The organism is Lysobacter claricitrinus (assembly GCF_045866565.1).
Taxonomy (GTDB): domain Bacteria; phylum Pseudomonadota; class Gammaproteobacteria; order Xanthomonadales; family Xanthomonadaceae; genus Cognatilysobacter; species Cognatilysobacter claricitrinus.
Map to the genome: position 1 here is coordinate 1 of NZ_BAAFZV010000001.1, position 57,671 is coordinate 57,671.

Annotated in this window: 38 protein-coding genes (1 of these 38 running past the window's edge); 14 read left to right on the forward strand and 24 right to left on the reverse strand. The window is 68.3% G+C overall.

Features of this window, described 5'->3' with window-relative positions:
- Positions 1-229: 229 nt before the first annotated feature.
- From ACKTTN_RS00005 to ACKTTN_RS00020, 4 genes are read left to right on the forward strand one after another with little or no spacing between them, the layout of a single operon-like run.
- Entirely contained in the window at positions 230-529 is a 300-nt protein-coding gene (locus ACKTTN_RS00005; RefSeq protein WP_407907828.1) for an STAS domain-containing protein, read from the forward strand.
- On the forward strand, positions 526-891 hold the full coding sequence (locus tag ACKTTN_RS00010; protein ID WP_133501413.1) for a response regulator: 366 nt from the start codon (positions 526-528) through the stop codon (positions 889-891). Before ACKTTN_RS00005 ends, ACKTTN_RS00010 begins: the two co-directional genes overlap by 4 nt.
- Before the next feature lie 22 nt (positions 892-913).
- The gene (locus ACKTTN_RS00015; RefSeq protein ID WP_407907829.1) at positions 914-2,884 is read left to right on the forward strand and encodes a chemotaxis protein CheA; all 1,971 of its coding nucleotides are present in this window, start codon (positions 914-916) and stop codon (positions 2,882-2,884) included.
- Between the two features lie 23 nt (positions 2,885-2,907).
- On the forward strand, positions 2,908-3,399 hold the full coding sequence (locus ACKTTN_RS00020; protein ID WP_407907830.1) for a chemotaxis protein CheW: 492 nt from the start codon (positions 2,908-2,910) through the stop codon (positions 3,397-3,399).
- A 422-nt stretch (positions 3,400-3,821) separates the two neighbouring features.
- Here ACKTTN_RS00020 and ACKTTN_RS00025 read toward each other — a convergent pair whose 3' ends face one another.
- A complete protein-coding gene (locus tag ACKTTN_RS00025) occupies positions 3,822-4,127 on the reverse strand; it encodes an energy transducer TonB (RefSeq protein WP_407907831.1) in 306 nt (101 codons plus the stop codon).
- Between the two features lie 278 nt (positions 4,128-4,405).
- On the opposite strand from ACKTTN_RS00025, the gene ACKTTN_RS00030 reads away from it, so the two are divergent.
- The 7 genes from ACKTTN_RS00030 (at position 4,406) to ACKTTN_RS00060 (ending at position 14,773) form a co-directional block, all read left to right on the forward strand.
- On the forward strand, positions 4,406-7,063 hold the full coding sequence (locus ACKTTN_RS00030; protein ID WP_407907832.1) for a methyl-accepting chemotaxis protein: 2,658 nt from the start codon (positions 4,406-4,408) through the stop codon (positions 7,061-7,063).
- 220 nt (positions 7,064-7,283) lie between these two features.
- The gene (locus ACKTTN_RS00035) at positions 7,284-9,521 is read left to right on the forward strand and encodes a putative bifunctional diguanylate cyclase/phosphodiesterase (RefSeq protein WP_407907833.1); all 2,238 of its coding nucleotides are present in this window, start codon (positions 7,284-7,286) and stop codon (positions 9,519-9,521) included.
- A complete protein-coding gene (locus ACKTTN_RS00040; protein WP_407907834.1) occupies positions 9,514-10,398 on the forward strand; it encodes a CheR family methyltransferase in 885 nt (294 codons plus the stop codon). The genes ACKTTN_RS00035 and ACKTTN_RS00040 overlap by 8 nt, the downstream gene beginning before the upstream one ends.
- Position 10,399: 1 nt before the next feature.
- Positions 10,400-11,011 (forward strand): chemoreceptor glutamine deamidase CheD, encoded by a 612-nt coding sequence (cheD, locus tag ACKTTN_RS00045; RefSeq protein WP_407907835.1) that lies wholly within the window; start codon positions 10,400-10,402, stop codon positions 11,009-11,011.
- Positions 11,008-12,066, forward strand: coding sequence for a protein-glutamate methylesterase/protein-glutamine glutaminase (locus ACKTTN_RS00050; RefSeq protein WP_407907836.1), 1,059 nt, complete (start codon positions 11,008-11,010; stop codon positions 12,064-12,066). Before cheD ends, ACKTTN_RS00050 begins: the two co-directional genes overlap by 4 nt.
- A 157-nt stretch (positions 12,067-12,223) precedes the next feature.
- Positions 12,224-13,393: a methyl-accepting chemotaxis protein gene (locus tag ACKTTN_RS00055; protein WP_407907837.1), complete on the forward strand. Its 1,170-nt coding sequence runs from the start codon at positions 12,224-12,226 to the stop codon at positions 13,391-13,393.
- A 174-nt stretch (positions 13,394-13,567) separates the two neighbouring features.
- The gene (locus ACKTTN_RS00060) at positions 13,568-14,773 is read left to right on the forward strand and encodes a sensor histidine kinase (protein ID WP_407907838.1); all 1,206 of its coding nucleotides are present in this window, start codon (positions 13,568-13,570) and stop codon (positions 14,771-14,773) included.
- Here ACKTTN_RS00060 and ACKTTN_RS00065 read toward each other — a convergent pair.
- The 18 genes from ACKTTN_RS00065 to gap all read right to left on the reverse strand — a co-directional run bounded on the left by ACKTTN_RS00065 (position 14,762) and on the right by gap (position 46,295).
- Entirely contained in the window at positions 14,762-15,562 is an 801-nt protein-coding gene (locus ACKTTN_RS00065) for a TrmH family RNA methyltransferase (RefSeq protein ID WP_407907839.1), read from the reverse strand. The two genes, ACKTTN_RS00060 and ACKTTN_RS00065, sit on opposite strands and share 12 nt — an antisense overlap.
- Before the next feature lie 180 nt (positions 15,563-15,742).
- Complete coding sequence (locus ACKTTN_RS00070) at positions 15,743-17,386, reverse strand: M4 family metallopeptidase (RefSeq protein WP_407907840.1); 1,644 nt, start codon at positions 17,384-17,386, stop codon at positions 15,743-15,745.
- 100 nt (positions 17,387-17,486) lie between these two features.
- The gene (locus ACKTTN_RS00075) at positions 17,487-18,005 is read right to left on the reverse strand and encodes a hypothetical protein (RefSeq protein WP_407907841.1); all 519 of its coding nucleotides are present in this window, start codon (positions 18,003-18,005) and stop codon (positions 17,487-17,489) included.
- Positions 18,006-18,008: 3 nt separating this feature from the next.
- A complete protein-coding gene (locus tag ACKTTN_RS00080; RefSeq protein ID WP_407907842.1) occupies positions 18,009-18,461 on the reverse strand; it encodes an EF-hand domain-containing protein in 453 nt (150 codons plus the stop codon).
- Positions 18,458-19,654 carry a TIGR03032 family protein gene (locus ACKTTN_RS00085; RefSeq protein ID WP_407907843.1) on the reverse strand — a complete coding sequence of 399 codons (1,197 nt, stop codon included), beginning with the start codon at positions 19,652-19,654 and terminating at the stop codon, positions 18,458-18,460. The genes ACKTTN_RS00080 and ACKTTN_RS00085 overlap by 4 nt, the downstream gene beginning before the upstream one ends.
- A gap of 86 nt (positions 19,655-19,740) precedes the next feature.
- Entirely contained in the window at positions 19,741-26,772 is a 7,032-nt protein-coding gene (locus ACKTTN_RS00090) for a hypothetical protein (protein WP_407907844.1), read from the reverse strand.
- Between the two features lie 203 nt (positions 26,773-26,975).
- Positions 26,976-30,101 carry an efflux RND transporter permease subunit gene (locus tag ACKTTN_RS00095; RefSeq protein ID WP_407907845.1) on the reverse strand — a complete coding sequence of 1,042 codons (3,126 nt, stop codon included), beginning with the start codon at positions 30,099-30,101 and terminating at the stop codon, positions 26,976-26,978.
- A gap of 100 nt (positions 30,102-30,201) precedes the next feature.
- Complete coding sequence (locus ACKTTN_RS00100; protein WP_407908679.1) at positions 30,202-31,257, reverse strand: efflux RND transporter periplasmic adaptor subunit; 1,056 nt, start codon at positions 31,255-31,257, stop codon at positions 30,202-30,204.
- Positions 31,258-31,459: 202 nt separating this feature from the next.
- Positions 31,460-32,470 carry a class I fructose-bisphosphate aldolase gene (locus ACKTTN_RS00105; protein ID WP_407907846.1) on the reverse strand — a complete coding sequence of 337 codons (1,011 nt, stop codon included), beginning with the start codon at positions 32,468-32,470 and terminating at the stop codon, positions 31,460-31,462.
- Positions 32,471-32,549: 79 nt separating this feature from the next.
- Positions 32,550-34,016, reverse strand: a complete 1,467-nt coding sequence (gene pyk / locus ACKTTN_RS00110) for a pyruvate kinase (RefSeq protein WP_407907847.1) — start codon at positions 34,014-34,016, stop codon at positions 32,550-32,552.
- A gap of 70 nt (positions 34,017-34,086) precedes the next feature.
- Positions 34,087-36,288, reverse strand: coding sequence for a tetratricopeptide repeat protein (locus ACKTTN_RS00115; RefSeq protein ID WP_407907848.1), 2,202 nt, complete (start codon positions 36,286-36,288; stop codon positions 34,087-34,089).
- Positions 36,285-38,321, reverse strand: a complete 2,037-nt coding sequence (locus ACKTTN_RS00120; RefSeq protein WP_407907849.1) for a DUF3857 domain-containing protein — start codon at positions 38,319-38,321, stop codon at positions 36,285-36,287. Before ACKTTN_RS00120 ends, ACKTTN_RS00115 begins: the two co-directional genes overlap by 4 nt.
- 45 nt (positions 38,322-38,366) lie before the next feature.
- Entirely contained in the window at positions 38,367-39,002 is a 636-nt protein-coding gene (locus tag ACKTTN_RS00125) for an HAD hydrolase-like protein (protein ID WP_407907850.1), read from the reverse strand.
- Positions 39,002-40,174, reverse strand: a complete 1,173-nt coding sequence (locus ACKTTN_RS00130) for a phosphoglycerate kinase (RefSeq protein WP_407907851.1) — start codon at positions 40,172-40,174, stop codon at positions 39,002-39,004. Before ACKTTN_RS00130 ends, ACKTTN_RS00125 begins: the two co-directional genes overlap by 1 nt.
- Positions 40,175-40,264: 90 nt before the next feature.
- Positions 40,265-41,563 (reverse strand): DUF3999 family protein, encoded by a 1,299-nt coding sequence (locus tag ACKTTN_RS00135; protein ID WP_407907852.1) that lies wholly within the window; start codon positions 41,561-41,563, stop codon positions 40,265-40,267.
- A complete protein-coding gene (locus ACKTTN_RS00140; protein ID WP_407907853.1) occupies positions 41,560-44,271 on the reverse strand; it encodes a DUF2339 domain-containing protein in 2,712 nt (903 codons plus the stop codon). The genes ACKTTN_RS00135 and ACKTTN_RS00140 overlap by 4 nt, the downstream gene beginning before the upstream one ends.
- Before the next feature lie 422 nt (positions 44,272-44,693).
- Positions 44,694-45,122: a hypothetical protein gene (locus ACKTTN_RS00145; RefSeq protein WP_407907854.1), complete on the reverse strand. Its 429-nt coding sequence runs from the start codon at positions 45,120-45,122 to the stop codon at positions 44,694-44,696.
- A 168-nt stretch (positions 45,123-45,290) separates the two neighbouring features.
- The gene (gene gap, locus ACKTTN_RS00150; RefSeq protein ID WP_407907855.1) at positions 45,291-46,295 is read right to left on the reverse strand and encodes a type I glyceraldehyde-3-phosphate dehydrogenase; all 1,005 of its coding nucleotides are present in this window, start codon (positions 46,293-46,295) and stop codon (positions 45,291-45,293) included.
- A gap of 118 nt (positions 46,296-46,413) precedes the next feature.
- Here gap and ACKTTN_RS00155 point away from each other — a divergent pair, with 118 nt between their 5' ends.
- From ACKTTN_RS00155 to ACKTTN_RS00165, 3 genes are all read left to right on the forward strand, one after another.
- Positions 46,414-47,229 carry a S1/P1 nuclease gene (locus tag ACKTTN_RS00155; protein WP_407907856.1) on the forward strand — a complete coding sequence of 272 codons (816 nt, stop codon included), beginning with the start codon at positions 46,414-46,416 and terminating at the stop codon, positions 47,227-47,229.
- Between the two features lie 157 nt (positions 47,230-47,386).
- The gene (locus ACKTTN_RS00160; protein WP_407907857.1) at positions 47,387-48,667 is read left to right on the forward strand and encodes an HD-GYP domain-containing protein; all 1,281 of its coding nucleotides are present in this window, start codon (positions 47,387-47,389) and stop codon (positions 48,665-48,667) included.
- Entirely contained in the window at positions 48,664-49,890 is a 1,227-nt protein-coding gene (locus ACKTTN_RS00165; protein WP_407907858.1) for a putative bifunctional diguanylate cyclase/phosphodiesterase, read from the forward strand. Before ACKTTN_RS00160 ends, ACKTTN_RS00165 begins: the two co-directional genes overlap by 4 nt.
- A gap of 89 nt (positions 49,891-49,979) precedes the next feature.
- Here the strand turns inward: ACKTTN_RS00165 and tkt are convergent, their stop codons facing one another.
- From tkt to ACKTTN_RS00190, 5 genes are all read right to left on the reverse strand, one after another.
- Complete coding sequence (gene tkt / locus ACKTTN_RS00170; protein ID WP_407907859.1) at positions 49,980-51,971, reverse strand: transketolase; 1,992 nt, start codon at positions 51,969-51,971, stop codon at positions 49,980-49,982.
- Between the two features lie 70 nt (positions 51,972-52,041).
- Positions 52,042-53,370, reverse strand: a complete 1,329-nt coding sequence (locus ACKTTN_RS00175; RefSeq protein ID WP_407907860.1) for a dicarboxylate/amino acid:cation symporter — start codon at positions 53,368-53,370, stop codon at positions 52,042-52,044.
- Positions 53,371-53,435: 65 nt separating this feature from the next.
- Positions 53,436-55,163, reverse strand: coding sequence for a BatD family protein (locus ACKTTN_RS00180; RefSeq protein WP_407907861.1), 1,728 nt, complete (start codon positions 55,161-55,163; stop codon positions 53,436-53,438).
- Entirely contained in the window at positions 55,163-56,875 is a 1,713-nt protein-coding gene (locus ACKTTN_RS00185) for a VWA domain-containing protein (protein ID WP_407907862.1), read from the reverse strand. The genes ACKTTN_RS00180 and ACKTTN_RS00185 overlap by 1 nt, the downstream gene beginning before the upstream one ends.
- Positions 56,857-57,671, reverse strand: partial view of a vWA domain-containing protein gene (locus tag ACKTTN_RS00190; RefSeq protein WP_407907863.1) — the 3' portion only. The gene runs 187 nt beyond the window's last position; the window shows 815 of its 1,002 coding nt (coding positions 188-1,002); its start codon lies beyond the right edge, outside the window; it ends in the stop codon at positions 56,857-56,859. The genes ACKTTN_RS00185 and ACKTTN_RS00190 overlap by 19 nt, the downstream gene beginning before the upstream one ends.

Genomic DNA, 57,671 nt, shown 5'->3' on the forward strand with positions numbered 1-57,671 from the left:
CAGCGCACGAAACGCCCTTGTTCGTAGCACCGACGACAAAACGGACCGCGACCGCGGGCGGAAAGCCAGCCAGTCAGGCGAGATAACGCTGCGTGTGACGCGCGACGCCCCCGCGCACACCCCGAACTGCGACCNNCGCCCTCCCACAACACCCCCACCCCCCACACCTCAAGTCACCCGCGCCCGGGCCGTTAAATCGGTCGTAATCCTTTCCGCGGCGAGGTGCGCCATGACCGAACTGAGCCTCCAATCCGACCTCGGCATCGAGCACGTGGGTGCATTGCAGCAGGTGCTGCTGCCCCATCTCGAGGACGACGAGCCCGTCTCGATCGTTGCCGACCAGGTGCAGCGCGTGCATGCCGCCGGTTTGCAGCTGCTGCACGCGTTCGTGCGCGATCGCGCGGGCGCCGGGCGCCGCACTGTTTTCACCCTCGCATCCCCTGCCCTGGTCAATGCCGCGCGCCAGCTTGCGCTCGCGGTGAGCCTGGGCGTCGAACACACTCAAGCTGTAAACGGAGATATTGCGTGAGCGCGCAACTGCTGATCGTCGACGATTCCACTTCCATGCGGCAGATGGTCGCGTTCGCGCTGTCGTCCGGCGGCTTCAACGTAAGCGAAGCCGAAGACGGCCAGGCCGCACTCGACATCGCGAAGACGCGCCGCTTCGACGCGGTCGTCACCGACGTCAACATGCCGCGCATGGATGGCATCGAGCTGATCCGCAACCTGCGCCAGCTGCCCGACTACCGCTTCACCCCGCTGCTGATGCTCACCACCGAGTCCGGCCCGGAAAAGAAGCAGGAAGGCCGCGCCGCCGGTGCCACCGGTTGGCTGGTGAAGCCGTTCGATCCCGAGCAGCTGCTCGCGACGGTCCGTAAGGTCCTCGGCTAAGCCGGCAGGAGTTGTCGTCCCCATGGACATGAGCCGGTTCCACGCGGCCTTCTTCGAAGAGAGCCGCGAAGGCCTCGACACGATGGAGTCCGGCCTCCTCGGCATGGAGGCGGGGCGCTCCGACGCCGACACGATCAATGCGATCTTCCGCGCCGCCCACTCGATCAAGGGCGGTGCCGGCACGTTCGGCTTCAAGTACATCAGCGACTTCACGCATGTGATGGAAACGCTGCTGGACGAAGCGCGCGCCGGCAAGCGTCATCTCGATTCCGCCGCGGTCAGCGTGCTGCTGACGTCGGTCGACGTGTTGCGCGGCATGCTGCACTACGCCGAGAACGGCGGCGCGCTCGACCAGCCGTCGATCGACAGCAGCAAGCGCGAACTCGATACGCTGCTCACGGGCGTCGCCCCGGCTGCACCGGGCACCGCTGCCGCCAAGCCCAAGAGCGATGGCCCGGACTTCTGGCGCATCAGCTTCCGTCCGTATCCGTCGCTGTTCCTCAGCGGCAACGATCCGCTGCGCATGCTGCGTGAGCTCGCCGACCTCGGCGCGCGCGAGATCGCCTGCTTCGACGACACGCTGCCGAAGTTTGCGGACCTCGATCCCGTCAACGCCTACCTCGGCTGGTCGTTCGAGCTCCCGGGCACCGTCAAGCGCGCGGCGATCGACGACGTGTTCGCTTGGGTCGAGGACCAGTGCGATCTCGTCATCGAAGCGATCGAGCCGGAGCCCGTTGTCGAAGCGACGCCGCTCATCGCCGAAGCCGTCGCATCGAACGACGCGAACGCACCGGCAGCGGGTAGCGGTGGCGCCGAAAGCTCGATCCGCGTCGCCGTCACCAAGGTCGACGCGCTGATCAATCTCGTCGGCGAGATCGTCATCACCCAGGCCATGCTGCGCCAGCGCGCGGAAAGCCTCGATCCGGTGCAGTTCGAAGGCCTGCTGGCCGCGATCAACCACCTCGAACGCAACAGCCGCGACCTGCAGGAAGCGGTGATGAGCGTGCGCATGCTGCCCGTGGACTTCGCGTTCTCGCGCTTCCCGCGCATGGTGCGCGACCTCGCGACGCGGCTGGGCAAGAAGGTGCGCCTGAAGACGACGGGCGAGCAGACCGAACTCGACAAGGGCGTGATCGAGAAGATCGTCGATCCGCTCGTGCACCTGATCCGCAACTCGATCGACCACGGCCTGGAACTGCCCGAGGACCGTCGCGCCGCCGGCAAGGACGAGACCGGCACGATCGCGCTGAGCGCGATGCACCAGGGCGGCCACATCGTCATCGAGGTCACCGACGACGGTCGCGGCCTCAATCGAGAAAAGATCCTGCAGAAGGCCGCCGAACGCGAGCTTCCGATCGGCGACAACCCGACGGATGCGCAGGTGTGGGAACTCATCTTCCACCCCGGCTTCTCCACCGCCGACAAGCTCACCGACGTGTCGGGCCGCGGCGTCGGCATGGACGTGGTGCGCAAGAACATCCAGGCGCTCGGCGGCAGCGTCGACATCCGCAGCGAAACGGGCAAGGGGTCGACGATGACCATCCGCCTGCCGCTCACGCTCGCCATCCTCGACGGCATGACCGTCGCGGTGGGCAGCGAAGTGTTCGTCGTGCCGCTCAACGTGGTCGTCGAATCGCTGCAGCCCGGGGCAGGAGAGATCCGCACCATCGGCGGCGGTGATCGCCTGCTGCGCCTGCGCAACGACTACATCCCGCTGGTCAACCTGTCGGCGCAGTACGGGCTGGGCATGGACACCTGCAGCATGCTCGATACGCCGTCGATCGCCGTCGTCGTCGAAAGCGAAGGCAAGCGCATCGCGCTGGAAGTCGACGAACTCATCGGCCAGCAGCAGGTCGTGATCAAGAACCTCGAGTCGAACTACCGCAAGGTGGCCGGCGTGTCGGGCGCAACGATCCTCGGCGACGGCCGCGTCGCGCTGATCGTCGACGCCGACGGCCTCGCGCAGCACATCCGCATGAAGGACGCGGCGTAATCGCGCCGCCACAGGAACGCACCATGAGCACCGAAGCCATCCACGACGTCGCCGGCATTACCGACCACGAGTACCTGACCTTCACCCTCGGCAGCGAGGAGTACGGCGTCGATATCCTGAAAGTGCAGGAGATCCGCGGCTACGACCAGGTCACGCGCCTGCCGGGCGCGCCGGACTTCGTGAAGGGCGCGATCAACCTGCGCGGCCTGATCGTGCCGGTGGTCGACATGCGCCTGAAGTTCGAACTGTCGCAGGCCACGTACGACGACACCACGGTGATGATCGTGCTGAGCGTCGCCGGCCGCACCATCGGCATCGTCGTCGACGGCGTGTCGGATGTGCTGCGCCTGGACGCGTCGCAGGTGCGCACGGTTCCCGACCTCGGCTCCGCGATCGACCGCCAGTTCCTGACCGGGCTTGGCGTGGTCGACGAACGCATGCTGATCCTGCTCGACATCGAGCGGTTGATGACCAGTGAAGAGATGGGACTCGTCGAGCAGGCGATCGCTGCCTGATCGATCGAACATCGCGATGGAGCAACGGCCGCCCTGGCAACACGGCGGCCGTTTTCGTTGCCGGTTTTGCACCGACCTGGAACACGCGGTTGCGCTTCGCACTGACGGGGTATGAGGCCGTGTCGTCCGACCGATTGAACGCCCCGCCGGAGGGACAACGTTGCGCGATTCGATCTTTGAAGCAACGGCACAGGCGTTTCGCGCGCTGGCGCGTCAGCGCATGAAACGCCCCTGCCCTACCTGACCTTCGACGCGCGCAACGTCGAACATCGACGTCACCAACACAGGCGCGTCGACCAAATTGCGCCCACAAAAAAACCGGCCGCTTTCGCGACCGGCCCAAGTCTTTTCCGGGCCACCGGCGAAAACCGGCCCCGGGGACGCCGGCCGAAGCGCGGCGCCCCATGACGTCCAGCGACGTCTTACAGCGAGAAGTTCAGGCGAACCTTGCCCTTGCCACCGCCCGGCTCGAACTGCCACTGCTTGACCGCCTTCACGGCAGCCTGCTCGAACGTGCGGGTCGGCTTGGCGCTGACCACCGACACGGCGGCAACCTTGCCGGTGCCATCGACTTCGAACTCGACGTCGACGTAGCCGGTCGTGCCGGCGCGCGCGGCCTCCGGCGGGTACGCCGGCTCGACACGCTTGATGGGCTTGAGGTCGGCGGCCTGGGCCGGCAGCGCTGCGCCCAGCACCAGCGCGATCGCGAACACGAAATTACGGCTCATTGTTTTTCTCCATGACAACGGGTGACGCGGCGCGCACGGCGGCGCCGTGACCCCGACAACGGCCCTGCCACCGCGTTCTTGAGCGCGCCGGTCGTATTCCAGCGGCTGGATGCACAGGTTCTTGATGCACATCGCATTCCGCCGCCTGGCCGCCGCGGCGGCGGACGGGCGCAATCCGCGCCGCTCGCCGGAAGTCGGACGCGGGTCACTAAAGTTCACCGCGGTTGCGCCGATGACGCTCACAGCCGACCCATGAAGGGTCTACCGCCGAGGCTGTCATGCGTTTCAACAACTCGTCCATCGCCGACAAGGCCCTCGCGCCATCCACGCGATTGATGTCGAAGCTCCGCTTCACCCAGAAGGCCGTCGTCATCGGCGCCTCGTTCGTCCTGACCTGCGCCGTGCTGACCGGCTTCATCGCGAAGTCGGCCTACCACGACATGTCGGCGGCGAAGCTGGCAGCGAGTGCATCGGCGCCGATCCGCGCGCTCGACACCGCCATGACGTCGATGCAGATGCATCGCGCCCTGGCGATGCGGCAGCTCTACAAGCAGCCGGTGTCGCCCGCGCTGGTGGCGCAGTCCCAGGCCGATGTCGACAAGGCGCTCGCCGTCGTTGACAGCTGGCAGGACGATCGCCTCAGCGGCACGCCGCTCAACACGCAGATCAACGTGTTCAAGGCCGCGTGGGCCAAGGCGCTGACGCCGGAAACCGACGCCGCCAAGATGACCGAGGCGCACACCGAAGCGCTGCGCCAGGCGCGCCTGCTGGTCAAGCAGATCGACGTCGCGAGCGGCCTGAGCCTGTCGACCGACCCGGCCAGCTACTACTCCAGCCGCGCCGCCGTCGAATGGCTGCCGCTGCTTGGCGAAGCCAGCTCGCAGTACGGCCTGACCGCCGTGCACGTGCTCGGCGAGCAGTCGATCTGGGCGGACGACCGCGCCAGCTTCGCCGCCGCCGGCAACATGGAGCAGTTCCTGCTCGATCGCATCGACCTGGATCACAAGGAACTGGCCAAGTTCGACCCCGAGAACGCCAAGAAGGCCGCGGTCCCGCTGAAGGCCGCGATCGCCGCGATCAACGGCAACAAGGCGTTCGTGCAGGCCAAGGTCATCGACGCCGAGACGCAGGACATGCCGATCGCGGCGATGGCCGCCAACAACGACGCGATGCGCGCCGCCGTGCAGAAGGCGACCGACGCGATGTTCGTGTCGCTCGACGACACCACCGGCGACCAGATCGCCGCGCTGCGCAACAAGACGCTGTCGGTCATCCTGATCGTCATCCTGTCGCTCGGCCTCTCCGCCTACCTGTTCCTCGGCTTCAGCCGCAGCACGCGTGATTCGCTGGCCAAGATCAAGAACGCCGCCGAGCTGCTCGCCGTCGGCCAGTTCCCCGACAAGGTCGGCGTGGACAGCCAGGACGAACTTCGCGTGATCGGCGACGGCATCGAGAACGCGGTCGGCGCGCTCCGCGGCTTCGCCAAGGCGCAGCAGGACATGTTCAACGAGCACGAGGCCGGCAACATCGATCACCGCATCGACGCCGATTCGTTCGCGGGTTCGTACGGCGTGATGGCCGACGACCTCAACACACTGGTGGCCTCGCACATCGAAGTGCAGAAGAAGGTCATGGAACTCGTCGGCCAGTACGCGCAGGGCGACCTGTCGCGCGACATCGACCGGTATCCGGGCCAGAAGGCGCGCATCACCGAGTCGATGGACGCGGTCAAGGCCGGCATGCTCAAGGTCACCGGCGAGATCAAGACGCTGGTCGACGCGGCCGTCGCCGGCGACTTCAGCCCGCGCGGCAATGCCGAGGCCTACGAGTTCATCTACCGCGAGATGGTCGCCAACCTCAACACGCTGATGCAGAGCGCCGACCACGGCCTGAGCGAAGTCGGCTCGCTGCTCGCAGCGGTGTCCGACGGCGACCTCACGCAGCGTGCGGACGAGAACCTGCCGGGCCAGTTCGGCGAGCTCGCGCACAACGCGAACCGCACCGTGCACCAGCTGGCGGGCATCGTCGGCCAGATCCGCATGGGCAGCCAGCTCATCAACACCGCCGCCGGCGAGATCGCCGCGGGCAACAGCGACCTGTCGGCGCGTACCGAACAGCAGGCCGCGTCGCTCGAGGAAACCGCCTCGTCGATGGAAGAGCTGACCAGCACGGTCCGCCAGAACGCCGACAACGCGCGCCAGGCCAACCAGCTCGCAGTCGGCGCCGCCGACGTCGCGCAGCAGGGCGGCACCGTGGTGAGCAAGGTGGTGGGCACGATGGGCGCGATCAACGCGGCCTCGCGCAAGATCGTCGACATCATCAGCGTCATCGACGGCATCGCGTTCCAGACCAACATCCTCGCGCTCAACGCGGCGGTGGAGGCGGCGCGCGCCGGTGAGCAGGGCCGCGGCTTCGCGGTCGTCGCCTCCGAGGTGCGCTCGCTCGCGCAGCGGTCGGCGCAGGCGGCGAAGGAGATCAAGGGCCTGATCAACGACTCGGTCGAGAAGGTCGGCGAAGGCACGCAACTGGTCGACCAGGCCGGCCAGACCATGCAGGAGATCGTGACGAGCGTGAAGCGCGTCAGCGACATCATCGCGGACATCTCGGCGGCGTCGCAGGAGCAGACGAGCGGCATCGAGCAGGTCAACCAGGCGATCCTGCACATGGACGAATCGACCCAGCAGAACGCGACGCTGGTCGAGGAAGCTTCGGCCGCGGCGCGCTCGCTCGAGCAGCAGGCCGTGCAGCTGGTCGAAACCGTAGCGGCGTTCCGCCTCGACTCGGCGCAGGCCGAAGTCAGTGCGGCGCTCGCCCGCGCGGTCGAGCCGGTGAAGGCGCATGCGTCGGCACCGAAGGCGCCGACCGTCGCGATCGCAGCGCCGAAGACGCGCCGCGCCGCGAAGGCCAACGGCGAGCAGCACTGGCAGGAGTTCTGACGGCCCTGCCCCGTCGACCACGAACGCCGGCCATGTGCCGGCGTTCGTGTTTTCCGGGGTCGCGACACACGGTGCCGACGCACGTGACCGCTTCAGCTGCGATGTGTGACCGCGGGCGCGCCGCGCGTTCAAGTCGCCGCGCGGATCGCCGTTAACCCAATAGCGCAGCCCCCGTCCGCCTTCGGATGCCTGCGCGGGACGCCCCACTGAAGGACCACCCATGCCGTTTACTTCCCACCCTGCGAACGACTCCCACGACGTGTCGTCGCCGCTCATGTCGGACACGTTGCCCGACGCGAACGCATGGGGCGAGGAATTCGACGACCTCGTCGCGCTCGCCGCGCGCGTCGCCGACGCGCCATTCGCGTGGGTCGCACTGTCGGACGGCGCATCGCGCACGCGCGTGATCGCGCGCTTCGGCCTCGATGCGAGCCTCGACACCGCGCTGCTCACGCTCTGCGCACCGGTGAATTCGGAAGTACCGCGCCTCACCGTACCGGACGCCGCGGACGACGCGTGCTTCGTGTCGGAGCCGCTGGTTGCCGGCTATCCGGGCATCCGCTTCATCCACGCGCAGGCGTTGCTCGGAGAGAACGGCCGCTACATCGGCACGCTCGCCGTGGCCGACCGCGTCGCGCGCCACGCCGCCGGTCGCGACACCGTGCAGGCGCTCACGCGCGTTGCGGCGCTTGGCGAACGCCTGATCGAACGCCAGCGCCTACAGCGTCGCAACCGCATCGCCACGCAGATCATGCAGGCGGGCTTCAGCGCGATGATCGTCACCGACGAACACGGCCAGGTGACGCTCGCCAATCGCGCGGCCGAATTGCTGTTCGGCATCCGCGGCCGTCGCATGCGCGGCATGCCGGTGGAGCTGCTTTTCCCGTCGCAGCTGCAGACCGACGCGCTTGCCGCCAGCACGTGGCTGCACGCGGAAGACACCGACGCGATGCTCGGCCGCGCGCCGCAGCATCGCCTGCACGCATTCGGCCCGAATGGTGACGTGCGCTCGCTCGAAGCGACACGGTGCACGTGGCAGCTCGGCCAGGGCCACGGCAAGGCCATCATCCTGCGCGACATCACCGACGACCTCGCGCAGCAGGCCACGCTGCGCCAGCTCGCGCTGTACGACGCATTGACCGGCCTGCCCAACCGCACCGCGCTGGTCGAGGCACTGACCGCGCAACTGGAAGCCACCGACACGCCGGTCGCGCTCGCGCTGCTCGGCCTCGACAACTTCAAGACGATCAACGATACGCTCGGCCACGCCGCCGGCGACATGGTGCTGCAGAGCACCGCGGCGCGGTTGCGCATGGCGCTGCCGACGAACGCGCAGGTCGGCCGCTTCGGCGGCGACGAATTCGGCGTGCTGTTCACCGGCGTCGAAACCGTGGACCTGCCCGTGCACCTCGAGCGCATGCTGGTCGCCGTCAACGAGCCGATGGACGTCAGCGGTACGCCGATGCACCTGGAAGCGAGCGTCGGCTTGGGCGTTCGCGAAGACCTGCAGAACGACGACGACAGCCTGCCGAGCGCAAGCGAACTCATCGCGCGCGCCGACCTCGCGCTGTACAAGGCGAAGGCGCGCGGAGGCCGCCAGTGGTGCCGCTACGACCTCGGCATGCGCCGCGAAGTCATCGACCGCCGCATGCTCGAAGTCGAACTGCGTCGCGCGTTCGCGCGTGGCGAGTTCGAGCTGCACTACCAGCCGCAGATCGACCTCACCAACGGCCTCACCTTCGGTGCCGAGGCGCTGCTGCGCTGGCGCCATCCGGAACGTGGCCTGCTCTCGCCTGCCGCGTTCCTCGACGTGCTGGCCGGCAGCGCGATGGCCAACGACGTCGGCCGCTGGATCATCCGCCAGGCCTGCCGCGACGCCGCGTCGTGGCCGGAGGTCGGTGGTCGCCGCATCGCGATCAGCATCAACCTGTTCCCCGGCCAGGTGCACGAGACCGACCTGCGTTTCGACGTCGACGAGGCGCTGCGCGAAAGCGGCCTGCCCGCCGAACAGCTCGAGCTCGAGATCACCGAAACCATCGCGCTCAAGCCGGACGACAGCGCCTCGCGCGCGCTCGCCGCGCTGCGCGACCGCGGCGTCAAGCTGTCGTTCGACGACTTCGGTACCGGCTTCGCGTCGCTGTCGATGCTGCAGCGATTCCCGATCGACCGCGTCAAGATCGATCGCTCGTTCGTACGCGACATGCTCGACAACCGCGGTGACGCGGCGATCGTTCGATCCATCGTGCTGATCTCGCGCAACATGGAACTGCACGTCACCGCCGAAGGCGTCGAGAACCACGCGCAGGCCGAACTTCTTCGCGGCATCGGCTGCAACGCCGCGCAGGGCTTCCTGTATTCGCCGGCGCTCGCGCCGCGGGCGTTCGAGAACTGGCTGGCCGCGCAGACCTCCGACCCGAAGCGCGCGCCTTGGCTGGCGACGGAGCAGCACGATGGCTGATGCATCGGCGCGTCGACGCAGCGACGAGCTGCCGGTCGGCGCCAGTCTGGAGCGGGTGTTCGCGTTCGAGGATCGCGACTTCAACCGCATCTGCAAGATGATCCACCAGCGCGCCGGCATCGCGCTCGGCCCGCACAAGCGCGACATGGTCTACAGCCGCCTGGTGCGCCGCCTGCGCAGCCATGGCATGAGCCGCTTCGGTGACTACCTCGACATGCTCGAGTTCCGCGGCGACGCGGACGAGTGGCAGGCGTTCGTCAACTGCCTGACCACCAACCTTACCTCGTTCTTCCGCGAGGCCTATCACTTCGACGCGCTGATCCTGCAGCTGCGCGAGGCGCATGCGCGCGGGCGCCGCGACGAACCGCTGCGGATCTGGTGCGCCGCGGCGTCGACCGGTGAGGAGCCGTGGTCGCTGGCGATCACCGCCTGCGAAGCGTTCGGCACGATGGCGCCGCCGGTGCGCATCCTCGCCACCGACATCGACACGCAGGTGCTGGAAACCGCCGAGCGCGGCGTGTACGCGATCGACCGCATCGCCAACCTTTCGGACGAGCGCAAGCAGGCGTTCTTCCAGCAGGGCAGCGGCCCGCATGCCGGCCAGTGCCGCGTGAAGCCCGCGTTGCGCGAGCTCGTGCAGTTCCAGCCGCTGAACCTGCTCGACCCCACGTACCGGGTGGTGCCGGGACTGACCGCGATCTTCTGTCGCAACGTGATGATCTACTTCGACAAGCCCACGCAGTACCAGGTACTGCAACGCATGCGCCCGCTGCTCGGCAGCGAAGGCCGCTTGTACGCCGGGCACTCGGAGAGTTTCAACCACGCGGCCGACCTGTTCACCGGCTGCGGCCGCACGATCTACATGCCGCGTCGCTGACATGGCCGCCGCACTCGCCCTCGCCGATCCCGGCACCTACTACGACGAAGCGCTGCAGACGCACGCGTTCCGCCTGTTGCCGGCCGAATACCGCGTAACCGACCAGCCGATGGCGCTGGTGACGTTGCTCGGCTCCTGCGTGGCGGCGTGTCTCTACGACCCCACCATCGGCGTCGGCGGCATGAACCACTTCATGTTGCCGGATGCGGAACCCGCCTCGATGGCGGCCAAGTCCGACGGCAGTGCGCGTTACGGCGCACACGCGATGGAACTGCTGATCAACGACCTGCTCAAGCGCGGCGCGCGTCGTTCGCGCCTGCAGGCGAAGGTATTCGGCGGCGGCAACGTGCTGCGCGGCTTCACCAGCGACCCTATCGGCACGCGCAATGCGCGCTTCGTCGTCGACTATCTCGGCGCCGAGAACATTCCGATCATCGCCCGCGACCTCGGCGACATCCATCCGCGCAAGGTCTGCTTCTTCGTGCAGACCGGCCGGGCGCTCGTGCGCCATCTGCCGGTCACGCGCGACGAGGAGATCGTCAAGGCCGAGCGCGCCCTTTTTGGCCGGCTTTCGCATACGCCCGTTGCCGGCAGTGTGGAACTGTTTTCATGAGCGCAGTGAAGGCCGCGGCGGCCGCTGGCCGACCGGTCCGTGTGTTGATCGTCGACGACTCGGCGCTGATCCGCCAGCTCATGAGCGAGCTGTTGTCGGCCGATCCCGGCATCGAGGTCGTCGGCGTCGCGGCCGATCCCTTCATCGCGCGCGACAAGATCAAGCAGCTCAATCCCGACGTGCTGACGCTCGACGTCGAGATGCCGCGCATGGACGGGCTGACGTTCCTGCAGAACCTCATGCGCCTGCGTCCGATGCCGGTGGTGATGGTCTCGTCGCTGACGCAGGCCGGTGCGACCGTGACGCTCGATGCACTCGCGCTCGGCGCCGTGGATTTCGTCGCCAAGCCGAGCATCGACGTCGCGCGCGGCATCGCCGAATACGCCGACGTGCTGCGCGAAAAGGTGCGCACCGCCGCGAAGGCGCGCGTCGCACGCATCGAACCGCGCGCGGCCACCACCGCGATCGGCACGTATCGCACGACCGACCGCCTGCTCGCGATCGGTGCGTCCACCGGCGGCACCGAAGCGATCCGCGAAGTGCTCTCGGGCATGCCGGCGGATGCGCCGGCGGTGGTGATCGCGCAGCACATCCCCGCGCAGTTCAGCGGATCGTTCGCCGAACGCCTGGATCGCCACAGCAAGATGACCGTGATGCAGGCCGAGGACGGCCAGCAGATCATGCCGGGCCACGCCTACCTCGCACCGGGCGGCCTGCACCTTCGCGTGCAGCGCAGCGGCGCACGCTGGCTGTGCCGCGTCACGGACGATGCCCCGGTGAACAACCATCGCCCGAGCGTGGACGTGCTGTTCGATTCCGTTGCGGCGCACGCCGGTCGCAACGCCGCCGCCGCGCTGCTCACCGGCATGGGTGAGGACGGCGCGCGTGGCCTGCTCAAGCTGCGCGAGTCGGGCGCAACGACCATCGCGCAGGACCAGGCGACCAGCGTGGTGTGGGGCATGCCGGGCGCGGCGGTCGCACGCGGCGCTGCGGACGAGGTCGTGCCGCTGGGCGACGTCGCGCAGCGGCTGCTTGCGGCGACGAACCGCGACTGAGCGCACATCGCATCACGCAGAGCCCCGCCGTCGGGCCACGTATGGCGGCGAAACACGCATCGCCAACCGCGGCCCACGTCCAAATTAGCGACGCGCACCACTAAAGCCCCTTCCCGCAGTGCCGTTATCACCTTTGACCCTCTTCCAGAGAGCCGCGATGGACTCCCGCGTACTAATCCGAATCGCAGCGCCAGTAGCGCTCACTTTCCTCGTCATGCTCGCTGTCGGGCTTGGTTGGCCGACCGCCGTGAAATGGGGCGCACTCGTCTCGATGTTCGGCGCCTGGCTGGCGTTCGCCTGGTCGGTGAGCCACAGCGGCGGCAAGCAGGTCTCGATGGTGCGCGAGCAAACCCGCGTACTCGACGAACTGCGTACGTTCGTCTCGGCCGAGATCAACGGCAGCAAGCACGAACTCGATCGCACCCGCGACCTCATCCGCGAATCCGTCGCCAAGCTGGGCACGAGCTTCGAGGCGGTGAACCGCAAGTCGCGCGAGCAGAGCCAGATCGTGGCGCGCATCGTCGACCGCACCGGCGACAACGGCGGTGGCGTCGACGTGCAGCGCTTCGCGGTGCAGGCGAGCCACCAGATGGAACAGCTCGTGGAAGCGCTCGAGGCCGTGTCCGGCCAGAGCAACCACACGGTGACGCACATCGACGCCATGGCCGAACATCTGGACGGCATCTTCGCGCTGCTCGAGGACGTCAAGTCGATCGCCGACCAGACCAACCTGCTCGCGCTCAACGCGGCCATCGAAGCGGCACGCGCCGGTGAAGCGGGCCGTGGCTTCGCGGTCGTGGCCGACGAGGTGCGCAACCTGTCCGAGCGCAGCACCGCGTTCAACGAACAGATCCGCAAGCTCGCCTATTCGTCGAAGGACGCGATCGCCAAGGTGCGCGACACCGTTACGACGATGGCATCGCGCGACATGGACCGTGCACGCAGCGCCCGCGGCGAAGCGGCGTCGATGCTGGAGCGTGTCGAAGGCATCAACCGCTCGCTCAGCAACGGCATGCGCGATATCTCGGAGTGCGGCCGTTCCATCGACGGCTCGGTCGGCGAAGCGGTCCGCTCGCTACAGTTCGAGGACATCGCGACGCAGGCCCTCGGGGCGGCGAACGTGCACCTCGAGCGCCTGGCCTCGATCAACCGCGAGGCGGTCGCGTTGCAGGAACTCCTGCACCGTCCGCACCACGACGTCGAAGTGCAGCGCGCGCTCGGCCAGATCGCCCAGCGCATCACCTCGATGCGTGGCGAGTGGGAACGCCCGCCGCACAAGCCGGTGATGCAGCAGTCGATGGATGCAGGCGGGATCGAGCTGTTCTGATCCACCCTGTCATCGCGACTTCGAGGCCGCCACCGGACACCGGTGCGCGGCCTCGATCGTTTCCGGGATTCGATCCACCAACCAATAGACATCGGGCACGCGCGACGCAGCGCCGTCGCATGGCACACTCCGGCCATGCCCGTGGACGCGCCCGTGCCCCCGCACCGCTCTCCTGTGCAGGCCGCGCTCCTCCTGGTGCCGGTGCTGCTCATCGCCTTCGGCGTTCCCTTCGCACTCCATCTGGACGCCCGTGCCGCCGCCGCGGTGACGCTGGCCGTGCTCGCCGGGTCCGCGTTCGCCGCTTCGGCCATCCGTCGCGCGCTGGACAACGCGGCCGATCCCGCCGCCGATTGCGAGCGCTCCCTGCTCGACCTGACCTCGACGTTGCCGCAAGGCGTGCTGCTCATCGTCGACGGCAGGCTCGACGCCGCGAATCCTGCGGCACGCCATATGCTGGGACTGGGTGACGTCGACGTCTCGGCCGTCGATCCGCGCACGCTGTTCGTCGATGCCGGCGTCGCCCTGGAGGCGATCGGCGATGCACAGATGGACAGCGACGTGCTGCTGCGCCGACGCGGCGCCGGGCCGTTCGAGGCCCACGTTTCGGCGCGCAACGCCCGCATGGCCGGCGTGTCGATGCGATTGGTGCAGCTCACCGATCGCGGCGCCGATCGCGCACTCGCCGCGCGGCTCGACGCGCAGCGCGCCGAACTCGAAACACTCACGCGTCGACTGATGAGCGTGCAGGAGGATGAGCGCGCCTCGCTGTCGCGCGAGCTGCACGACGACATCGGCCAGGCGATCACCGCGATCAAGTTGTGCGCGAGCTCGCTGGCGCACGAGCCGGATCCGCCGCGCACCGCAGTCGTCGCCGAAACTGCACACGAGATCGGCCAGATCGCCGATCAGACCGTCGCCAAGCTCCGCGATCTCTCCCTGCTGCTGCGGCCGCCGCAGCTGGATGCGCTCGGCCTGGAAGCCGCACTGCGCTGGCAGGCGGGCGCGCTGTTCCGTGGCGACCTGCCGCGGCTGGAACTCGACATCCCGCCGCTCGACTGCCGTCCGCCGCGCGAACTCGAGCTGGCGTGCTTCCGCATCGCGCAGGAAGCGCTCACCAACGTGCTGCGACACGCCAGCGCGGGACGCGTCTTGCTGCAATTGCATTGCGACGACGTTGAATTGCGCTTGCGCGTGGAGGACGACGGCCGTGGTATTCCGGCCGACCATCACGCCGGTCTGGGCCTGATCACTATGCGCGAGCGAGCAAGGTTAGTCGGCGGTGCGTTGACGCTGGACAGTCGCGCCGGAAAAACCATCGTCGAAGCGGTGCTGCCGCTGCCAGCGGAGCCCGACCTGCGCGCAGGCGTTCTACAGGGCTGAGCGGAACCGGCGTCGCCATTCGCCCAGCAACACGGCGGTGGCGCTTGCCACGTTCAGGCTTTCCACCGCACCGCTGCCGGGAATCGACACGCGAAGGTCGCACGTCGATGCGAACGCGCGATCCATGCCCTCGCCTTCCGCGCCCATGACGTAGACGAGCCGCTCGGGCAAAGCCGCGTCGAACACGTCGTCGCCGCCGTCGACCAGTGTTGCCGCCAGGCGGAAACCCGCGCCGTGCAGTTGCGCGAGCGAGTTGTCGGCGCGGCCGAGGCGCACGAACGGCACCGCTTCCGCGCCGCCTTCCGCCACGCGCGCGGCGGCGCCCGACAGTGCGAGCGTCGATTCCTTCGGGATGAGGACAGCGCAAATTCCGAAATGCGCGGCAGACCGCAGGATTGCGCCCAGGTTGTGCGGATTGCCCACGCCGTCCAGCCATAGCGCGCATTGCGGGCCCGCCGGCAGATCGCGCAGCCATGTCGACAGCGGCATCGGCGCTGCGCGCAGCACATCGGCGACCACGCCTTCGTGGTGCGAACTCGACGCCAGCTTCTGCAGGTCCACCTCGTCGACCACGCGATAGCCGACACGATTCGCCACGCACCACTTCAACAGCGGCTGCAGCGCCGGGATGCGCGCTTCGGCCAGGTAAAGCTTGCGGATCGCCTCGGGTCGCCGCGCGAACACGGCGCGCACCGCGTTGAGCCCATACAGACGCAACTCGTCGCGCGGGCCGCGCTCGGACGCATCCGCCTGCGGCGGACGCCCACGCGGGGGAAAAGGTCGGTTCATGGCAGCGGCTCCGCGATCACGGCGGCCATTGTCGTCGATGCCGCGGTAGCTCGCCCACATCGCGCGCGTTGGCGAGCGCTCCGTCGGTCAGCCGAGCGCCTGTTGACGCCAAGCGTCCACGCTAAAACGAACGTGCCCGCCATGAAGGCGGGCACGTTACGAGCAGCTTTGAAGCAGCTATCAGTTCACGCTGACCGCACTCCACGCGGCGGCGACCGCGTTGTACTGCGGCGAACCGGCGCCGTACAGATCGGTGGCCGCGCTCAGGGTCGCTGCGCGTGCGCCGGCGTAGTTGGTGGTGGACGTCATGTACGTCGTCAGCGCGGTGTACCAGATCTTCTGCGCGGCATCGCGTCCGACGCCGACCAGCCCGGTGTTGCCGTTGCACACCAGCGACGCCGGCGTCAGGTTGTACGTCGTACCCGCACCGAAACCGGCTGGCACCACCGCGCCTTCGGCGAGCAGGTAGAAGAAGTGGTTGGCGACACCGGAGCTGTAGTGCACGTCGATGCTGCCGATGTTCGACGCGTAGCAGTCACGCGAACCGCCATCCAGGCTGGGCTTGAACATGTAGCGCAGTGCCTTGAGGCCGGTCGGATTGATCGCGTACGTCTTCTCGCCGATCAGGTAGTCCGGGCGATCGGTCGGATTGTTGGCGTAGAACTCGACCATCGTGCCGAAGATGTCCGACGTCGCCTCGTTCAGGCCGCCCGATTCGCCCGAATAGACGAGGTCGGCCGTGTGGCTCGTCACGCCGTGGCTCATCTCGTGGCCCGACACGTCGAGCACGGTCAGCGGGTTCGTCGAGATCCCGTCGCCATCGCCATACGTCATGCAGAAGCAGTTGTCCGACCAGAACGCGTTGTTGTAGTTGCGGCCGTAGTGCACGCGACTCATCGCGCCGACGCCGTCGTTGGCGATGCCGTTGCGGCCGTGCACGTTCTGGTAGTAGTCCCACGTCATCGCAACGCCGTACGCGACGTCGGCCGCCGCGGTCTGCGCGTTCGACTTCAGGCCGTTGCCCCAGATGTTGTCGGCGTCGACGACGAGCGTGCCGTTGCCGAACGTCTGCGTGCCCATGTTGGTAACGAACGCATCGCCGCGCGTCGTGTCACGCAGCTGGAAGTTGCCGTTGCCGCACTGGATCGTGGCGAGCGGGACGCTGCCCGAGGTGAACGTCACGCCGGTGCCGGTCTTCGCGGTCGCGCCCGCGCACAACGCCGGCGGGCCGTCCGGACCCTGGATCGCGGTCTCGATCGTGTCCCACTGGTCGAGCACGGCCGCGGTGCGCGCGTCGACGAAGTAATGCATGTCGGTCGGCGTCTGGTCCGCCTTCTTGCCCGAGAACGTCACCTCATACGCGAGCACCGGCGTGCCGCGGCGCGCGTAGATGACAAGGCGCGCGGCCGGCATGCCCACGAAGCCGGTACCGAAATGCGCACCCGCCTCGACGACGGCGCGATCGCGCGTCAGCAGCGGCAGGATGCCGGGACGCGCGGTCGTCGCGAGCGTCTGGCTCACGCCGATCGCCTGTCCGTTGCGCGAATGCACGACGAAGTCACCGCCGATCACCGGCAGGCCGCGATAGGTGCGCGCGAAGCGCACGTGCTCGGTGCCGCGACGGTCGACGGTCGCGTCCGCCGCGGTGAATGCGTCGGCGTCGGCGCGACGCAGTGTCGACGCCATCGGACCCTGCGCGAGGCCCAGTGCGCGCTGCGCGACGGCCGCGCGGGTGCCGGCGCCGAGCGTGCCCGCGCTGGCCGGGGCGGAAATTGCGAGCGCCGCGACGATCGCGGCAGTCAACGAACGGAGCGGATGCTGCATGGTCATTTCCCCTGGAACGATGGTGCCGGCCGAGTCGACTGCGGCGCGACGGATGAGCCGCGATGCGGCCCGGACGACAGCGAAATCAAGTTGCCGATCTTCATGCGCGACGCTGGACCGGCGTTACAACGCTCGCCACCGGCATGAGCCGGGCGTCGTCGAAATAGGAGATGCGCAACGCGAAGCCGCGCGGCGAATGGCCGATGAAGACGAAACCGTCTTCGATCGCCCGCGTGTAGCGCGACGCGAGTTCGCGGTTTTCGAACTCCAGCACGACGCCCACGGACTCCGGCTGCTCCAGCGATGCGTTGTACGCGGCGAGCACCTGTCGCGACGCCAGCGCGAATCCGCGCGTGGCCCGCTGCCCGCGGTGGCTCTCGGCGAAGAACTGGCGGTAGTAGTAGACGTGCTGGCGCAACCGCGGCAGGACACGCAGCGTCGCCGTGGAGACGCCCCATAACGCGCCGTGGGCGTCACGCGCGATCGCGACCGCCTGCAGCGCGCGCTGCTCCGCCGCCTCACGCGTGGGCAACGCGCCGTGGCGCAGCCAGAAGTCGGCGAGCTCCGCCTGCAACTCGGGCGTTACCTGCTTCCAGACGGCGGTCGTGTCGACGGACATCGATCAATGCCCCTTCGGCGCCGCCGCTGGCGCAGGCGTCGCCGGCGTGCGCGGCGCGAGCGCCTGCACCAGGCCGATGTACTCCACGAAGCTCAGGCGCTTGTCGTAGTTCATGTCGAAGCGTGACAGCGGCGCCGCGGCGCCCTGCTGCTTGGCGAGCGCCACGCCGGCGTATTCCTTTGCATCGATGTTGCCGTCATGGTCCGCATCGAGATGCTGGAACTGCGCGCGCAGGCGCTGCTCGGTTTCCATGCGCGCCTGCAGCCGCGCCCAGCCCTGCCGGAATTCGTCGCGGGTGAGCGAGCCGTTGTGGTCGGCATCCCATGCAGCGAACACCGCGTCGACCTGCGTCGTCGGCGCCTTCGCCGCGGGCGCGGGCGCGGGGGCGGACGTGGCGGCGACGGCGAGCGCCGGAGAAACCAGTGCAACTGCTAGGACGATGCTGAAACGCGTCATGGTGCGAGCTCCGCGCCGGGAATGGCGGATTCGAAAGTGATGAGGTCGCGGATCTCGGCGGTGCGCAGCCCGATCATCATCGGATTGCGGACACCCGGCAGGAAGCTGATGTCGAACAGCTCGGTGACATCGCCTTCGAAGCGGATCCAGTTCAGGACGTCGCCATTGGTGAGCGACACGATCTGCACGCCGCACCAAGGATCCGCGTCGCGCTTGCGCAGTTCGTCATCGAGAGCGAGCCCCTCGAAGCGCTGGTTGCGTGGCTTCGACAGGCCGACCGCGGCGACATTGCCGGCGATCGACAGTCCGCGCGCGAAGCCCGGCACGAACGCTAGCGGCACGAACGCCTTCTTCTCGAAGTCGACCCAACCGAGGTGGCCGGTGCCGGCGTTCAATACCCACAATTTGCCGTTCGCCCAGCGCGGCGAATGCGGCATCGACAGGCCTTCGCAAACGATCTCGTCGGTTTCGATATCGATCACCACGCCACCATCGCGGCGGCGATCACGCCAACCGTCGACGCTGTCGCTGCGGCATACGGCGGTCACGTACTTCGGCCGGCCGTCGACCATCGCCAATCCATTCAGATGGCAACGATCTTCCGGCGCGAGGCGGCTGATGAACGCCGGTTTCCAGATCGCCTTGAAGCTGTGCGTCGGGCTCAGCTCGGCAAGGCAGGAATATTTGGTATTGACGAACACGACGCGGCCGTCGCTTCGGATGCCGAGCTCGTGGATGTCGAGATCGCCGATGGTCTGCGCGTTGCGCGGCACGTAGCACTTGTCGTACTGGCCGTGGATGACCTCGTTCGACCGCAGCACGTTCTCGAAGCGCCACAACTGGTACAGGCCACCCAGGTAGATGCGCTGCGCGTTGCCGACGACGCCCATCGCACGTTCGAAAATGCGTTCGAAGAACGAAACCCGGCCCTGCGCATCGCTGCCCACCAGGTACAAGCGACCGCTCTGGTACGACGAGATCGCCAGCGACATGCGGTTCTGCGCGAGCCAACCTGCAAGGCCGCGCGAGCAGCTCTTGTCGACCTTGAGCTGGGTCAGATCAACCGGCGGCTTGACGGCCGCTGCGCCCACCGCCGGGGCTTCCGCACCGACGGTGTCGAGCCGCGCCTGCGAGTCCGCGGGCTCGCTGTTTTCGTTGATCGGCGTTGCGTCCGCGCCTTTCTCGGTCGCCACGTGAAACTCCAGAAGTCGAACATCGATCGAGTATGCCAGCGCCTCGAAAGGCTCGGCCGGCGGACGAATCCGCCGGCCGCGAAGCATCACCAGGTGTAGCGCATGATCAGCTGGCCGCCGAGGAAGTCCCGCAGCGCGCCGCCGTCGGTCCAGTCGACGCCACCCGTCAGGCTGATGCCGTGGATCTGCATACCGACGCCGAGGTTGATCATGGCGCTGGTGCCTTCGGTGCTCGTGGTGCCACGGAAGACGCCGTCGATGTCGTACGACGTTTCGCCGTCGAACTCACGAACCGCGCTTACCGCGCCGTACGGCGTCCACGTCACCGCACCGCTGTGAAGCACGGTGTTGAACTCGACGCCGAGACGCGCGCGGCTCGAATCGCCACCGTCGGCGGAAAACACCGCCGTCGCGCCGTCGATCGCGTCGATGTTGTCGACTGTGCTGCGCGTGTACTGCGCCTGCGGCACGACGTTGACACCCGCGAACGACAGTCCGCCGAACCCGGCCTCGACATTCCATGCCGTGCCGTCGCCACGCGTGGTCTGACGACCAGCCGACGAATCCATCTTGGCCGTGAAGCTGTTCCAGCGGTACGACACATCGACATAGGTGCCGTTCGAGCCGAACCAGCTGCCGTAGAGGCCGGACGTTTCACCGCGCAGGTGGTCCGTACCCGTGCGCGCCACCTGGTTCTGGCTGGAATCGGCCTCGCCGACGAGCACGCCGACATGCACGCCGCCGCCGACATGCGCGTCGAAGCCGACTTCGGTGCCATGCGTGGACTGGTCGAAGCGAAGGTCGCCCTGCGAGCCCATGGTCGCGCCGACGTTTTCCGGTGCGATGCGACCGTGTTCGCCGAACGCGCGTACCCAGGGCCCAAGACCGACGCGACCCTCGTCGCGCGACGGGTCGAAGCCCATGCGCTGGCGCCATGTGCCGACCTGCGAGGTCATGAGGCTGTGCGCAGCGGGCGCGACGGTGGCGGCAAGCGCGCCCGACGTATTCAGGCCGGCGACGTCGAGACCGACGTAGAACACATCGGCAGCGGCGTTGCTGGTCGACAACGAACTGGTCACGCCGACCTGCAGGTCGAGGAAGTCGGCCGGCGAATAGCCGATCACGCGCCCGCCGACGAACGAACCCGCGGTGGAATCTCCCGTCACCCGAGCGAACTCGGTCGGCGTGAGGCTGCCGTCCGGAAGACCCGTGAACGATACGTCGACCGTCTGCACCGTGTTCGGCGCGACGTTGCCATTCACGACGAGGTGGTCGGCCGTGCCGCCTTGCGGATCGAGATCCACCGCGATGCGACCCGAGCCCGCGAGGTTGCCCTTCAGCGTCAAGGTGTCGGTCGCGCTGCCGTTGGCCATGTCGATCAGGCCGCTGTTGGTGAACGACTTGGCGTTCGCCGTGCCCATGTCGATCAGCCCGGTGTCGAGTACCTGCAACGTGCCGGCGTTCGCGAACACGTTACCCGCCGTGCTCGTGCCGAAATCGATCGATCCGCCGCTGAGCAGCAATGTGCCGCCTGCCGCGTTGGTCAGTGTGTCGTCGCCCGCACCGAAAGCGATCGCGCCGCCGTCGAGCGTCAGGTTGCCGTTCGCGGCGTTCACCAGGCTGTCGTTGCCGTCGCCGAAGTCGGTCGAGGCGTTCGACACCGTCCACGTGCCGCCCGCGTTGTTGACGAACCGGTCATCGCCGGCACCGGTGATTACCGCGCCGGTGATGTCGCCGCTGTTGCGGATGTCCTGCACGCCGGCATCGCCACGCACCGCGATGGCCGCATCACCATCCGCCACCGGCGACAGCGTGCCCGAGTTGAGCAGCGTGCCGGCCGTGTCAAAACTGATCGCGACGGCGGCGGTGTCGTTGGTCGCGGTGATCAGGCCACGGTTGTCGATGACGACGCTGCCGGATCCGCCTGCTTCGACGCCGATCGCTTCGTTATAGAGCGATGTCGAGGAGATCGTGCCGGTGTTGAGCAGCGACACCGCGCCCGGACCGTTCGCGATCGACACACCGATCGCCGACGCGTAACCCTCTGCATCGATCGTCGAGCGGTTCTCGATGGCCAACGTGCCGTAGCCGATCGCATTGATGCCCGTTGCCGCGCCGTAGTTCGACGTCGCCGTGGTCGCACCACGGTTGAGCACGCTCGCGTTCGCATAGGTTTGAACGAGGATGCCGTTGGCGATGTTGTACGCCGTGGCATCGATCGGCGCTGCGTTGTCGATCGTGAGCAGGCCGTTGCTGCCCGCCATGATGCCGTACGCATTGCCGGCGACCGACGTGGCGGTGATGCTGCCGCCAGCAGTCGCCACCGTGGCGCTGCCGTTGCCGAACGCATTGACGCCAAAGGCGACGACATCGCCATTGACGGTGAGCGCACCGCTGTTGCGAACGGTCGCGTCGCCGCCGTTGTTGGCGACAAGGCCGAGCGCCATGCCCTGCGAATCGACCTGCACGCTGCCGGCATTGATCGCCAGACCGTTGCCGTTGCCATTCACGCCGAGACCGGCCGCGCGGGTGGCGCCCGACACGATGAGCGTTCCGGTGTTGCGTGCGCTCGCACTCGTGTCGCTCAGCGCGATCGCGCCGGCGGCGGAATCGCCGCTGACGTTGGCGGCGCCCGAATTCACGAACGAGGCCATCGTCGTCGCGTTTAGGTAGGCGCCGTATGCGTCCGCGCCAGTGACGTTGATATCACCACTGCTGCTGACGGTAACGCTGTCGCCCGTCGCGGCGATGCCGTACGCGCCGGTGGAACCGGTAACGGTGATCGAGCCGCTGTTGGTGGCCGACACGTTGGCGGCTGCGAGATCAAGACCAATGGCGCCGCTGTAGTCGGACTGCGCGCCGATCGTGCCGCCGTTTGTGAGCGCGATTGCATCGGTGGCGCGAGCCACGACTGCCGTGGCGACGCCGTAGGTGGACGTCGCCTGCACCAGACCCGTGCTGCTGGCGTCGACCGCACCACCACCCTGTGCGAGCACACCGATCGCGTCGCCGTACTTGCCCAGTGCGTAGACGTCGCCGGCATTCGAAATGCCAACGTCGCCGGCCGTCGCACGGGTACGCACGCCGTATGCGCCGTAAATGCCGACCCCGGCGATGGACCCGGTGTTGTCCACCCGGACGTCGCCGTTCGTTGCAGTGAGGAAGACCGCTTCCGAGCTGAAGCCCGACGCGCTGCCAACACCCAGCGACGTGATGTCGCCGCTGTTGGTCAGGCGCACGTCCCCGTAGGTCGAGGTGCCACGCACGCCGACCGAGGGGAAGTAGTACGCCGCCGTCGAGATGCCACCGGCATTGTCGATTGCGACATCGCCCTGCACGGCGCGACCGAACACGCCCAGCGCGATCGCGCCGTAAGCGTCGACGAGGCCGTTCGCCATGTTCGAGATAACGACGTCACCGGCGCCCGACTGTGCGCTCACCGCGTAGGCGAACGCCGCCTGCGCACCGACGTAGCCATTGTTCGACACGCTCGCGCCGTACTGACCGCGCGCGTCGATGGCGTTTGCCCCGTAGCCGCTACTGGCAATCACGGTGCCGGTGTTGTCGACATGTGCAGTGCCACCCGACGACGACGCCACGAGTCCGGACGCGTAGTAGCCATTACCGTACGAGGTGGCACGCACGTCGCCGCCGTTGACCACCGCCGCAAGACCGGCAGCCGACGTCGCGACCACGCCATCGACCGTGCCGTAGCCGTAGACGCCAACGGCGGCGGTGTTGCCGACGCTCGTTGCCGCGTCGCCTGCACCCAGGATGCCGGTGGTCGCGAAGTACGGCGACATCGAGTTGACCGTGACCGCGCCGCTATTGGTCAGGTCGACCGTGCTGCCCGCGCCGGTGGCGATCGCCTCGATACCGGTGGCGATGTAGTACGCGTTGGTCGTGACGTCGCCGGCGTTGACGAGGTCGATATTCCCCGCGTCGTAGTTGGTCGACACATGGATGCCGGTCGCGACCGCGGACGTCGCGATGTCGCCGATGGTCAGCGCGCCGTCGTTGGTCAGCCCAGCCGTGCCGTCCGAGCGCACGTCGATGCCGTTGGCGTAGTAGCCGTTGGCGGTGATCGCACCGTGGTTGGTGATCAACGCACCGCCGGTACCGGCGTGCACGCTGATGCCTGTGGCCGACGAGCCGTAGCCGCCACCGACGCTGACGTCGAGCGCACCGCTGTTGGTCACCGTCGCGAGCCCAGTACCGCTGCTCGCGTAGATGCCGAAAGCGCCGCCATGCGTGGCCTGCGAATTCACGTCGCCGCCGTTGTCGACGGTCACGCCGTTGAGTGCCTGTGCCTCGATGCCCGCCGACCACGAGTAGCCCGACACGCGCATCGCGCCGGTGTTCACGACGTTCAGATCGTTTGCATACGCGAAGATGCCATCGGCGGTGGCGTAGGCCGAACTCACGTCGATGCCACCACCACTGACCACGCTGACGACGTCGCCAACCGCGGCGATGCCGGTCGCGTCGGCGTAGCCCGTCGCGTTGATGGGGCCGCTGTTGGTGACTGCGATCGTCGTCGCGGCGAGGTCGAGCCCAACCGCCGCGCCGTAGTAGGACTGCGCGCCAATGGAGCCGCTGTTGTTGACGGTGACCGCGCCATTCGAACGCGCAAAGACCGCGGAGGCGACGCCGTCGGCGGACTTCGCCTGTATGTCGCCGCTGCTCGTGATGTCGACCGGCCCGTTCGCCTGGGCGCTTACGCCGAGCGCGTCGCCATGGTTGGCCACGGCTTCGATGTTCAGCGTGTTGTCGATGCCGATGCTGCCGGCCGTGGCGCGCGTACGCACGCCGTACGCACCGTACTCGCCGTACGCGTAGACCGATCCGCTGTTGTCGACGTGGATATCGCCGTGGGTGGCGGTCAGCAGGACCGCTTCCGCACTCAAGCCCGATGCGCTGCCATAACCAATGGACGTGATGTCGAGGCTGTTGTCCAGGCTGACGTCGCCGTACGTGGAGGTGCCGAGCACACCCACCGACGGAAGCAGGCCGGCAACGGTCAGGATCTGCCCGGCGTTGTCGATCGCGACATCGCCCTGCACTGCCTGACCGAAGACGCCGATTGCGAGCCCGCCGTACGCAGCGATGCCTCCGTTCGCGGTGTTGGTGATGGCGACATCACCGGCGCCGGAGCGGGCGCCCACGCTGTAGGCCAGAAACGCGTTCGCCTGCACGACGCCGTCGTTCGAAACGCTCGCGCCGTACTGACCGTTGACGTCGATGCCGTTGGCCGAATAGCCGCCGAGCGCGACGACATTGCCGACGTTGTCGACATGCGCCGTACCGCCGGACGACGAAGCGACCAGGCCCGACGTGACGTAATAGCCGCTGCTGGACAACGCCTCCGTGTGGACGTCGCCCGCGTTCACGACCGTTGCCGCGCCCGTGGCGGAGGTCGCGACGATGCCGTCGATCGTGCCGTAGCCATACACGCTCACACGTGCGCCGTTGTCGACGCGCGTCGCCGCGTCGCCGGAAGCGGTGATGCCGGTGGCCGTGGTGTACGGCGAACGCGTATTGACCGTGATCGCACCTGCGTTGCTGACGCCCACCGTGCTGCCCGCGCCCGTCGCGATCGCCTCGATGCCGGTGGCGATGTACACCGCACCGACGGTGATATCGCCGGCGTTGAAGACATCGATGTTGCCGGCGTCGTACGCGGTCGATGCGTGGATGCCGGTCGCGACGATCGAGCTGTAGACCCCGCCGATCGTCAGCGCGCCGTAGTTGGTCAGACTTGCGGTGCCGTCCGAGCGGACGTCGATGCCGTTGGCGTAATAACCCGTCGCGGTGATGTCGCCGCGGTTGTCGACGCGCGCGCCGCCCGTGCCGGCTTGCACGCCGATACCGGTCGCGACGGAGCCATAGCCGCCGCCCGTCATCACATAGAGCGCGCCGGTATTCGTGACCGTGGCAAGGCCGGTGCCGCTGCTCGCATACACACCGAACGCGAGGCCCGTGGCGGCCTGCGAGTACACGTTGCCGCTATTGTCGACGCTGACGCCGTTGATGGCTTGGGCTTCGATGCCGGCCGCCCACGAATCGGCGCGCGCGAGAATGGTCCCGGAATTCACTACGCCGACGTCGTCGCCGGAGGCAAAGATGCCATCGGCCGTTCCGTTGAACGCTTCGACGTCCAGCAGGCCGCTGTTGTTGACCGTGATCGCGCCGCCGGTCGACGTGTAGATGCCGGTCGCATTGCCGAGCGTGGAAATGACGCCGACGTCGCGCGAGTTGACCACGTCGATGCCGCCGGCGACCGAGTTCGCCGCGATGCCCGATGCGGCGTACTTGCCGTCCGTGCTGATCGCCGCGCCGTTGTCGATGTGGATGTCGCCGGCGCCGGAATACACCGCGATGCCGTGCGCGAACGTGGTGCCGGACGCGGCCAGCGCACCGGTGTTGGTGATGTCGATCGGCCCGTTGCCGCCGCTCACGTTGATCGCGCTGGCCGGCCCGTACGCGGCCATCGCGGCGCTGCTGGATACGTCGATCGCACCGCTGTTGGTCACGATGACCGCGCCCGCCGCCGTGGCGTCGATGCCACTCGCGGAGCTCGTCGAACGCCCGGTGATGGCGCCGGTGTTGTAGACGCCGACGGCGTCGCCGAGAGCGTAGATCCCGATCGCGCCGTCACCCTCCTGGGCCGTGCCAAGCGCAATGGCTGCATCGTTGGTGATCGCGACGCCGCCACCGACGGCGCGGCCGCCGATGCCGACCATCGACGCACTGCCGGGCGTTGCGGAGTCGATCGTGATGTCGCCGGTGTTGCTGACGTGCAGGTTGACGCCCGACGCGTAACCGCTCACGCCAACGGTGTACCCCGTGGCAGCGGCGTAGGTGACCGGCGTGCTGTTGTCGACAATCACGTCGCCCGGCTGCGGCGGAGGCACCGCGCCACTGGTGGCGAGCGAGTGCGCTGGCGCGACGAGCGTGAGGTCATGCACCGGATAGTGCTGGCCGGCGGCCATGGGGACGCGATGGACCGCCGACGGGGCGACCGGAGCGGCGGCGAACGCCATGCCGGGGCCCGCGAGGGCGACGGCGGCGACCGAGGCGGCGAGCGCATGTCGGATCGCCGATGCGACCGGTGCCATGCGGATGACGCGCGACTTCCCAGCTCCGGCCCGGGCGGCCAGCTTCCTACCTTGCATCGAATTTCCCCCTGACGAACGACCGGCCGCGTCCACGTCGGGACAGCGGCTACGCTTTTGTGACACCGATCATAAGCGGGCGAAAACGGGAAAAGAAAGTGCTACCGGCCAGCGATGGTCACTTTGGGCGCATGGTCCTGTCTCAGTCAGTGGTGATCCGCCGCCTGCGGCGTACTCGCCTCCAGAGCTGCCAGCTCTTGCGTCACCGCTTCAGGCGAGCGCGTGTACTTGGCGAGCAGAACGTAGAACGCGGGAACCACGAACAGCGAGAGCAGCGTGGAGAACGAGACGCCGAAGATCACCACGACACCGATCGCGGCGCGGCTTGCCGAACCCGGGCCGCCGGCGAGCACCAGCGGCACCGCGCCGACGACGGTCGCGATCGACGTCATCAGGATCGGTCGCAGGCGCACGCTCGCGCTTTCGACGATGGCCTGGTGGATCGTGCGGCCTTCGTCGCGCAACTGGTTGGCGAACTCGACGATCAGGATGCCGTTCTTCGCCGCCAGGCCGACCAGCATGACGATGCCGATCTGGCTGAACAGGTTGAGCGTGCCGTGCGTGATCCAGATGCCGAGCAGCGCGCCGAGCACGCCCAGCGGCACCGTCAGCATGATCACCAGCGGATGGATGAAGCTTTCGAACTGCGCGGCTAGCACGAGGAAGACGACGAGCAGCGCGAGCGCGAACGTCAGCACGACGGCGCCGCCGGCCTGCTGGTATTCACGCGACTCCCCCTTCCAATCGATCTGCGCCTCGGCCGGCAATTCCTCGCGAGTCGCCTGCTGCAGGAAAGTGATCGCGTCACCCATGCGATAGCCCGGCGCAAGACCGGCACTGAGCGTGATCGCGCGCAGGCGATTGAAGCGATTGAGGCTACCGGGCTCGGCGACTTCGCGCAGCGTGACGAGGTTGGACAGCGGCACCAGCGAGCCGTCGCGCGCACGCACCTGGATCTGTTCGAGATCGGCCGGCGACCCACGCGCGACCCGATCGGCCTGCACGATGACGTCGTATTCCTCGCCGTTCTGCACGAACGTGGTGACGCGACTGCTGCCCATCATCGTTTCCAGCGCGTGGCCGATGTCGGTGACGCTGATTCCGAGGTCCGCCGCGCGACCGCGATCGATCTCGACGTGCATCTGCGGACGCGTTTCCTTGTAATCCGAGTCGACGCCGGTGAAGCCGGGGTTCTGCTCCATGCGCGCCTGCAGCGCGTCACGCCACTTCACCAGCTGCGCGTAGTCGGGGCCGCCGAGCACGATGTTCACGGGCTGGCCGCGCGTACGCACCAGGCCGCCACTCACCTGCGTGGCGACCTTGACCCCCGGCAGCTTCGAGAAATCCTTCTTCAGGCCGTCGGCGATGTCCGCGGTGCTGGCCTTGCGCTTGTCCCAGTCCTGCAGGAACACGGCGATGCGGCCGGTATGCATTTCCTCGCTGCCGCCGAAACCGCCCGGCACGCGGGGGTTGTAGCGCGCGATGTCTTTTCCCGCGCCGGTGCGCGCGGCGATGATCTTCTCGACCTGCTGCACCTGCCCGACCGTGTAGTCGAAGCCCGCGCCTTCGGGGCCGGTGATCATCACCTGGAAGAACCCGCGATCTTCAGCGGGCGCCAGTTCCGACGGCACGACCTTGAACAGCACGAAGCTCGCGGCCATCGCGACCAGCATCAATGCACCGAACATCCACGGGCGATCGACGCTGCGGTCGAGGAAGCGCTGGTAACGCGCGCTCACCACTTCCAAGCGCGTGTTCACCCAGCGTGTCGCGGGATTCGCCTTCTCTTCGTTGTGCGGACGCACGAGCTTGGACGACATCATCGGCGTCAGCGTCAGCGCGACGAACGCCGACAGCGCCACGGCGCCGGCCAGCGCAACCGACAGTTCGCGGAACAGGCGGCCGGTGTTGCCCTGCATGAAGCCGATCGGCAGGAACACCGACACCAGCACCGCGGTCGTCGCGATCACCGCGAACGCCACCTGCTTGGTGCCGCGCGCTGCGGCGACGAGCCGCGGCTCGCCGAGATCGGAACGACGCTGGATGTTCTCCAGCACCACGATCGCGTCGTCGACCACCAGACCGATACACAACACCAGCGCGAGCAGCGTCAGCAGGTTGATCGAGTAGCCGAACGCATACAGCGGAATGAACGCCGCGATCAGGCACACCGGCACGGTCACCGCGGGGATCAGCGCGGCGCGGAAGCTGCCGAGGAACAGCCAGATCACCACGAGCACGAGGATGATCGCCTCGGCGAGCGTGTGATAGACGCGGTCGACCGCGGCGTCGATGAACGTGGTGGTATCGAACGCGACGAAGATGTCGGTGCCCGGCGGCAGCGACGGACGGATGTCGTCGGCCGCGGCGCGCGCGGCGCGCGCGACGTCGAGACTGTTCGCGGTCGACGTCTTGATGATGCCGAGGCCGATGTTGTTCTCGCCGTTGCTGCGGTAGTACGCGCGCCGCTCGGCGGATGTGAGTTCGACACGCGCGACGTCGCCGAGGCGGATCACGTAACCGTCGTCGCCCTTCTTCAGCGGGATCTGCGCGAAGTCGGTGGGCTTCTGGTAGTTGCGCGCCACGCGCAGGGTGAAGTCGCGCGTCTGCGATTCGATGCGGCCGGCCGGGAGCTCGACGTTCTCTGCGCGTAACGCGCTCTCGATGTCGTTCACCGTGATGCCGCGCGCGGCCATGCCGTCGCGATCGAGCCAGATGCGCATCGCATAACGCTGTTCGCCGCCGATGCGCACCTGCGCCACGCCTTCGAGCGCGGCGAGGCGATCGACGATGTAGCGGTCGGCGTAATCCGACAGCTGCAGCGTGTTCATCGACTTGCTGCTCATGTTGAGCCAGATGATCGGATCGGCGTCGCTTTCCACCTTCGCGATCTGCGGCGCGTCCGCTTCGTCGGGCAGCCGGTCGAGCACGCGGCTCACGGCGTCGCGCACGTCGTTGGCGGCCGCTTCCATGTCGCGCGACAGCTTGAATTCGATCGAGATCGACGAGCGCCCGTTGATGCTGCGCGAGTCGATCGACTCGACGCCCTCGATGCCCGACAGCGCGTCTTCCAGCACCTGCGTGATGCGCGTTTCGACGACGCTGGCCGATGCGCCTTCATAGCTGACGTCGACCGACACCACCGGCGGATCGATCGCCGGCAATTCGCGCAGCGTGAGGCGGCTGAACGCCATCACGCCCAGCGTGATGAGCAGCAGGCTCATCACGGTCGCGAAGACGGGACGGCGAATCGAGAGATCGGACAGGTTCATCGCGAGGGCTTCTGCACGTCGCGCCCGCATGCAGGCGGCGTCGGAGGGCGCCCGCTGCGCGGGCGGCGGGAAAGGCCGGGCACCCAGCGCCCGGCGCGGGTCACGCGGCCTTGCCGCGCGGCGCCTTGGCGACGTCGCTGATCTTCGCGCCGGGTTTCAGCTTGCCGGTGCCGTCGACCACGATGGTGTCGCCCGCGGCAACGCCCGACAGCACCTCGACGCGACCGTTGCTGCGCGTGCCGAGCTTGACGTCGGCGCGCTCGGCGACGTTGTTGCGCACGCGGAAGACATACGAATCGCTGCCGACCTGCACCACCGCGATCTCCGGGATCAGCAGCGCGGGGCGCTCGGCGCGGGCGACGTCGACCTGCAGCAGCATGCCCGGCTTGAGCGCGTGGTCGGTATTCGGGAACTGGCCGCGCACGGTGACGGCGCGTGTGGTCGGGTCGATGCGCGCGTCGATCGTCGCGACGGTGCCGTCGAACTGGCGACCGGTATACGCCGCGGCGCGGCCCGTCAGCGATTCACCGACCGAGACCTGCGACAGCTGCGTCTCCGGCACCGGGAAGTCGACGAAGACGGTGTCCAGATCGTCGAGCGTGGTGATCACCGTGCCCGGCGTCACCAGCGAACCGGGGCTCACCTGACGCAGGCCGAGCACGCCGGTGAACGGCGCACGGATCACGCGATCGGAGGCCTGCGCGCGCATCTGCGCGACGCGGGCGATGGCGGCGTCGCGCACGGCGCGTTGCGTGTCGAGCTGCGAGCGCGCGATGAGCTGCTGCGTGGCGAGCGATGCCTGCCGGTTGTAGAGGTCGCTCGCCTCCTTCGCAGCGGCCTCGGCCGAGCGCAGCTGCGCCTGCTCGGAATCGCCGACCAGCGTGATCAGTGGCGCGCCGGCGCGCACGACGTCACCGCTGTCGAAATGCACGGCCTGCACCTTCTGCGACACGCTGGCGGTGACGGTCACCGATTCGCGCGCACGCACGGTGCCGAGCGCCTGCAACGTGTCGACGAAGGGCTGGGACCGGACGAGCTCCGTGGTCACCGTGACCGGACGGTCACCGCCGCCCTTGCTGCCTTCCTTGGCGGCGTTGGCCCGGTCACCGCAGCCCGTCAGGACCAGGGCCGCCACGAGGGCCGGGAACACCAGAATCGATCGCATGCGGATCCGAACAACGAGGGGACCGGGAATTCTATCGGGCGACCGTGTTACGGCCCGTGTCATCGGTACTGGATGGCGTGACACGGTTGGAACGTCGGCGTTGCATGAGCCGCGTCAACGCGACGGCGGGCGGCGCCGCAAATGAAAACGCCGGCACGTGGCCGGCGTCTCCGAATCACGTTGGCGCGAGACGTCAGGCCGCGGCCTGCCACTGGCCGAGCGCAGCCAGCCCGTTGTCGCGGGCGCGGGCGAACACGGTTTCCTGCGCCTTGGCGTAGTTGCCCTGCATGTCCTGCGACCACAGCTTCAGCGCAGCCTGCTGCATGGCGCGACCGTACGAGAACGACAGCGGCCACGGATGCGGGCCGGCGGCGTTCATCGCGTTCAGGTGCGCCGTCGCGTCGGTGTCGGACTGGCCACCCGAGAGGAACACGATGCCCGGCAGCGTCGCCGGCACGGTCGACTTCAGGCAGCGCAGGGTGGACGCGGCGACTTCCTCGATCGACGCCTTCTCCGCCGACTGCGTGCCGTGGATCACCATGGACGCCTTCAGGATCGTGCCCTCGAGCATCACGTTCTGCTCGTACAGCGCGCCGAACAGCGAACGCAGCACGACTTCGGTGACCTCGTAGCAGGTGTCGATGTCGTGCTCGCCATCCATGATGACTTCCGGCTCGACCATCGGCACCAGGCCCTGCTCCTGGCAGAGCGCGGCGTAGCGCGCCAGCGCGTGGCTGTTGGCCTCGATGCAGGTGCCGGTCGGGATGTCGTCGCCGATGTTGATCACCGCGCGCCACTTGGCGAAGCGGGCGCCGAGCTTGTAGTACTCCTCGAGGCGACCGCGCAGGCCGTCGAGGCCTTCGGTCACCACCTCGCCGGGGAAGCCGGCCAGCGGCACCGGGCCCTTGTCGACCTTGATGCCCGGGATGATCCCGTTGGCCATCATGACCTGGGTGAACGGCCTGCCGTCCTTGGTCGACTGGCGGATCGTCTCGTCGAACAGGATCGCGCCCGACAGGTACTGGCCGATGTTCGGCGCCGTCAGCAGCAGCTCGCGGTACGCGCGACGGTTTTCCTCGGTGTTCTCGATGCCGACGCCCGCAAAGCGCTTGGCGCAGGTGGCGTTGGATTCGTCGATCGCGATGATGCCCTTGCCCGGGGCGACCATGGCCTGGGCGGTTTCGGCAAGCTGTTCGATGCTCATGGGGTCCGTGCGCGCTGGAAACAGGGGCCGGCATTATACCGGCCGCGCTGACTACGATTTCAGCGGCACCGGAAAGGGGTTACAGCTCCCCGAGCCCTTCCGCCCTGCCGTTCGCCCCCACCTGTAGCAGGCGCAGCGTATTGGTCGCGCCGTGCTGATGCATGATCTCGCCGCTGGTGAACACCAGCCGGTCGCCCTCGGCCAGCAGGCCGCGATCGAACAGCATCTTGGCGGCGGCGCGCGCGGCGATGCCGGCGGTCATGCCGGTACTGTCGAAACCTAGCGCCGTGACGTCGCGCATGAGGCACATCTTGCGACGCGCATCGTCCTGTGTGGACAGGGCGATGATCGGCGCGGGCGAGCGGAAGCGCGAGAGGAAGCGCGCGGTGCCACCCGACTCCGTCATCGCGACGATCGCACGCACGCCGATGTGTTCGGACAGGAACATCGCCGCCATCGCGATCGCCTGGTCGGAACGATCGAGCCCGCGCGGCGCCTTCTCGAAGTTGGTGTCGTGGTCGAACTGGCGCTCGGCGCCCATGCAGATCCGATCCATCGCCTGCACCGCTTTCAGCGGGTACTTACCGGCGGCGGATTCCTGCGACAGCATCACGGCATCGGTCCCGTCGATCACCGAGTTGGCGACATCGAGTACTTCCGCGCGCGTCGGGATCGGGCTGTCGACCATCGACTGCAGCATCTGCGTCGCGGTGATGACGACACGGTTGGATGCAAGCGCCTCGCGGATGATCTTCTTCTGCAGGCCGGGAAGCTCGGCGTCGCCGATTTCCACGCCGAGGTCGCCGCGCGCGACCATCACCACGTCGCTGGCTTCGACGATTTCACGCAGGTTCTCGATCGCTTCGGCGCGCTCGATCTTGGATACCAGCGCCGCATCGCTACCCGCTTCGCGCGCAATGCGCCGCGCGTCGTGCATGTCCTGCGCATTGCGACAGAACGACACGGCGATGAAGTCGACGCCGATGTCCGCCGCGATCTTGATGAGTTCCTCGTCCTTGGGCGTCAGCGCACCAAGCGACAGACCGCCGCCCTGCTTGTTGAGGCCCTTGCGATTGGATAGCGCACCATCGTTGAGCACCGTCGAAATGATGCGCTCGCCTTCGACGCGATCGACCTGCAGCTGCAGCATGCCGTCGTCGAGCAGCAGCACGTCGCCAGCCTCCACGTCACCCGGCAAACCGAGATAGCTGACGCCGACCTCGCGCGTAGTACCGAGCGGCGCGTCGTCGCGCGCAACCAAGTCGAAGCGATCGCCCGCTTTCAACTCGACCCGGTCGTTCTCGAACTTCTCGATGCGGATCTTGGGGCCGGGAAGATCGGCGAGGATGCCGATCTCGCGCCCGACGCGCGCCGCTGCTTCGCGCACTGCATGCGCCCGCGCGACCTGCGCGGACGGATCGCCGTGCGAGAAGTTGAGGCGAACACAGTCGACCCCCGCTTCGATCAGACGGTCGAGAACCCCCGGCGGATCGGTCGCCGGGCCGAGCGTGGCAAGGATCTTGGTGCGGCGCGTGGTGTGTGTCATGCGGCGGCAGGTTTCGGAACGATCACCGAAACCTAGCACGCCGTCATGGCCGCACGCGCGGCAATCGATTTCAGAGCTGCTTGGCGTCGGACTCGATGTAGGGCTTGCCGGCCTTGTAGAGGTCGAGCCGCGCCTGCATCCCCTTTCGCGTCGCGTCGAACGTCGTGCCAGCCGGGAGTGCATCGAGTGCGAGCGACTGCACGCGCGAGGCTTCCGCGTAGTTGCCGCCGGCGGCATGACAGGCGGCGACCGTATCCCGATGGCCCGGTTGCAGCAGGCGTACGTCGCCCAGCCGCTGCGCCACCGAGAGACCCGCCTTCGGATCACGGACAGCGGCGTCGGACGAAACGCACAGGCGCCACGCGAGATCGTTCGTCGCGAGTTCCGATCCGGCCGCATCCGCTTCGCGCAGCAACGAGAGGCCGCGGCTACGCTCGGCCGGCGATGATTGCGCGAGTAGCCAGATGCCGTATCGCGCCTTCGCATCCGCGCTGCCGGCGCTTGCCGCCTTCTGCAACCAGGCGACCGCGGTGCTCGCGTCCGCTTTGCCGAACGCGCCATTCATCAAGGCGCTTGCGAGCTGCAACTGCGACTTCGCGTCGCCTCGATTTGCGTCCTGCTCGAGAAGGCGACGCGCACGAACTGGATCCGGCTTCACGCCGCGTCCGTCGATGAGCATGGCCGACAACGCGCGGCGCGCCGCCGGCAACTCGGGTGCGAGCTGTTCGTACGTTTGGGCCGCTTCTTCGGCCGTCCCCGCGCCAGGAAGGTTCTGCTCCTTCATCCCGGCCAGCATCATCAAGGCGTCGACGTTGCCGCGGATGACGCTCGCGCTCAGCCAGTAGTGCGCGGCATCGTAGTCCCTCGCCAGCAGACTGCGATAAGCCAGCACCTGCGACGCGCCGTCGTCACCGCCGATCGCGGCGTCGCGCAGCATCGCGTTCGTCGCGTCGGTGATCGTGCCCGTGCGCATGCGTCGGGTCGCGACGACGCGCATCGACTCCGGATCGCCGGCCAGTGCGGCCCGCTCGCGCAGCGCATCCGCCTCGGGCGACTTGACGGCCTCGGCGAGCGACGCAAGCAGGTCCAAGCCGCGGCCGGTGCGATTGTTCTCCGCTGCTTCTAGGAACGCGCGATCGGCTCCCGTGGGCATCGCCTTGGCTGCGTCGGCGCGCCGGACGATTTCGATCGCGCGCGCCTGGGGATTGCCGGCTTTCTCGGCCATAGTGACGCGCTCTGCGAGCCACGCCGGCCACTTCTCACCGCGCAGGAGCATGACCGCGCCGACCAGCACGCTGCCGCCGTCCTTCGCCCACGTCCTGTCCGCCGATTCAAGAAGCGTGCGCGCGCTCGCCTCGTCGGCCTTGACGCCGATGCCGCGCAGGTACGCGAGCGCGAGGTCGGTGCGTGCCAGGGCGTGACCCTTTTCCGCGAGCGGCAGCAGTGCGTCGACGAGACCATCCGCGCACCCGTCGAATTGGTGCTCGCTGCACAGCTCCAGCCATGACTGGATCGAGAGCAACCCCCCGCGTGCTGCGCCGCCCTTCAGCTGATCGCGCTTGGCATGTACGTCGGTCTCGCCCCAGGCCGCGCGGGCGCTCAGCGCGTCTGCGGACGCCGTATCGTCACCACTCCACGAATCGAGGAACGCGTGCGCGATGGCGAATCGGTCGACCGGATAACCACGGAGCTTGCTGTCGCTGGTCAGCTGCGCCAGCGTGTCGACCCAGTCGAATTCCAACTGCTGCTCGAGGCCCGTTTCGCGATCGAACACGACGACGGTGCGCGGGTAGTAGCGATTGACGTGGATGCTCGCGTAGTACGCATAGCGTTCCTCGTAACCGGCCGCGCTCACGAACGCCATGACGTCCTCGGGTCGCACGACGCGCAGCGGGGGCGCTCCGACACCGTGTCCGCTCCGCTCCACGGCATATCGGGTCAAGGCACCCAGCGTGTTCAGTTCGCGGTCGGCGCGCACCGCATCCTTGCGTGTTTCGGCGCAAAGCAGCGCCGCGTGTCGAAGCGCGATGCCCACGGGCGCGGCGTCGATCGCCTTGTCCAGCGCCGCGCCCGCGTCGCGACAGCCATCCGCATCGACGCGTACGCCGTCGTAGCCGACGTCGCCGAGCACCTGGTACGCCTTGTTGACCTCGTCGTACGCGCCGCGCGAAAAGAAGTCGCTCCACGCCTTGGCGGCATCGAACGCGGGTGCAGCATTCGCGACCGACGTGACGGCCGACAGCAGGGCGATCGCGATGACATGTCGCTTCACTGATGGTTCTCCTTCAAGGCGTCGCGCAGGAGCGCTTTCAGGCGATCCTCGCGCTGGCTTGCGTCGATGGCTGCGGGTGTCTGGAAGCGCAAACGGATGGAAAGATCGTCCCGCAGCGCCTGGAGCATCTCGAGGTGCGGAGCGACATCGCTCGCGTCGAGGTCGGGGCGCTTGATGTCGAGGTCATAGGCGACGCTGACCGTCGCGCCGTCACGCACCACGCTCCGCGAGTACGCCATGGCCTGCGAGTCGCGCTTGAGGTTCTCGTCGGAAAACAGCGGGCTCCATTGCGTGGGAACCACGACGTCAACGCGATGCACGAAGCGACCCCGGTTGCCGACGTGCAGCGGTCCGCTGCGATCGAGGCGGGACGGCAGCGCCGCCGCGGAGTCGAGCACTTCGGCGTAAAGGTCGACTGCGCGCGTACTGCCGCTCGCGTCCGCGAATGGCGTCGGCAGGCGGTAGCTCTCGCGCACGACGAGCACGTTCGACCGCCGGTCGTCTCGGATCTGCGGCAAGCCCTGTGCATCCGCCTTGCGATAGTGCTTGCCGTAGTAGTCGGCATAGCGCCTGGCCGTTTCGTCGATGCCTTCGCCCGCCAGGCGGCGTCGCGCGTCGTCGGCGTCGCCACCGCGGTACGTGGTCTCGACGGTCAACAGTGCGGCGTCACCGCCCGTGGCGATCTCGAAACGTTCGTGCGATTCGATCGCGTCCTCGGGGTGCGCAGGCGGCGCGACGGCCTCCGTCGCCACGGTGCCGGCGTCGATCGGGAGCGCGACGCCGAGCATGCTCAGGTCGACATTGCGGGGGTCGCCGCCCTGCTGGTCGATGGTGGGATCGAGCCACACCGCCGCATCACCGATTCGCGCACGCACGATCACGTGATCGAACACGTCGCCGGACGGCACGTAGTCGCGGATCGCGGCGGCACTGCTGGTCGATACGAGCGCAGGCACCGCGGGAATGTCGAGGCGGCCCAGCAAGGTCGACAACAGGTAGGCCTTGTCCTTGCAGTCGCCGAGATGCCGCGTCCATGTGTCGGACGGTGCATGCGGGCGGTGCGAGGATTCGCCCATTTCAAGGCCGAAATACCGCACCTCGTCCTGCACCGCGCGAAGGGCGGCGGTCATGCGCGTAACGGGATCGCCGATCTTTTTCCACTCGACGATGCGGGCTTCCAGATCCGCGGGCAGCGGAGCAGTGACCGCCGGGTATAACGGCAATGCCCAGCGCACGACGTCTGCCCAGGTTTGCGCGCGGCCGATCTGGAATGCGGGATAAGGCTGCTTGCCCGGCGGCTCGTTACCCGGGTCCTGCATCGCCGCGACGCCATGCCGCTCGAACGACGCGACGACGCCTTCCGGCGTAGTGTCGATGCGTGGCGCCTCCACGCCGTTCTCGCGATGCACGGCGAGCTGCGTACCACGATCGAAGAGCATGCGCGTGCGGACGTCCAGTACCGGACTTTCGTAGCCGGCCAGCAGCCAGTCGGTGTCCTGCTCGCCGAGCACGGGGTTACGGCCGTCGACCGTGTACGCGATGCGCACCTGGTCTCCGACGCGTACATCGTCGAGCACGATCAGGGCGGTCACGCTGCCGTCGGCGAGGTCCTTCTCGAACTCGCCTTCGCGCCGCGCGAGCGAGATGCGCGCCGGCTCCAGTCGCGACGACCAGTGCCCCGCGCGGCGAAGTTCGACGCGATGGATGGTCAGCGTCTGGTACTCGGGATTGAAGTCGATCTGGAAGCGACCGGCATCGCCCAATAGCGATGGCGAGAGCGGCTCGTACACGGTGTCGCTGTAAACGCGTTCCGAGCCACCGCGATGATCGACCTGCCGGTCGTACATCCAGTAGCGCCAGCGCCCCTCGGCGGCGCCCGGCGTATTCGCCGGCCACGTCGCTGGCACGTCGGCGATCCGCACGAATGCGGGGGCCGGCCCCGTGGAGAAACGGTATTGCCCGTGAACGTGCTCGTCCGCGCGCGCGTGAAACACCAGCGACGCCATGAGCGCCGCGCACCACCACTTCCGCATGCCAGTCCCCTGCACGACGCTGACAGTGCGTCGTCCCCGGGGAAATTATGCGGCGATCGCGAGGAGTTTGTCCGGGCGGTCCACCAGCACCGACGCCCCCGCCGAACGCAGTTCCGCCTCGTCGCCGAAGCCCCACAGCACCCCCACGCCGCGCATGCCGTGATGCACGGCGCCCTCCATGTCCATGCGGCGGTCGCCGATCATGGTGCAGTCGCGCGGGTCGGCGCCGAGGCGTTGCAGTGCTTCGGCAATGAGCTCCGGTTTATGGCTGATGCGCCCGTCGAGAGTGGCGCCGACGATGTCGACGAAGCGATCAGCGAACGGAAGGCTGGCGATGATCTTGCGCGCGTGCGGCTCGTTCTTGGCGGTGACGACGGCGAGCCGGTGACCGCGGGCATGCAACGCGTCGATCGCGTCGGCAACGCCGTCGTACACGGTGTGCTCGGTCCAGCCTTGCGTTTCGAAACGCTCGAGGTAGTGCGTCACCGCCTGCTCGACGCGCGCTTCGTCCTTCAGCACCGGTGTGAAGCTCACCCGTAGCGACGGCCCGATCCAGCTGCGCAGCGTCGATTCGTTCGGCACGGGCTCGCCGACGCGTTCGAACGCGTGCGCCATGCAACGGGTGATGCCGACGGCCGAGTCGATCAGCGTGCCGTCGAGGTCGAACAGCAGCGTCGCCATCAGGCGCGCGCAGCGAGTGCGGCGACCGCCGGAAGCGTCTTGCCTTCGAGGAATTCGAGGAACGCGCCGCCGCCGGTCGAGATGTACGACACGTCGCCCGCAATGCCGTACTTGTCGACCGCCGCCAACGTGTCGCCGCCGCCCGCGATCGAGAACGCGTTGCTGTCGGCGATCGCGCGCGCCAGCGCTTCCGTGCCCTTGCCGAACGCGTCGAACTCGAACACGCCGACCGGCCCGTTCCACACCACCGTGCCGGCGCTGCGGATCAGGTCGGCATAGCGCGCGGCGGTCTGCGGGCCGATGTCGAGGATCATGTCGTCTTCGCCCACGGCGTCGACCGCCTTCACGGTCGCCGGCGCATCGGCCTTGAATTCGGGTGCGACGACGACGTCGACGGGCAGCGGGATTTCCGCGCCGCGCGCCTTTGCCTGTTCGATGATGGACGTCGCGGTGTCGACGAGGTCGCGCTCGACCAGCGACTTGCCGACGCCGTGTCCCATCGCCGCGATGAACGTATTGGCGATGCCGCCGCCGACGATCAGCTGGTCGACGCGCGGCACGAGGTTGCCGAGCAGTTCGAGCTTGGTCGACACCTTCGAGCCGGCGACGATCGCGAGCAACGGACGCGCCGGATGTTCGAGCGCCTTGGCCAGTGCATCGAGTTCCGCCATCAGCAGCGGGCCGCCACAGGCGACCTTCGCCTGGCGGATCACGCCGTGCGTCGAGGCCTGCGCGCGGTGCGCGGTGCCGAACGCGTCCATGACGAACACGTCGCAGAGGGCCGCATACGCGTTCGACAGGGTCTCGTCGTCCTTGCCCTCGCCGACATTCATGCGGCAGTTCTCGAGCATCACGATCTCACCGGGTGTCACGTCCACGCCGGCAACCCAGTCGCGAACCAGCGGCACGTCGACGCCGAGCAGCTCCGACACGCGCTTCGCGACCGGCGCCAGCGAATCCTCATCGCTGAATACGCCTTCCTTCGGGCGGCCGAGGTGCGACATCACCATCACCGCGGCGCCCTTCGCCAGCGCCATGCGTAGTGTCGGCAACGCGGCGGCGATGCGCTGCTCGGACGTGATGCGGCCGTCGGCGATCGGCACGTTCAGATCCTCGCGGATCAGTACGCGCTTGCCGGCGAGGTCGAGGTCGGACATGCGGAGGATGGACATGGCTGGTCTCTTGAAGGGATGCGGGTCGCGCGACGGCGGGCCGTCGCCGGTCGGCGAAGCCGCCTATTGTCGTCGCTGCGGCGCGTCGCGTCAGTCGGCGGTGCGCTGCGGCTCGCGGAGCACCCGCAGCGCGAACGTGCCGACGGCGAGCACGCCAAGGCCCAGCACCGCCCACAGGCCCCACGTTTTCCAGTCGCGGACCGGGGCGAGCGCGGCGTCGCCCGCCCGCTGGGCCGACGGACCGAGACGGGCCAACGCCGGCGCGCCAGCGGCATCGCGAAGCGCGACCTGCACGGGCCGCGACTCGCGGCGTTGGCGCCGGCTTCCGGCGACAAGCGCGTAAGGCGGACGCCCGCCCGCAACAAACGTGACGCGCTCGGGCAGGTAACCGAGTTTCAGCGTCGGCGCGTCGCCCGCGCCCTGCGGCACCAGGCGCCAGTAGCGATCGCGCACCGGCATGTCGAACACGCGCGCCGGCGAACGGCCGGCACCCACGCGGTAGACGATCCAGTACGGCACGCGGTCGACCCAATGCGCCTGCGGCGTGTCGCGACTCTGCAGATGCCACGTGCGAACGTCGTTGCCCGCACCGTCGACGTCGACCCAGCGCACCGGATAGCGGCCGTCGGTCTGGAACTCGAAGGCGCCATCGGCGTTCGCGCGAGGCGCGAGCGTGCGCCACACCGGCGCACGTTGCGGGCTCGACGTCCAGATCGCATCGATGCCGGTGATGTCGGGGAGCGCGCGGCTCGTGTCGTCGGGCACCAGCCGCAGGAAGCGCGGATGTTCGACACCCGCCTCGATCGCAAGGCGTCGCATCCGCAGGCCGTGCGCGCCTTCGCGCAGGTCGACCAGCCGACCGCGCCCGAGCTCGTACCAGTGGTCGAAATCGGTGCTGCCTTCCACGCGGTAGCCGCTGTCGAAGTTCGCGCCCGGACGCCAGCTGACGTCGAGGGCGATCGGCGACTCGCGCAGCGCCGCGGCATCGATCAGCAACGTCGTCGCCGGTCGCACGGTGTCGACCGCAGACGATCGGAGGCCGCGTAGCCGACCGTCCGCGTCCACCTCGGCGATCACGCGCCAGTCGCTGCCCGCCGTTGTGCCCGGCGCGGGCATGCGGTACCACGGCAACGCACGGCGCTGCTCGCTCGCCTGTGCGGCAGGTGCGAGCACATCCGCCGGCACCGGGCGGCCCGCGGCATCAAGTACGTCGAGGTCACCGAGATCCGCACGCTGGACGGCTGCGTAGACTTCGGGCGTGAGCTCGACTGTGTAGGCGCCGGCGGGTGCGGCCGGCACGACGACCGGCCACTGCCGCGCGTAGTCGGCATCCGCGGCGAACGCGAACGTCGTCGCGGATGCGAGCAGTACCGCGATCACGCGCTTCATGCCGTCACCTCCGTGTCGTCGGGTGGAACCGGTGCGAGATAACCCACCGCCGTGCACAACAGGCCGAAGGCGATGAACGAGCCGATGCCGAGCAGGTTGCCGAGGTACTGGCGATCGATCAGCACGAGCTTGGCGAGTACCACGCCCATCAGCACGGCGCCCACCGTCCACAGCCCGCGACGATGTCCACGCGAGCCGGCGACCCACGCCGCCATGCCGATCACGCTCCACAGCACGGTGAGCGACGTCTGCACGAGGCCGGTCGAGAACATCGACGTCGACCACGCCACGCCACCCCAGTGATGCGAGGCGCGCAACACGACGGACGTTGCGAACACGAACGCCGCGCCGGCCAGCCACGAGCGCAGAAGGGGCTCGTCGTCGAACGCACGCCATGCGAGCAGCAGGCCCGCGAGCTGGATGAGTTCGACGGCGTCGAACAGCGGCACGTACGGCAGCGGCGACATCGACCCTTCGCGCACGAGACCGACCACGAAGAACCCGGCGAGCACGAGTGCGAACGCGGCCTGCAGGTTGCCGCGCCAGGCGTCGAAGTCGTCGCCGAACGGCACCGCGATCCGCTCCGGCCGCAGCAGTGCGATCGCAGTGACTGCGAGCCACGGCAGCGCGGTGGCGGCGAAGCGCCAGGCGTCGCCGACGTCGGCCTGCTGGGCGATGCGCAGCAGTGCCAGCGACGACACCAATGCGATCGATGCCAGCCAGCCGATATGCGTCCAGCCGCGAACGCGGGAGCCGACATCGCGCAGGCAGGTCAGCACGCGCCAGGCGACGACGACATCCACCAGCCACGCCACCGCACCGAGACCGGCGAGCGGCTGGCCGCGTTCATTGACCTGCCAGCACGCGAACGCGATCGGCAGCAGCAATGCGATCGACGCGGTGAGATGCAGTGCGCCCGCGTCGCGGCGACGCGCAACCTCGGCGGCGAGCAGGCCGGTGCCGAGGACGAGCAGCATCACCGCGTCGACGACGTGATGCGGATCGACGCTGCGATCGGCCTCCCACAATCCCGCGCCGAGCCACCACGCCAGACCCCAGAGGTAGGCGCCGACGGCGATGCCGTCCTGGTCGTGCCGACGCGCGGCGAACGCGGTCGCGAAGCCGCCGACCGCGATGAGCAGCGCCGTCATGAACGTGCCGTTGAACACGGCCGGCCCGATGACGTGCTGGTCGAACGCGCTACCGAACGCGCCCAGCGCCGCGACCTGCAACGCCAGCCCCGCCATCTGCGGCAACGGGCGCGACTGCCGCAAGCCAAGCCAGACGAGGCCGGCGCCTTCGAGCGCGAAGATCGCGGCGGTCGCGCGCGCGGAAAGCGCGAGCGGGACGGCCAGCGTCGAGAAGCCGACGGCCAGCACCGCGTACGGCGCAATGAGGTCCGCAAATGCCTTCTGACGGCGCAGCAAAGCGGCCAGCGCCACGTACATCGCACCCAGCCCCAGTGCGCAGAACGCGAGTTCCATGCGGTCGCCGCGGAGCATCGCCGCCTGCAGCACGAACGCCACCAGCGGCGTGCCGAAGATCAGGCTGCCGTCGAAGATCCGCCGCTGCGGCGGGGCCTTGGCCGCCGCGTACAGGATGGGGATCGCGACATACATCGCGAAGAACAGCAACAGGAACGGCTCCGTGGTGCGGAAGTCTTCCGGCCGGTACTGCAACGCGCCCCACAGGCTGCCGATGCCGAACGTAAACGCGAAGCCCAGCAGGTTGAGCAGGCGCCACGGCCGTCGCCATGCGATCGCGACGATGCCGGCGTTGAGCACGGCGTAATAGCCGAACAATGCGACGTGGTTGCCCTGCCCGGTCGACAACCATATGGGCGCGAGGAAACCGGCCAGCACGCCGAGCACCGCGAGCGCGAGCGATTCCTGCCGCACCGCGAGCACCCCGAGCCCCGCGACCAGCGCGACGCTGATGCCGAATGCCGCGCCCGCCGGAATGAAGTGGTACAGCTTGAACGCCGCGAAGGTGACCAGCAGCAGCACACCGATCGCACCGCCCTGCAGCGCGAGACCGAACGGACGCCGCGCCTCGCGCTGGCGCCAGCCGAACACGAGCCCGCCGATCGCCGCGAGCGCGACACCTGCAAGGCGCATCTCGATCGGAACGTGCAACTTGCCCTGGTCGACCGCGTACTTGAGCAACGCCGCGACGCCGGCGAACAGCACGAGCACGCCGACCTTGACCGGCACGTTGCCTTCGGTGAACCAGCGACGCACGGTGTCGACCAGATCGTCGACGCGTGTGTCGCGTGCGTAACCGGGGTCGGAATCGGCGTAGGTACGCGGTGGGGCTGGCGACGCGGACATCGCGACCGGACGCACTGGCGGCAACGGTGGCGGCACCGCGGCGTCCGCAGCGAGCGGCGCGACCGGCTCCGGCTCGCGCGAGCGGGCCGGCGGTGTCGGGGTCGGTGCGGCGGCCGATGGCGGCGACTGTTGCAGCAACTCGGACAGCGTCGGCTCGGGCGCGGCCGTCGGTGCCGGTGCCGGTGTCGGTGCGGTGCGCACAGAGGGCGTCGGCGCTGCCTCCGCGACGGGCGCGACGGCGCTATGTCGCAACCACGCGACCTCCGACTCCAGCTTCGCCACCCGGTGACGCAGGCCGGCCACCCAGACCCACAACAGGATCATCAGCACCGGTACGCCGAGTGCCACGAGTACCGCGAGCATCACCACGCTTTCCATCGTCCCCTCCGGCTTCCCCGGCCGCGCGGGAACGGTAGCACGGGGGTTTTGGGCCGCTGGGCGACGTCCCTACCCGCTGGGAGTGGTATCAACGATGCGGTGTGGCTGCGTTTTCCGGGTTGCTTCTTCGCGGCGCGCGCGTTCGCAGCGCCAGTCGTCGCCCCAGAGACCAGGCTCGCTCCGCCTGCGACTGCGCGATGCAGGAGTCGTTGCGGCCAATAGACGCCGCCATTGACGACGGCGATGACCAGCCGACGACGCCTCGGACCATCGATACCCGCCTTGTCGCAGGGCGCTGACGGACCGACTGCATCGCTCCGCGCCAACATCATCCCGCATGGGCGCCAACAACTCCGACACGACGACGCAAAAAGAAACGCCCCGCGCTTGCAGGGCGTTTCTTGCAATTCAGACGATACCGGTCAATCGCGGTAACCGTCCTCGGTCGCGTCGTACTCGATCTTGATGAGCAGCTTCTGGCCGTCGAAATCGGACTGGTTGGTGAAAACCAGTCGACCGAGATGCTTGAGCGCACATTCGGTGCGGACCTTGTCGCCGCCGAAATGGAACGGAATGAACGACTTTCCGGTCATGTACTCGCCGCAGTCGGCGTCATGCGTCGTCTTGTCACCAAGGATGTCGCCCACCTGCTTGAACGACATCCCGATCTCGAGCTTCGCGAACGGGCTGCCGGGAATCTCGGTACCGACGATCTCGCCTTCCACGTCGTGACGCCCTGTCACTTCGCGGCTGGGCGGCTCGTCCGAATCCTTCTTCTTGGCCTCGGCCGTTGCAGCGGCCGACACGGCCACCAGCGCCACCATGCAGGCGGCGAGCGTCTTTCGTGACATGACATCTCCCTGATGATTTTCGAATGCGCGTCCGCGCCGGCGAAGTATGTGCAGCGACATCGCGCTCGACAAGACGGAACACGGCCCGGCGCACCGTCGGAAAAATCCGGTCGCATCAACGACGAACCCCGCCATCGGCGGGGTCCGTTGCACAACGATGGACGCGAATCAGCCGCGCGCGACGACGCGCACCATCTCGAGGCACTTGTTCGAATAGCCCCATTCGTTGTCGTACCACGCGACGAGCTTGACGAACGTCGGGTCGAGCGCGATGCCGGCTTCGGCGTCGAAGATCGACGTGCGTGCGTCGCCGCGGAAATCGGTGGCGACGACCTTGTCCTCGGTATAGCCGAGCACGCCCTTCAGCGCGCCCTCGCTCTGCGCCTTCATCTCCGCGCAGATCTCGGCGTAGCTCGCCGGCTTGTCGAGTTCGACGGTGAGGTCGACCACCGACACGTCCGAGGTCGGCACGCGGAAGCTCATGCCGGTGAGCTTCTTGTTGAGCTCGGGGATCACCACGCCGACCGCCTTGGCCGCGCCGGTGCTGGACGGGATGATGTTCTCGAGGATGCCGCGGCCGCCGCGCCAGTCCTTGTTGGACGGGCCGTCGACCGTCTTCTGCGTCGCGGTCGCCGCGTGCACGGTGGTCATCAGGCCGCGCTTGATGCCCCACTTGTCGTTGAGCACCTTCGCCAGCGGCGCGAGGCAGTTCGTGGTGCACGACGCGTTCGAGATGATCGCCTCGCCCGCGTACTTCCGGTGGTTCACGCCGAAGACGAACATCGGCGTGTCGTCCTTCGACGGCGCCGACAGGATCACCTTCTTCGCGCCGGCATCCAGATGCTTCTGCGCGGTGGCCTTGTCTAGGAACAGTCCGGTCGATTCGATGACGACGTCGGCGCCCACTTCGTTCCACTTGAGGTTGGCCGGATCGCGTTCCTGGGTCAGGCGGATCGTCTTGCCGTTGACGACGAGCTGGCCGTTCTCGATCGACACGTCGCCCTTGAAGCGGCCGTGCACGGAGTCGTACTGCAGCATGTAGGCGAGGTAGTCCGGCTCGAGCAGGTCGTTGATGGCGACGATCTGGATGTCGTCACCGAAGTTCTGCACGGCCGAACGCAGCACGTTGCGGCCGATGCGGCCGAAGCCGTTGATGCCTACCTTGATCGTCATGTGGGGAGCTCCTGCGGGGCCGGCGACGGCCGGAAACAGTCGCGCATTCTAGCAGGGCGCCTGAACGGCCTTCGGCCCGCACTCGGCCGCTCGCAGGGCCTCGCGTAACATTGCGCGGATGACCCGTCGACTGCTCGCCGCCACCCTTCTCTTCTGCCTCGCTTCGCCCGCGTTCGCGTGGGGCGCGCTGGGCCATCGCCTGGTCGCCGACCTCGCGCAGGACGAACTCACACCGCAGGCGCGCCGCGAAGTCGATGCACTGCTGAAAGGCGAAAAGGAGCCGACCCTCGCCGGCGTCGCCAACTGGGCCGACGAGCTGCGCGCGAACGATCCCGACCTCGGCAAGCGCAGTTCGAAGTGGCATTACGCCGACATCGCCGAGAACGGCTGCGGCGCCTACGAGCCGCCGCGCGACTGCCCCAACGGCGACTGCGTGATCGAGGCGATCCGCGCCCAGACCGCGATCCTCGCCGACCACTCGCAGTCGATCGACGCGCGTCGCCAGGCGCTGAAGTTCGTCGTGCATTTCATCGGCGACGTGCACCAGCCGCTGCATGCGGCGTTCGCCCGCGACAAGGGCGGCAACACCGTGCAGGTGCGCATCCCGCAGGCCGACGGCACTGAAAAGGGCGGCAACCTGCATTCGTTGTGGGACAGCGGCCTGGTCAACCTGACCGGCCTCGACGAGCCGGCCTACCTCGCCAGGCTGCGCGCGCTGCCCTTGGCCGTCGACATTCCGGCGCACGTGCTGCCGCCGAATTCGCCGGCGTGGGCGCAGCAGTCGTGCCGTATCGCCACGCGACCGGGCGTCTACCCGCCGGGCCCGGAGATCGACGCCGCCTACGTCGCGCAGTTCACTCCCCTGATCGACGAACAGCTTCGTCGCGGCGGCACCCATCTGGCACAGGTCCTCAACGCCGTCCTCGGCCACTGAGACTGTCGCTGACCGGCGAGATGTGACGCAGCGGGCGATGCGACACGCCGTTCGCGGCGGTCGCGCGTCCCCACGGCCGTTCGACCACTTGTGCGCAGCCCCGGGGGGTTTACTCTTGCCGTTCGCGGCGTCCCCGGGGGAGCGTCGGCGGGGGCGCATGCAGATCGAAGAACGCGAGATCGAAGCGGACCAGGTGCGGCTCGGCATGTTCGTCTGCCGGCTCGATCGCCCGTGGACCGACACGCCCTTTCCGCTGCAGGGCTTCTACGTTCGCGAGTTGTCGCAGATCGAAATCCTGCGTAATTCGTGCCGCCGCGTGTGGATCGACGTCGAACTCAGCCAGCAGGGCCACAAGCACGGCCTCAACGGGCTCAGCGGCTTCACCAGCCTGGTGCCACCCGCCGCATTGATGATGACCTCGCGCGAGGAAGCACTCGCGCCGCCGCGCGCCGCCGCGCAGCCTGTCGCGCGCGACCCGCGCATCGGCAGCGTGCGTTACCACGACACGGTCGATTTCGAACTCGAGATTCCGTCCGCGCGCGAAGCGCTGGAGGTCGCCGCGTCGACCATCAGCGGATTCGTCGAGCAGGCGCACGCCGGCAATGATGTCACCCCGGAAGTCGCGCACGCCGCGGCGAAGCCGGTCGTCGCCAGCGTGCTGCGCAATGCCGATGCGATGTTCTGGCTCAACACCCTGCGTCGCCGCGACGGCTACGCGTATTCGCACGCGCTGAACTGCGCGATGCTCGCCGCCGCGCTCGGCCGTCATCTCGGCCTGCCGGAGGACTACCTCGTCGAGCTCGCCACCGGCGCGATGCTGATGGACATCGGCAAGACGCAGGTGCCGCAACCACTGCTGCAGCGCGAGGGTCCGCTCGATGCGATGTCGATGGCGCGCGTGCGCCGGCACGTCGAGCTCGGCACGCAGATGCTGCAGGACGACCGCTTCAGCGACACGGTGATGGAGATGGTGCGCGGCCACCATGAACGCGCCGACGGCAGCGGCTATCCGGCGCGACGCACCGGCGGCGACATTCCGCTGCACGCGCGCATCGCCGCGATCGTCGACAGCTTCGACGCGATGACCAGCGACCGCCCGCATGCGCCGGCGATGGCGCGGCACATCGCGCTGCAGGAGCTCTATCGCGACCGCGCCACGCGCTACTACCCGGAGCTGGTCGAGCAGTTCATCAGCTGCCTGGGCGTGTATCCGACCGGTTCGCTCGCCGAGCTCAGCACCGGCGAGATCGTCGCGATCATGTCGCAGAACGCCGCGCGCCGGCTGCGTCCGCGCGTTCTCGTACTGACCGATCCCGACGGCGCACTGCTGTCCGGCTTCCGTACGCTCGACCTGCTGTCGTCCGACAGCTCGATCGAGATCCGCCGCCCGCTCCCCGACCACCATGCCGGGATCGACGTGGCGGAGCTCTATCTTTGAACCGCGCGGAGTTGTCGCGCAGGCTCGATGCGCGCATCGCGGCGGGCGAGGCGTGCATGGGTGTCCTGCTGGTGCGCATCCAGCGCCTGCAGGAGTTCCGGCTCGTGCACGGCTATGAGGCCAGCGATGCCGTCGGCCGCGCCGCGTTCGAGCGCATCAACGAGCTGCTGCGCCCGCAGGACATCCTCGAACAGGTCGCCGAGAATGAGTTCATCGCGCTGCTGCCCGGCCTGATGAACCCGGGCCACGCGATGCTCGCCGGAACGCGCGTGGTGCGTGCGTTCGAGACGCCGCTGCTGTTCGCGCAGCATGCGGTGATGACGCCGGTCGCGGTCGGCCTGAGCCTGTCGCCCGAACATGGCGCCGATGCCACCACGCTGCTGCGCCGCGCCGAAATCGCGCTGCGTGACGCCAAGCGGTTGAGCGAACGCTGCGCGCTGTACAGCCCCGGCACCGAACGCATGATGGTGCCCTACGAATGGCTGCACGACGCGCTGCGGACGAACCGTCTCGAGGCGCACTTCGAGCCCATCCTCGACCTCCGCCGCAATGCGATCAGCGGCTATGAGTCGCTCGCGCGCTGGCACGATCCGGACGGCGGTCCCATTCGCCCCGACGTATTCATCCGCCTCGCCGAAGACACCGGCCTGATCGCCGAACTCACGCGCTGGAGCCTCAACGCGACGTTCCGCCACGCCGCCGCGATCCGCGCGCGCGATCCACGCCTGCGCTTCTCGGTGAATGTGTCGCCGCGCGTGTTCGGGCAGCGCGACCTGGTGCAGCAGATCACCGGGGCGCTGTCGGTCTGGGACATGCCGGCCGAATCGGTGACGCTCGAAGTGACCGAAAGCGCGCTGATGGAAGATCCGATGACCAGCATCGCGATGCTGCACACGCTGCGCGAAGCAGGCCTCGGCATCGCCATCGACGATTTCGGCGCGGGTTATTCCTCGCTCGCGTACCTCAAGCAGTTCCCGGCAACCGAACTGAAGATCGACCGCAGCTTCGTCGCCGACATGCGCCACGACCTGCGCTCGGCGCGCGTGGTGCGCGCGATCATCGATCTCGGCCACCAGCTCGACCTGCAGGTCGTCGCCGAAGGCATCGAGGACGCGGAGACGCTGGAAGTGCTGCGGGCGCTGGGTTGCGACCGCGCGCAGGGCTATCACATCGGGCGGTCGACACCGGCGTCGTTCCTGTTGGATCGCGCGACCAGCGTCTGACGCGACGATCCGCTCGTCCGCCAATTCCGCAAAAAGAAACGCGGCGCCCCGAAGGACGCCGCGTTTCTCTATCGCGCGTCGTGCGCCGATCAGCCCAACGAGCGCGCCGCCTCGACCACGTTCTCGACCGTGAAGCCGAAGTGCGGCATCAGCTTCTCGATCGGCGCGCTTGCGCCGAAGCCGTGCATGCCGATGACAGCGCCGTCCAGGCCGACGTACTTGCGCCAGTAGTCCGCCGTTGCCGCTTCGATCGCGACGCGACGACGCACCGCGTTCGGCAGCACGGACTCGCGATACTCGGGCGGCTGGCGGTCGAAGATCTCGGTGCACGGCATCGACACCACGCGCACGCGGTCGCCGAGCTGCTCCGCCGCCTGCATCGCAAGCCCGACTTCCGAGCCGGTCGCGATCAGGATCAGTTCGGGCGTGCCGACCGAATCCTTCAGCACGTAACCGCCGCGTTCGATGTTGGCGACCTGCTGCGTGCTGCGCGCCTGGTGCGGCAGGTTCTGGCGCGAGAACACCAAGCAGCTCGGGCCGTCGTTGCGCACGATCGCGTGCTTCCACGCCACCGCCGACTCCACCGCATCGCACGGACGCCAGACGTCGTTGTGCGGGATGTAGCGCAGCGAGGCGAGGTGCTCGATCGGCTGGTGCGTGGGGCCGTCCTCGCCGAGGCCGATGGAGTCGTGCGTGTAGACATGGATGACGTGCGCGCCCATGAGTGCGCTCATGCGCACTGCGTTGCGCGCGTAGTCGCTGAAGACGAGGAACGTCGCGTCGTACGGAATGAAGCCGCTGTGCAGCTCCAGCCCGTTGCAGATGGCCGACATCGCGAACTCGCGCACGCCGAAGTAGATGTAGTTGGCGTTCGGGTCGTCGCTAGCGACGGACTTGCTGCCCTTCCACAACGTCAGGTTGGAATGCGCGAGGTCGGCCGAGCCGCCGACCAGTTCGGGCAGCAGCGGTGCGAACGTCTCGATCGCCATCTGCGAGGCCTTGCGCGATGCGACCACCGGGCCTTCGGCCTGCAGCCTCGCGATGTACGCATCGGCGGCTTCCGTGAAACCTTCCGGCAGTTCGGCGCGGATGCGGCGCGACAGCTCGGCCGCTTCGGTCGGATAGCTCGCCGCATACGCCTGGAAGCGACGATCCCACTCGCCTTCGCGCAATGCCCCGGCGTCCGTCGCGTGCCAGGCCTGCGCGATCGGCCCCGGCACTTCAAACTCGCCCGCCGTCCAGCCGAGCGCGGCGCGCGTGGCCATGACCTCGTCCTTGCCCAGCGGCGAGCCGTGGCTCGATTCCTTGCCCGCCTTGCTGGGCGAACCGAAACCGATGGTGGTGCGGCAGCAGATCAGCGTCGGCTTGTCGCTCGACTTGAGCGCCTGCTCGATCGCCGCCTTGATCGACGCCGCGTCCTGCCCGTCGACGCCACGCACCACGTTCCAGCCGTACGCCTCGAAACGCTTCGGTGTGTCGTCGGTGAACCAGCCGTCGGTATTGCCGTCGATGCTGATGTGGTTGTCGTCCCAGAACGCGACGAGCTTGTGCAGGCCCCAGGTACCGGCGAGCGATGCCGCCTCGTGCGAGATGCCTTCCATCAGGCAGCCGTCGCCCATGAACACCCAGGTGCGGTGGTCGACGATGGCGTGGCCGTCGCGGTTGAAGCGCTGCGCGAGCAGCTTCTCCGCGAGCGCCAGGCCGACCGCGTTGGCGAAGCCCTGGCCGAGCGGGCCGGTGGTCGTCTCGACACCCGGCGTCATGAAGTTCTCGGGATGCCCCGGTGTCTTCGACTCGAGCTGGCGGAAGTTGCGCAGGTCGTCGATGGAGACGTCGTAGCCGGTCAGGTGCAGCAGCGCGTACTGCAACATCGAGCCGTGGCCGTTCGACAGGATGAAACGGTCGCGGTTGAACCAGCCCGGGTTCGACGGGTTGTGGCTCAGGTAGTCGTTCCAGAGCACTTCCGCGATGTCCGCCATGCCCATCGGCATGCCGGGGTGGCCGGAGTTGGCGGCCTGCACCGCATCGATGGCGAGGAAACGGACGGCGTTGGCGAGATCGCGGCGGGTCGGCGTGGTCATCGGGGAGCAGGCAGCGGCGGGAGCCCGCTATTCTCCCATCCCCCGGCGCGCCGTGCCCGGCCGCTGGGCGTCAGTGCCCCATGCCGCCCTGCGTCGGCAGCGTGTCCGGCACGTCCGCTTCGCCACTGCGATGCGAGACCACGACCGCGGTGGCGAGGTCGCCCGTCACGTTGAGCGCCGTGCGGCACATGTCGAGGAATGTGTTGACGCCGAGGATGATGCCGATGCCTTCCGGCGGCAGGCCGACGATGCCGCAGATCATCGCGATCACCGGCAGCGAGCCGGACGGAATGCCGGCCGTGCCGATGCCGCCGAGGATGCAAAGCACCAGCACCATGAGCTGCTTGGCCAAGCCCAGGTCCATGCCGTAGACCTGCGCCAGGAACAGCACGGTGATGCCTTCGAACAACGCGGTGCCGTGGTGGTTGGCCGACGCGCCGACCGTCAGCACGAAGCGCGAAACCTTGCGCGGCAGCCGCAGGTTCTCTTCGGCGACGCGCAGGGTGACCGGCAGCGTGGCGGACGACGACGCAGTAGCGAATGCGGTGAGCGTGGCTTCCTGCGAACCGCGGAAGAAGACCAGCGGCGACATGCCGCCGGCAAAGCGCACCCACAGCGGCAGCACGACGAAACCGTGGATCGCGAGCGCGACCAGCACCGTCACCACGAACCAGCCAAGGCTCAGCAGCACATCGAGGCCGAGCTTCGCGCACAGCTTGAACATGAAGCAGAACACCGCGTACGGCGCGAGCTTGATGAACATGCCGATCAGGTGCATCGAGATCTCGAACAGGCCGTGCAGCGCGTTCTTGAACGCTTCGGTGCCCGCGGTCGGCCTCATGACCATGCCGATGCCGAACATCAGCGCGAAGAACACGATGCCGAGCTTCTGCTTGTCGTCGCCCATCGCGCTGACGATGTTGTGCGGCACGATGTTGACCAGCAGGTCCATGATGTTGAGCTGGTTGCCCTGGGTCGCGATCTCGCTCGCCTTGGCGAGGTTGGTGCTCATCGCCTGCTGGATGAGCGCCGGCGACATGTGCGTGCCCGGCTGGATCACGTTCACCGCGATCAGGCCGATGGCGACCGCCGCGGCCGTCACCACACCCGTGTAGATCAGCGTTCGCCAGCCGAGGCGGCCGAGGCTCGCAATGTCGCCGAGTTCCGCCACGCCGAGCACCAGCGCGGAGAACATCAGCGGGACGACCAGCATGAACAGCAGGTTGAGGAAGATCTGCCCAAACGGGCCGGTGACGTAGGTGATGAGCGTCGTGACCCACGGCGCGTCCGGCGTGGTCGCATGCACCACAAGGCCGATCACCGCGCCCAGTACGAAGCCGAGCAGGACCTTCACGTGCAGCGGAAGGCCGCGGCGGGCGGCGGGGTTCGTTGCGTGCATTGCGCGTTCTCCGTCGAAGCGGTGCGAGCTTAACAAAGCATCGCGACCGCCCGGCGGCGCCCGTCTCAGCCGGACGGGTACAGCGGAGGCAACGCCCCGCGCGCGGGCTTGGCGACGCGGCGCCAGCGCGGTCCCGACGCGAAGGCGGCGCGCAAGCGCGCGCGCGCGTCGGCCGGATCACCCGCGCCCCAGCGCGCGCGACGCAGGCGATCGACCGCGTCGCGTTGCGCGGCGTCGTCCAGGCGCGCGGCGACGGCTTCGAGGTCGACCGACTCGCCGCCCGCAAGATGCCGCAGTGCGGCGTCGATGTCCGCGAGATCGCCAAGCTCGAGCGCGCGCGCAAGGCTGGGCACCGACGATTCGCCGGAGGGCGTCGTCATCGCCGGCGTTTGCGGCGGGGCGGCCGGCATCGGAAAAGGCGGCGGTGTCGATGTCGATGTCGATACCGTCGTCGTTATCGGACGCGGCACGCCCGACGACACGTCCACTCGCTGCACCATCCCGTCGTCGCGACGCGACGAGCGCACGCGCCACAAGCCAACGCCGACCAGCAACAACGCGACGAGCAGCGCGATGCCGACAACCACTACGCGGCGATCCGTGTGCCGCGCGGATGGCACGCCTGCCGGGGCGTCATCGCGCGGCTGCGCGTCCGCGGCCGGCGCCGCGCCGGGTGCGACGGCGAGCGTGATCGGCGGCAGCCGCGTCGAACGCGCCTCGCCCGCGCGGCTGTCCCACCAGTCGATGCGCGGGCCTGGAATCACCAGCGTGCCCGCGCGCGACGGCACGATCGAAAAACGGCGCTGCTCGCGCACGTGCGGACGCCCGTCCACCATCGACTCGTCCGACTGCGGACGCTCCGGGAACACCTGCGCGCCATCCGGTGCCGTGATCTGCAGGTCCGGCAATTGCGCCGCGCCCGCGCCGTCGGCCTGCACTTCGACGACGACACTGGCCGCCGCCCCCGCGCGCGCGTTGCGCGGCTGCTCGAGATAGCGCATCGACAGTGCGCGCAGCGGCAACCACGGCGTCGGCGCGGTGGCGGGAATCGGACGCACCTGCAGGATGCGCGGCCGTGCGACGGCGTGCAGCGCGGACTGGCCGTCGCCGAACAACTGGTCGAAGGCATTGCCGCTGCCGCGACCTTCGAAGCTCGCCGGGGGCACGACGAGTTCTCCGCTGCGTTCGGGCACGAGCATGAAGCGGCGCTCCGTCACCACGTACGAGCGACCACCGACCGTGCGCCGGTACTGCACGTCGTCGCCGACACGTTGCAGGCTCGCTCCACTGGGCTCGGGCTGGTCGAGCTGCCCTGCAATCAACGGAATCGCCGAATACAGCCGAACGACCCAGCCGACCGATTGCTGCACGTAGGGGTCCTGCGAATCGGCTTCGCTTTCGATGAAGACATCCGCGTTGCCCGACATCGCGGGCGTGTTCGGTGCAGGCGTCACCAGCAAGGTGAGCGGTTCGGTCGTCGCGCCGCCGACGCGCAACGACGGAATGGTGACCAGACCGTCGCGACGCGGCCGCAGCGCGACCGCATAGAGGCTGCGTCGACTGACCTGCCCGTTGACCCATTGCAGCTGTTGCTGGCTCGCCTGCCCGCTCAGGTCGAAGTCGCGCAGCAGCGGCGCGTAATCCGGCGCGTCGTTCGCGTCGGTCTCGACGTTCAGCGTCGTGGTTTCACCCACAGCAATGCGGTCGCGATCGAGCCACGCGCGCGTCTGCGCGCCGGCGACGGTGGCGAATGCCAGCAGAACGACTGCGACCAGCAGGCGTGCGACACGCATCAGCGGCGACCTCCAACCTGGCGTCGTTCGTATTCGAGCCTGAACTTCTCGCGCAGCAGGTTGCCGGGCTCGTCCGGCACACGCATGAGCGCGGCTTCGTCCGATAGTCGACGCTCGCGCTGCTCCGGCGTCATCGGCGGGGCCTTCGCCTTCTCAGCGGTCGCCTTCGCCTGCTGCAGCGCGCGCTGCATGCGTTCGCGTTGCGCAGCGTCGGCCTGCGCCTGGCGCGTCGCATCCGCGGGTTTCGGCGGCGACGTGCCGTTCTGCTTCGGCGCCGGCGTCTGCCCGCTGGAGGGCTTCGGCGACGACGACTGCCCGTTGCACTGCGCATCGCCCGGCGCGCAGTTGCGTGGCTTCTGCGACTGCTGCGACGTTCCGCCGTTCTTTCCCGACTGCTGCTGGCCGCCCTTCTGCTGCGGCGGCGGGCGCTTCATTGCCTGCAGGACCGCGTTGCGGTTCGCAACCGCGTCCGCCATGCCCGGCTTGCGACGCAGTGCCTCGTCGTACGCGGCGACCGCATCCTGCAACTGCCCGGCCTTCGCGAGCGCGTTGCCTCGGTTGTAGTGGGCGTCGGCGCCGTCGGCCTGCGCGAATTGCGCCGCGGCCTTTTCGAAATCGCCTCGACGATAGGCCTCGATGCCGCGATCGACCTCGCGCCACGCGCGCTGGTCGGCGCGATGGAACAGATCCGCCGCCAACGACGGCCGCGGCATCAACGCGACGACGAGCAGTAGCGCCGCGGCGCGCGGTCGACGGACAAGCACGATCAGCGCGAGCAGCATGACCAACGGGACGAGCCGGAAGCCTTCGTCGGCCCATGCGCGACCGCCCTCGCCGCCACGTCGTGCGCCCGCACCGGATGGCGTCGCGAACACCGCGTCGTCGCTGCCATCCAGCGCGAGCCGCGCATAGCTCCCGCCGCCGCTGCGTGCGAGTGCGCGCATCGAACTCTCGTCGAGGGCCACCTTCACTGTCGAACCGCCCGGCGTTCGCAGCGTGGCGCCTGCCGGCATCCCAAGCCCCAACGCCGACACCGTGATGCCCACGTTCTGCGCGTCGCTCGCCGCGCGTAGCGCGTCGCCGTCGGCGTGGTCGGTGACCAGCACGATGCGCCCGCGAGGAAACCCCGCGCGTTCGATGAGCTCGCGCGACTGCGCGATCGCGCGCGCGGGCGACTGGCCATCGACCGGCATGACGCCGGGCTCGAGTGCGTCGACGAACAACGCGACGTTCGCTGCGTCGTCGGTCAGCGGTGCAACGGTGAACGCGTCGTCCGCGAACGCGACCAGTGCGATCGGGCCGCTGTGCGGCGACTTCAGCAGCCGTGCAAGCCGTGCACGCAGCTGCGCGACGCGCGTCGGCGGCAGGTCGTTGGCGAGCGACGCGCTGGAGAGGTCGACCGCGACGACCAGCGGCTCGCGCGTTTCCCACGTCGGCATATCGATCTGTCGCCATGCGGGGCCGGCCAGCGCGATCACCGCCAATGTGTACGCGAGTACCGCGGCCCACGCTGCGATGCGATGGGTGGACGCGCGTCCGGACGCGAGCAGGTGCGGAAGCAGGTGCGGATCGACCGCGCGTTTCCACGCTGCGCCGGTCGAGCGTCGACGACGCAGCCACCACCACAGCGCCGGCAACGCGAGCAACGCGAACAGCCAGTCCGGCCGCAGCAGGTTCAGCGGGCCGAGCGCGATCATGCGCGGCGCTTCCATTGCAGCGCCGCGAGCAGCGCGAAAGCGAATGCCGCGGCTAGCGGCCACATGTAGCGCTCGATGTGCGGCCTCACCGCGCGGCCGGGTTGCGCGATGGGCTCGAGTCGGTCGATCTCGGCGTAGATGCCCGCAAGCTCGCTGGTGTCGCGCGCGCGGAAGAAGCGCCCGCCCGTCGTGCCGGCGATTTCGCGCAACGTCGATTCGTCGATCTCGTCGCCGCCACCGGGCGATGGAATATGGAATCCGAACAGCGACATGCCGCCCTCGCCACCGAACGCAACGGTGTGCACGCGCACGCCCGTATCCGCAGCGATGCGCGCCGCCTTGCGCGGATCCAGCACGCCCGCGGTGTTGACGCCGTCGGTAAGCAGCACCAGCACGCGCTCGCCGGCGGGTTGCTCGCGCAGGCGTCGCACGGCGAGGCCGATCGCGTCGCCGATCGCGGTTTCCTGGCCCGCCAACCCGACCACGCTGTCGGCGAGCTGGTCGCGCACGGTGTCGCGATCGAGCGTGAACGGCGTCAGCACATGCGCCTGCCGGCCGAACACGAGGAGACTGAGCCGATCACCGGCGCGCCGATCGATGAAGTCGGACAGGATCGCCTTCGCCGCGGTGAGGCGGTCGACGACGTTGCCGCCGAGTTCCATATCCGGCTCGTTCATGCTGCCGGACAGGTCGAGCGCAAGCATCAGATCGCGACCTTTCGTAGGCGGCTGCACCGGCGGACCCAATTCCTGCGGTCGCGCGGCGGCGATGCACAGCAGGACCCACGCAATTCCCGCGAACACGCCGACAC

Coding starts and splice junctions, on each gene's coding strand:
- ACKTTN_RS00035 (WP_407907833.1), top strand. CDS start 7,284: ATGCCGTTTACTTCCCACCCTGCGAACGACTCCCACGACGTGTCGTCG.
- ACKTTN_RS00090 (WP_407907844.1), bottom strand. CDS start 26,772: ATGGCACCGGTCGCATCGGCGATCCGACATGCGCTCGCCGCCTCGGTC.
- ACKTTN_RS00155 (WP_407907856.1), top strand. CDS start 46,414: ATGACCCGTCGACTGCTCGCCGCCACCCTTCTCTTCTGCCTCGCTTCG.
- ACKTTN_RS00055 (WP_407907837.1), top strand. CDS start 12,224: ATGGACTCCCGCGTACTAATCCGAATCGCAGCGCCAGTAGCGCTCACT.
- ACKTTN_RS00140 (WP_407907853.1), bottom strand. CDS start 44,271: ATGGAAAGCGTGGTGATGCTCGCGGTACTCGTGGCACTCGGCGTACCG.
- pyk (WP_407907847.1), bottom strand. CDS start 34,016: ATGACACACACCACGCGCCGCACCAAGATCCTTGCCACGCTCGGCCCG.
- ACKTTN_RS00080 (WP_407907842.1), bottom strand. CDS start 18,461: ATGACGCGTTTCAGCATCGTCCTAGCAGTTGCACTGGTTTCTCCGGCG.
- ACKTTN_RS00105 (WP_407907846.1), bottom strand. CDS start 32,470: ATGAGCATCGAACAGCTTGCCGAAACCGCCCAGGCCATGGTCGCCCCG.
- ACKTTN_RS00130 (WP_407907851.1), bottom strand. CDS start 40,174: ATGTCCATCCTCCGCATGTCCGACCTCGACCTCGCCGGCAAGCGCGTA.
- ACKTTN_RS00050 (WP_407907836.1), top strand. CDS start 11,008: ATGAGCGCAGTGAAGGCCGCGGCGGCCGCTGGCCGACCGGTCCGTGTG.
- ACKTTN_RS00070 (WP_407907840.1), bottom strand. CDS start 17,386: ATGCAGCATCCGCTCCGTTCGTTGACTGCCGCGATCGTCGCGGCGCTC.
- ACKTTN_RS00185 (WP_407907862.1), bottom strand. CDS start 56,875: ATGGAAGCGCCGCGCATGATCGCGCTCGGCCCGCTGAACCTGCTGCGG.
- ACKTTN_RS00180 (WP_407907861.1), bottom strand. CDS start 55,163: ATGCGTGTCGCACGCCTGCTGGTCGCAGTCGTTCTGCTGGCATTCGCC.
- ACKTTN_RS00120 (WP_407907849.1), bottom strand. CDS start 38,321: ATGCGGAAGTGGTGGTGCGCGGCGCTCATGGCGTCGCTGGTGTTTCAC.
- ACKTTN_RS00125 (WP_407907850.1), bottom strand. CDS start 39,002: ATGGCGACGCTGCTGTTCGACCTCGACGGCACGCTGATCGACTCGGCC.
- ACKTTN_RS00095 (WP_407907845.1), bottom strand. CDS start 30,101: ATGAACCTGTCCGATCTCTCGATTCGCCGTCCCGTCTTCGCGACCGTG.
- ACKTTN_RS00025 (WP_407907831.1), bottom strand. CDS start 4,127: ATGAGCCGTAATTTCGTGTTCGCGATCGCGCTGGTGCTGGGCGCAGCG.
- ACKTTN_RS00040 (WP_407907834.1), top strand. CDS start 9,514: ATGGCTGATGCATCGGCGCGTCGACGCAGCGACGAGCTGCCGGTCGGC.
- ACKTTN_RS00145 (WP_407907854.1), bottom strand. CDS start 45,122: ATGTCACGAAAGACGCTCGCCGCCTGCATGGTGGCGCTGGTGGCCGTG.
- ACKTTN_RS00065 (WP_407907839.1), bottom strand. CDS start 15,562: ATGAACCGACCTTTTCCCCCGCGTGGGCGTCCGCCGCAGGCGGATGCG.
- ACKTTN_RS00020 (WP_407907830.1), top strand. CDS start 2,908: ATGAGCACCGAAGCCATCCACGACGTCGCCGGCATTACCGACCACGAG.
- ACKTTN_RS00005 (WP_407907828.1), top strand. CDS start 230: ATGACCGAACTGAGCCTCCAATCCGACCTCGGCATCGAGCACGTGGGT.
- ACKTTN_RS00175 (WP_407907860.1), bottom strand. CDS start 53,370: ATGCACGCAACGAACCCCGCCGCCCGCCGCGGCCTTCCGCTGCACGTG.
- ACKTTN_RS00015 (WP_407907829.1), top strand. CDS start 914: ATGGACATGAGCCGGTTCCACGCGGCCTTCTTCGAAGAGAGCCGCGAA.
- gap (WP_407907855.1), bottom strand. CDS start 46,295: ATGACGATCAAGGTAGGCATCAACGGCTTCGGCCGCATCGGCCGCAAC.
- ACKTTN_RS00135 (WP_407907852.1), bottom strand. CDS start 41,563: ATGAAGCGCGTGATCGCGGTACTGCTCGCATCCGCGACGACGTTCGCG.
- ACKTTN_RS00030 (WP_407907832.1), top strand. CDS start 4,406: ATGCGTTTCAACAACTCGTCCATCGCCGACAAGGCCCTCGCGCCATCC.
- tkt (WP_407907859.1), bottom strand. CDS start 51,971: ATGACCACGCCGACCCGCCGCGATCTCGCCAACGCCGTCCGTTTCCTC.
- ACKTTN_RS00160 (WP_407907857.1), top strand. CDS start 47,387: ATGCAGATCGAAGAACGCGAGATCGAAGCGGACCAGGTGCGGCTCGGC.
- ACKTTN_RS00075 (WP_407907841.1), bottom strand. CDS start 18,005: ATGTCCGTCGACACGACCGCCGTCTGGAAGCAGGTAACGCCCGAGTTG.
- cheD (WP_407907835.1), top strand. CDS start 10,400: ATGGCCGCCGCACTCGCCCTCGCCGATCCCGGCACCTACTACGACGAA.